Annotated in this window: 17 protein-coding genes (2 of these 17 cut by a window edge); 10 read left to right on the top strand and 7 right to left on the bottom strand. The window is 71.6% G+C overall.

The window, feature by feature from the left end:
- On the bottom strand, nt 1–976 hold the 5' portion of the coding sequence (locus tag BMY07_RS07700; protein ID WP_092775727.1) for a family 2B encapsulin nanocompartment shell protein. Its footprint begins 452 nt before the window's first position; only the first 976 of its 1,428 coding nucleotides appear in the window; the start codon lies at nt 974–976; its stop codon lies off the left edge, out of view.
- Nucleotides 977–1,392: 416 nt separating this feature from the next.
- On the opposite strand from BMY07_RS07700, the gene dprE2 reads away from it, so the two are divergent.
- A complete protein-coding gene (dprE2, locus tag BMY07_RS07695) occupies nt 1,393–2,148 on the top strand; it encodes a decaprenylphospho-beta-D-erythro-pentofuranosid-2-ulose 2-reductase (RefSeq protein ID WP_092775726.1) in 756 nt (251 codons plus the stop codon).
- 10 nt (nt 2,149–2,158) lie between these two features.
- Here dprE2 and BMY07_RS07690 read toward each other — a convergent pair whose 3' ends face one another.
- The 4 genes from BMY07_RS07690 to BMY07_RS07675 form a co-directional block, all read right to left on the bottom strand.
- On the bottom strand, nt 2,159–5,020 hold the full coding sequence (locus BMY07_RS07690) for a helix-turn-helix transcriptional regulator (protein ID WP_092775725.1): 2,862 nt from the start codon (nt 5,018–5,020) through the stop codon (nt 2,159–2,161).
- Between the two features lie 550 nt (nt 5,021–5,570).
- Nucleotides 5,571–5,969 (bottom strand): hypothetical protein, encoded by a 399-nt coding sequence (locus tag BMY07_RS07685; protein WP_092775724.1) that lies wholly within the window; start codon nt 5,967–5,969, stop codon nt 5,571–5,573.
- On the bottom strand, nt 5,962–6,339 hold the full coding sequence (locus BMY07_RS07680) for a hypothetical protein (RefSeq protein ID WP_092775723.1): 378 nt from the start codon (nt 6,337–6,339) through the stop codon (nt 5,962–5,964). Before BMY07_RS07680 ends, BMY07_RS07685 begins: the two co-directional genes overlap by 8 nt.
- 130 nt (nt 6,340–6,469) lie before the next feature.
- Nucleotides 6,470–7,219: a thioesterase II family protein gene (locus tag BMY07_RS07675; RefSeq protein ID WP_092775722.1), complete on the bottom strand. Its 750-nt coding sequence runs from the start codon at nt 7,217–7,219 to the stop codon at nt 6,470–6,472.
- 434 nt (nt 7,220–7,653) lie between these two features.
- Between BMY07_RS07675 and BMY07_RS07670 the strand changes: the two genes are divergently transcribed.
- The gene (locus tag BMY07_RS07670; RefSeq protein ID WP_092775721.1) at nt 7,654–10,131 is read left to right on the top strand and encodes a helix-turn-helix transcriptional regulator; all 2,478 of its coding nucleotides are present in this window, start codon (nt 7,654–7,656) and stop codon (nt 10,129–10,131) included.
- A gap of 374 nt (nt 10,132–10,505) precedes the next feature.
- Here BMY07_RS07670 and BMY07_RS07665 read toward each other — a convergent pair whose 3' ends face one another.
- The gene (locus BMY07_RS07665) at nt 10,506–11,108 is read right to left on the bottom strand and encodes a thioesterase II family protein (protein WP_092775720.1); all 603 of its coding nucleotides are present in this window, start codon (nt 11,106–11,108) and stop codon (nt 10,506–10,508) included.
- Between the two features lie 199 nt (nt 11,109–11,307).
- Here BMY07_RS07665 and BMY07_RS07660 point away from each other — a divergent pair, with 199 nt between their 5' ends.
- The 4 genes from BMY07_RS07660 (at nt 11,308) to BMY07_RS35255 (ending at nt 42,856) form a co-directional block, all read left to right on the top strand.
- Nucleotides 11,308–12,549 (top strand): cytochrome P450, encoded by a 1,242-nt coding sequence (locus tag BMY07_RS07660; RefSeq protein ID WP_092775719.1) that lies wholly within the window; start codon nt 11,308–11,310, stop codon nt 12,547–12,549.
- 133 nt (nt 12,550–12,682) lie between these two features.
- Nucleotides 12,683–27,868, top strand: coding sequence for a type I polyketide synthase (locus tag BMY07_RS07655; RefSeq protein WP_092775718.1), 15,186 nt, complete (start codon nt 12,683–12,685; stop codon nt 27,866–27,868).
- Nucleotides 27,869–27,902: 34 nt separating this feature from the next.
- Nucleotides 27,903–32,513: a type I polyketide synthase gene (locus tag BMY07_RS07650; protein ID WP_425426247.1), complete on the top strand. Its 4,611-nt coding sequence runs from the start codon at nt 27,903–27,905 to the stop codon at nt 32,511–32,513.
- A gap of 2 nt (nt 32,514–32,515) precedes the next feature.
- Nucleotides 32,516–42,856 (top strand): type I polyketide synthase, encoded by a 10,341-nt coding sequence (locus BMY07_RS35255; protein WP_245782261.1) that lies wholly within the window; start codon nt 32,516–32,518, stop codon nt 42,854–42,856.
- Between the two features lie 7 nt (nt 42,857–42,863).
- On the opposite strand, the gene BMY07_RS07610 is transcribed toward BMY07_RS35255, so the two are convergent.
- Nucleotides 42,864–44,048, bottom strand: a complete 1,185-nt coding sequence (locus BMY07_RS07610; RefSeq protein ID WP_092775716.1) for an MFS transporter — start codon at nt 44,046–44,048, stop codon at nt 42,864–42,866.
- Nucleotides 44,049–44,141: 93 nt separating this feature from the next.
- On the opposite strand from BMY07_RS07610, the gene BMY07_RS07605 reads away from it, so the two are divergent.
- The 4 genes from BMY07_RS07605 to BMY07_RS35250 all read left to right on the top strand — a co-directional run.
- On the top strand, nt 44,142–45,707 hold the full coding sequence (locus tag BMY07_RS07605; RefSeq protein WP_092775715.1) for an acyl-CoA carboxylase subunit beta: 1,566 nt from the start codon (nt 44,142–44,144) through the stop codon (nt 45,705–45,707).
- A 1,211-nt stretch (nt 45,708–46,918) separates the two neighbouring features.
- On the top strand, nt 46,919–47,695 hold the full coding sequence (locus tag BMY07_RS07600; RefSeq protein ID WP_245782260.1) for an ABC transporter ATP-binding protein: 777 nt from the start codon (nt 46,919–46,921) through the stop codon (nt 47,693–47,695).
- Nucleotides 47,680–49,563: a hypothetical protein gene (locus BMY07_RS07595; RefSeq protein WP_092775714.1), complete on the top strand. Its 1,884-nt coding sequence runs from the start codon at nt 47,680–47,682 to the stop codon at nt 49,561–49,563. Before BMY07_RS07600 ends, BMY07_RS07595 begins: the two co-directional genes overlap by 16 nt.
- A 196-nt stretch (nt 49,564–49,759) precedes the next feature.
- Nucleotides 49,760–57,671: the 5' portion of a type I polyketide synthase gene (locus BMY07_RS35250; RefSeq protein WP_092775713.1), read on the top strand. 7,835 nt of this gene lie beyond the right edge of the window; the window shows 7,912 of its 15,747 coding nt (coding positions 1–7,912); its start codon is at nt 49,760–49,762; the stop codon falls past the right edge of the window.

Below are 57,671 nucleotides of genomic sequence, written 5' to 3'. Positions count from 1 at the left end.
GCACCCGCTGGCGCGGGTCGGCGTTGTGCAGCAGGCCGAACTCGCGGTTGTTGACCAGCTCGTGCTCCTGGCGCTCGCGCAGCGCCTCGATGGTCAGCCGCAGCTGCTGCTCGACCTGGTCCATCGGCTGGTTGTAGAGGTCGGCGACCCTGGTGTGCACCTTGAGGACCGTCTGCGCCACCGACAGCTCGTACTCGCGCGGCGAGACCTCGTAGTCCACAAAGGTTTCCGGCAGCTCGACCTCGCCGGAGTGGCCCGCGGCGAGGTTGATCGGGACCTCGCCGTCCTGCTCGTGCTCGCCGCTGGCGAGGAACGACTCGACGTGCGCGCGCAGCGAGGGCACCCGCTCCAGCAGGTCCTGGAAGTCGGCGCGGCGCAGGGAGAGCACCGTCACCGCGGTGGCGGCCTTGGCGGTGAAGTCCCAGATGCGCTCCTGCAGCAGGCCCCACTGGTCGAAGTACTCGCCGTCGGTGACGACGCCGACCACGGTCTCGTCGCCGTAGTGGCCCTCGGCGTACTGCTCGACCCGGCCGTGCGCGATGACCAGGAAGCGGTCCTCGGCGTGGCCCCACTCGACGAGGGTGTCACCTGCCGCGTAGTCCTCCTGGCGGAACAGCCCGGCGAGCGCGGTGAGCGCCTCCTCGTCGTCGAAGTCGCGCAGGAAGGACAGCTCGCGCAGGTCGCCTGCGACCACGCGGGGCTGGGCGTCGCCGCGGTCGACGGCGATCCTGCCGTCGCCGACCACGTAGTCGATGGCGATGCGGCCGTCCCCGACGACGTAGCTGCGCCGCTGGTTGACCCGGTAGGTGCCGCCCCCGACGTGGGTCCACGGCAGGACCCTGAGCAGCCAGCGGGAGGTGATCTCCTGCATCTGCGGGACGGACTTGGTGGTGGTCGCGAGGTTGCGCGCCGCCTCGGTCGTGAGGCTCTGCTGCGCAGCAGCCTCGCCGCCGACAGGGCGCAGGGTCTCGGTCACGGTGCTACCGCCAATCGCTTGTCCATGCTGGTGGTGAAAGGGTCGCGGGTGCTGAAAAAGGGTGAGGTCCGGATGGGACGTCGCTGGTGACAATGTCGTGGGCGCCGATTACCGGGATCCGGTCAGGACCGGCGGAACGCGTCTCACCTTCATGTTGTCGCTGGTAAGGGCCGCGGCCTCCGCCTCGGTCGGCGCGTCGCCATTGTCGACGCGCACGAAGCTAGCACCGCGAATTCGTGACACAACAGTCCCCGAATCGGCTGGTGATAACCCAAGAGAACAGACCGGATCTCGCGATCAGGCAGACCGCGAGTAGTCATGTGCTCGTCCCATCACTCGATCTTGCGCCCGATTGGGCCAGGCGTGACGGAGGGATACCTCTAATGGACGCAGCGTGAGCGCGACACACTGTCGGCATGAGTGCTGCGAGCGGTGCGGTGGTCGTCCTCGGCGGGCGGAGCGAGATCGGTCTGGAGCTGGCCGGGTTGCTGGCCCCGGGGCGGGTGGTGGTGCTGGCCGCGCGGCGGTCCGGTGACCTTGATCACGAGCGCGTGTCGCTACTGGACAGCGGCGCGACCGCGGTGCACGCGGTGGAGTTCGACGCCGACGATCTCACCGCGCAGGAGTCCGTGCTCGACGGGATCACCGCCGCGCACGGTCCGATCGGCACCGTCGTCGTGTCCTTCGGGATCCTCGGCGACCAGTCGACCGCCGAGGCCGACGCGGAGCACGCGGTCTCGATCGTCCACACCGACTATGTCGCCCACGTGGCTGTCTTGACACACCTGGCGAACCGGCTCCGCCGACAGGGCAGCGGCGAGATCGTCGTGTTCTCGTCGGTCGCCGGTGTGCGGGTGCGGCGGGCCAACTACGTCTACGGGTCGGCCAAGGCCGGGTTGGACGGTTTCGCCAGCGGGCTCGCCGACGCACTCGCGGGCTCCGGCGTGCGCCTGCTGCTCGTGCGCCCGGGGTTCGTGGTCGGGCGGATGACCGAGGGCATGTCCCCCGCGCCGTTCTCCAGCACGCCCGCCCAGGTCGCGAACGCCACCGCCCGCGCCTTGCGGCGCGGGCGGGGTGGGTCCGGGGAGGTGTGGGTCCCCGGCGTGCTGCGGCCGGTGTTCTTCGCGATGCGGCTGCTGCCCAGGGCGATCTGGCGTCGACTGCCCAGGTGAGCTACCGGTCCTACCTCTCCTCCGCCGTGGCGAGCAGCTGCCGGGGCAGGCCTGCGGGCAGGTCGGTGCGGCGGCTCACGTTGAGCTTGCGGTAGACGCGAGTCAGGTGCTGCTCGACCGTGCTCACCGTGATGTAGAGCTTCCCGCCGATCTCCCGGTTGGTGTGCCCGAGCGCGGCCAGCACCGCGACCCTGCGCTCGGCCTCGCTCAGCGCGTCCATGCCGGTCGGCTCCTGGTGTCGTCCGGTCTGCTCGGGCACCTCCGGCTCGCGGCCGGGCAGCAGCTCCCGGCTCAGCGGCTCGGCCTGGCAGCCCTTGGCCATCTGCAGCGCGCGCCTGGCCACCGTGCGCGCCTTCTCGCACTCACCGGCGGCGCTGTGCGCGTGGCTGAGGTCGAGCAGCGCGCGGGCCAGCTCGAACCGGTCGCCGCCGGTGTGCAGCAGTTCCACCGCCTCGGTGAGCAGCGGGACCCGGCGCTCGGCGGTGGTCGCCGCGGCCAGGATGCGCAGGGTCGCGCCGCGGGTGCGTGCGCCCTCGCAGCCGGGCCGGGTGAGCTGGTCGGTCATCAGCGCGCGGGCGTTCTCCCGGTTGCCCAGCGCCAACTGCGCCTGCGCGGCACCGGAACGCCACGGCACCAACGCGGGCAGGTCCACGTCCCAACCGGACATCAGCTCGCCGCACCGCTGGAAGTCCGCGAGTGCGGCATGTGGACGGTCGGTGGCCAGGTAGTGCGAACCGCGCGCGTACAGGTACTGCAAGCCGAACTGGGTCTGATACATGGAGTCCGGCACCGGAACGCGCAGCAGCGCCGCCGCTTCCTCGTGCCTGCCCATCGCGGTGGCCGCGGCGACCCTGGTCGACAGCGGCACGCCGATCGCGACACCCCAGCCCTGCGGCGAGAGCTTGTCGAACGCGGCGGTCGCCAACTCGGCCGCGGCGGGCAGATCCCCTTGGCGCAGCGCGACTTCCGCGCGCATCGCACCGATCACGGCCTGCCAGGTGAGCGCCCCGCGCGCGGTGGCGTCCGAGAGCAGCGAGTCGCACCAGTGCGCGGCGCGGTCGTTGCGGTCGGCGTGCACCAGCGCCGCCAGCGCGGACAGCTGCGAGCCCAGCGTCTGCTCGCCGAGCCGACAGCTCTGCAGGATGTGCTCGGCGGCGACCACGATCTCCTCGCGCGGGCCGCCGAAGCGCACCCGGTCGAGCATCGCCGACGCGCGGGTCCACGGGTTGGCCAGCAGTGGTTGCGGCTGCCCTGCCTCCGGCGCGGGCACCCCGGCCACCACCGGCGGGTACAGGAACGCCAGCCAGTGGAAGACCAGGCTCAACTGGCCCGCCATCGGCGCTGCGCGGTCGGCGGCGGCCGCCGCCAGCCCGGACAGGGTGCCGGAGAGCTCCTCGGTGTGGCCGTACCAGAGCAGGAACTTGGCCAGGTGGACCGCGTTGCGGTCCGACAGCCTGCCCTGCGCCCGCGCCGCGCGCAGCGTCGGCAGGTGCCGCGCCGCGGCGGAGGGGTTGCGGCGCCACTCGACCCGCAGCAGCTGCGTGGTGATGTCGGCGCGCTCGTCGACGTCCGCGCTGGTGCGCGCGGCCAGTTCCAGCCTGCGCACCGCCAGGTCCATCCGGTCGGCGACCAGGTCCTCCTGCGCGGCGTGCCGCAGCACCTCGACCGCCCACGTCTGCTCGCCCGGTTCCTCGGCGCCATCGGCGGCGGTCAGGTGGCGGGCGACCTCGTCGGCCGGGGCACCGTCGCGGTAGAGCAGCCGGGCGGCCCGCGCGTGCAGGGTCCGCCGGTCGGCGGGGGCGATGCTGTCGAGCACCGCGGCCTTGGCCACCGGGTGCCGGAACCGGCCGCCGTCGAGCAGGCCTGCCAGCTCCAGCACGTCGAGCACCTGGGCGGCGGCGTCGGAGGTGATGTCGAGCAGGCTGCCCAGCAGCACCGGCGACCCGGCGTCGCCCAGCAGCGCCAGGCCGTGGGCCACCTGCAGCATCGCCGGTTCCCAGCGGTGCAGGCAGGCCAGCACCGCGGTGCCGAACTCCTGGCCGACCACGACGGCCCCGTCGCCGGGGCGCAGCCCGGACCGCACCGCGGCCCGGTGGTCGTTGACCAGCGCGGTGACCAGCAGCGGGTTGCCGCCGCTGACCGCGTGGTGCACCGGGGCGAGCGCCACCGCGGTGGCCGGGTCGAGCCTGCCCGCGAGCAGCTCGGCCACCCCGGCCAGGCTCAGCGGCGCCAGCCGCAGGTGGGTCGTGTTGGGCTGGCGGGTGACCTCGGCCCGGAACACCGCCTGGGTCGGCCGCGGCAGCGCCCACTCGGTGAGCAGCACCAGCACCCGGGCGAAGCGCATCCTGCGGCGCAGGTACAGCAGTGCCTGCAGCGACTCGCCGTCGGCGAACTGGACGTCGTCGACCGCGATCACCACGGTCCGCTCGGCCGCCAGCTCCAGCAGGGCCGCGCAGACCTCGTCGAGCACCCGCGCGCCGGTCCGACCGATGGCTGTTGGGTCTGTGGCCACCGGGTCTGCGGCAGTCGGGTCGGTGCGCGCCTGCGGGACCGCGCCGGTGTCCGGTTGGGACTCGCCCCCGACCTCGCCGATCAGCTCGGCGATGCCCGCCGCCGCTGCCCCGGCCAACGCCGGACCGGCGAACAGCTGCCGCAGCACCCCGAACGGCAGGGTGCGCTCGGCGCGCGACCCCGTCGCCGTGAGCAGGGCAGCGCCATCGGCGGCCACCCGGTCGGCGAAGGCGTGCAGCAACTCGGTCTTGCCGCTGGCGACACCACCGCTGATCAACGCGACCTGTCCCCGACCCCGACCGCTCTCGGCGTACAACCGCCCGAGCGCGGCAAGTTCCTCTCCTCGTTCGACCAGCGCCATGCGCCCGCCCCTTCCCCTCCGGCCCCTCGGCTCCGCATCCGGCCCCACCCCGCCCGAAGTCACGCTCGGTGATCGGTGTTTTCCCCGTTGCCCCACGCTCTGCGGTGAATCTAACGGCAATCACCGCGGTTGTGGAAGGTTTGCCAATTGGCTGGATGAACACTGCGTGATGTTGATGCGTTCTCGCTTTTCGAATGGACCAAGTGGAGCATTCGGTTGCGGCGCCAGCCGTACCGCGGTCCGATTGGTTTGGTTCGCATTCAACGACTTGACTCGCCGGTAGGCCTGTGACCGGCCGTCACAGCAAATACAGCGAGTCAAACACGAACAGTTGGTGAATCGCCCACTGTAAACATCAAGAGCGCCTTAAGTTGCTGCAGGTTAGGGGTGCGTCCGGGGTTGTGGGTGGTGGACCCAGGGGTCCGGACGGGGTGGCGGCGAGGCGGTGGGGCGTCCGATGACCCTATCCCGGCGGCTACGGCCAGTGACAGGGCTCCGCCACCAATGGCCTAGTCCGATGCGCGGGTGCCCGGTTGGCCGCTATTGGCGTTCACCGTGCGGTACGGCGAATCCAGAGCAATCCGAGAACGGGCAGGACGAGCGGCACGAAACCGTATCCCATACCGAATACCGACCAGACGGTCGCGTCCGGAAATGCACTGGGCAGGACCAGGCTGAACGTTCCGATTAGCAGCACGCCGACCAGTTCCACCGCGCAGGAGATCACCGCGACCCGGCGGGACGTCCTGGTCCCCCGCGCCAGGCACAGCGTCGCCACGACGTAGACGACGGCCGCGAACGCCGAGAGCAGGTAGGCCAGCGGCGCGCGGTGGAAGTGGGTGCTGATCTGGCTGGCCGACCGCGCGCACGCGGCCAGCGCGAAGATGGCGTAGACCGCGATCAGCAGCCTGCCCGGCCCGGAGCGGGTGGGGTTCGGCGCCTCAGCCATGCGCCCACACCTGGCCCATCCGCACGATCATCACCGGGATCACCAGCGCGCCGACGACCAGCACCGCGGTGCCCCAGCGGGTGCGCTCGGCCAGCGACCAGTACAACGCGACAGGCAGGATCAACAGCGAGCCGAGGAGGTAGCCGCCGTAGGACAGGCCTGGCACGTCGTGGTCGGCGCCTGCGAGCTTGATGAACCCGAGCACGGCCTGTGCGAGCAGTCCGAGCTCGATCAGGGCCAACAGCGCGAGGTAGGCCTTACCGTCCACGCGCTCGATCGGCAGCGGCCGGTTCAGCAGCACGAGCACCAACGCCCACACCGCCGCCCCGACCGAGACCCAGGTCAGGGCGGGGGACAACACGTCGATCATCGCTGCGGCTCCCAGGCTCCGTCGTGACCTGGTGAGCCTCGCACGGCCCGCGCCGCAGGTACCGCGCGGGGCCGTCAGCGCACCACGGGTACTGCGCTGTCCGGGATGCGCGGGTTGACCGGTCTGCCGGCTAGTCCACTGTGGAGAGCGAGCCGACGTGCGCGCGGATCCGGTCGAGCACCGCGGGGACGTGGCTGTTGAGGTAGAAGTGCCCGCCGGGGTAGACCTCGCGCTCGTAGCCACCGTCGGTGTGGTCGGCCCACTTGTCCACCTCGGCCAGCGTGGCCTTGGGGTCGTCGTCCCCGGTCAGCGCCAGCACCCTGGCCTTGAGGCGGGGGCCGTCGACGCGCCGGTAGGTCTCGGCCGCCTTGTAGTCCGCGCGGATCGAGGGCAGCACCATGCGCAGGATCTCGTCGTCGTCGAGCAGCTGGGACTCGGTGCCGTCGAGCCGCTTGATCTCGCGGATCAGGCCGTCGTCGTCGAGCTCGTGGTTGCGCTCGTCGCGCAGCGCCGACGGGGCGCGGCGGCCGGACACGACCAGGCCGTGCACGACGGTCCCGCGCTCCTGGAGCCGCAGCGCCAGCTCGAAGCCCACCGAGGCGCCCATGCTGTGCCCGAAGACGGTCAGCGGCTTGTCGAGGTACGGGGGGAGCACATCGGCGATCTGGTCGGCCAGCTCGGCGATGGTCTCGACGCACGGTTCGAGGCGCCGGTCCTGCCGCCCCGGGTACTGCACGGCCACGACCTCGATCCGGGGGCTCAGCGCGCGCGACACCGGGAAGAAGTAGCTGGCAGAGCCACCGGCGTGCGGTAGGCACAACAGCCGCGTGGCCGCTTGCGGTGCCGGGTGGAACCGGCGCAGCCACAGATCCGTGCTCATCCCTCTAGTCCTCTCTCCCCTGCGAGTCCCTACAGGGCGATGGTGCCACGGTGCCCGCTCTCGGCGGTGCCGACCGCAATGCCCGCGCCGGCGCGGAATCGCTGGGGAATGCTCGACGGCTGTTTCTCCTACCGCCGAAATCCGACGATCCCAGGGCGGGTCGCCGCCGGACAACCCCCTATCCGGCCGGTGGAACCCGCTCACCACCCCGGTACCGGCGTCAATCGCTCCTGACCTGCGGGTAGGTCGAGCAGGGGCGCCGGGTGTCCACCCCTGTCCACCCCTATTCGACCCCGGTCCGGGAAAAGGCCTGCTACCCCGTGGCGTTAACGGGAAAATGTCTTCCCGGCAATGGTCGTCACTTCTCCGATACCGGCCAAGCGGAGTAGATTGCCGGGTCGGACGCCGCTCGCCGGGTGTGGAGGGAAGGCCGGATGGCACTGGTCGAACGCGGCAGCGCGGTCGAGGCGTTGGTCGGCCACCTGGCCGAGTGCGCGTTGGGCGGTGCCAGGGTGGTCGCGGTGGCGGGCGGGCCCGCCAGCGGCAAGTCGAGCCTGCTCGACCTGTTCGCCGACCGGGTCGCCGACTCCGGGGCGCTGCTGCTGTCGGCGTCCGGGTCGCGCGGGGAGCGGGACATCCCGCTGGGCGCGGTCCGCCAGCTGGAGTCCGGGCTGCCCGCGGCGGAGGGCGAGTTCGTCGACCGGGTCCTCGGCGTGGCGCGGGAGCGGTCCGTCGTGCTCGCGGTGGACGACGTCCAGCACGTGGACGCGGCGTCGCTGGGGCTGTTGGCGCAGCTGCGCGCCAGGGCGGTCGGACTGCCGGTGCTGCTGGTGGTCACCGACTGGGAGCTGCTGTCCGGACCGCTGACCACGCACGCCGACCACCGGCTGCGGCTGGGGCTGCTGACCGAGTCCGGGGTCGCCGAACTGCTGCGCGCCGAACTCGGCGACGACACCGCCGCCGTCGCCTACCACCGCGTCACCGGCGGGAACCCGCTGCTGCTGCACGCGCTGATCGCCGACAACCGGTCCGACCCGACCGCCGCCGAGCCGGGGTTCGCCTTCCGCCAGGCCGTCGTCGCCTGCCTGCACCGCTGGGAGCCGCGGCTGCTGGCCGTCGCCAGGGCGCTGGCGGTGCTGGAGACCTGGTCGTCGCCAGGCGCGCTGGCCGAGCTGACCGACCAGACCGAGGCGGTGGCCGCGCGGCTGACCGGCGTGCTCACCTCGGCCGGGGTGCTGGTGGGCTGGCGGCTGCGGCACGAGGCGATCCGCACCGCCGTGCTCGGTGGCCTCACGCCCGCCGAGTCGGCCCGATTACACCTGCGCGCGGCGCGGGTCCTGCACCGGCGTCGCGCGCGACCGATGGACGTGGCCCGGCTGGTGGTCGCCTCCGGCGAGGTGGCCGAGCAGGTGCTGGACGAGTGGGTGGTCGAGGTGCTGCGGGCGGCCGCGCTCGACGCCATCGCCACCGACCGCGGCGAGTTCGCGGTCCGCTGCCTCGAACTCGCCCTGCCGATGACCTCGGGCCGGGTCCGGGAGCAGACCGCGGCCGACCTGGCAGGCGCCCTCTGGCGGCACAACCCGGCCGACGCGCACTTCCTGTCCGAAGTGGACCCCGTGACCGCGCTGCGCTTCACGCTGTGGCACAGCGAACCGGACAGCTCCACAGAGGACGTCGGGCTGGCTTTGGCCAACCAGTGGATCCGCGGCTCCCGGCTGTCGTTGTCGGTGTTCACCCCCTGGGAGCGGGCCGCGGCCGCGTTGCTCCCCGGGCTCACCGGCGGGGCGCTGACCGATGTGGTGGCCAACGCCGAGCAGGTGCTGCACGCGTGCCCGCTGGGGGACCGGACGGTCGAGGTGCTGGCAGGCGCGGTGACCGCGCTGGTGCTGGCCGACCGGGTCGACCTGGCCGAGCGGTGGTGCCTCAAGCTGATCGGCGAGGCCGAGCAGCGCAGGGCGACGACGTGGCTGGCGCTGCTGGGGGCGGTGAGCGCGGAGGTCGAACTGCGCCAGGGCGCGGTGCGGTCGGCGTGCGAGACCGCCCAGCGCAGCCTGGACCTGCTGCCCGCGCGGTCGTGGGGCGTGCTGATCGGGCTGCCGCTGGCGACGATGATCGCCGCCGACACGGCGATGGGGATCACCGACAGCCCGGCGCTGCGCGAGGTGGTGCCGGACGACATGGGCGACACCCTGATCGGCGCCAGGTACCTGCGCGCCCGCGGTCACCACTACCTCGCCTCGGACCGGGTCCTCGCCGCCATCGCCGACTTCCAGGCCTGCGGCCGCATCGTCACCGCCGCCGGTGCCGACCTGCCCGGTCTCGTGCCCTGGCGCACCGACCTCGCCGAGGCCCACCTGCGCTTCGGCCGCCGCCGCGCCGCGACCCACCTGGCCCGCGCCCAGGCCGACCTGCCCGCCGCGGCCGCCCACCACACCCGCGCCCGCACGGTCCGCGTCTTCGCCCTCGCGGGCCACCAACCCGTTCGCCTGCTCCAGGAAGCCGCCGATTCCTTCCGCGCCACCGGCGACCGCTACTCCGCCGCTGTCACCACCGCCGAACTCTCCGCCGCCATCGCCGCCCGCGGCGACACCACCCGAGCCCGCCGGGTCGCCAAGAACGCCGCCGACGAAGCCTCGGCCTGCGGGGTCGGCGCCCTGCTCACCCGCCTGCCCGCCCGCCGCGACACCCACGACCACACCACCCTCAGCGACGCCGAACACCGCGTCGCCACCCTCGCGGCACTGGGGCACACGAACCGGGAGATCGCGCACAAGCTGTTCATCACCATCAGCACGGTGGAACAGCACCTGACGAAGATCTACCGCAAACTGGGCGTCCGCAAGCGCGCCGACCTGCACGCAGGCCTGTCCGTCCACAGGGGAGCATCAGGTCTTCTCGGCGGGGCAAGGTAATCCGGCCCTTGGTCGGGCGGGCTAGCCGGTGCAGAGGGCGGTGATGCGCTCGGAGACGGTGTTGGCCACTGTGGACACGAAGGATGTCAGGTATCCGTGTCCGCCCGCGAAGAGTTGGAGTTCGAACCAGCCGGTGGTGACCTCGCGCCAGGCGGGGGCGTGCGGGGCTATTGGGCTCAGTGGTGGCGCCGATGCGGGGTTCGTGCCGGGTAGCGTCCGGTGTCGGCGGTGGGGTGCGTTGCGGTCCGGCCGGTCGTCCTGCCGGTTGGCTGGAATGGCGTTCTCTGTAGGGCAGGGTCGCTGTGCCGGCTAGCCGGTGCAGAGGGCGGTGATGCGTTCGGAGACGGTGTTGGCCACTGTGGACACGAAGGATGTCAGGTATCCGTGTCCGCCCGCGAAGAGTTGGAGTTCGAACGCGCGGGGTCGGTGTCGCCGATCATGGTGAGGATGTGGCAGGAGACCTGGTTGCCGGGGTGCCAGCGGTAGGTCTCGCTGGCGCGCAGGTCGTCGCGCAGGGTGCTCAGCGGGGTGGGCGCGGGGAACCGGGTCGGCTGGGTGAACTCGCCGGTGTCCAGGTAGGCGGGCGTTCCCAGGCGCGACGGGCTGGGGGCGCCCGAGGCGAACAGCGCGATGGGGCGGTGGCCCGCGCGTTCGACGCGGACCGCGGTCTCGAAGGCGACGGCGGAGCCGAGGCCGTGGCCGAACAGCGCGATCGGCAGGTCGGTCCGGCGGGTGAGCTCGGCGCTGACCAGGTCGGCGAGTTCGGTGACCGAGGCGACCGGCTGCTCGTGCCTGCGGTCGCGGCGCCCGGGGTACTGCACGCCGAGCACCTCGACCGGCCGCGCGATGGACTGGGCCAGCTGTAGGAAGAACGTCGCCGAGGCCCCCTCGGGCGGGAAGCAGACCAGGCGGCAGCCCGGCCGCGACGCCGCGCGCAGCCGGTGCACCCACGAGTCACCCACGCCGTGCGCGCCCATGGCCTCCGGGTCCTCTCCGCGCGCGGGCGTTGGGGACTTTCCGGCGCCTGGGGGCCAAAGTGCCGGCAGCCGGTGACGACGGGCAACCCCTAGCAGCGGCGCCGGACGGTGTCCAGGGTGCCCACGACCGGAACGGCGCAATGGCCCTAGGGGTTGAGGTTAGGGGGGACGCGCGGTCTAGCGTGGCGCGGGAGGGACCATGACCGACCTCGCGGACCGCCAGGCGCGGGCGCAGATGGCGCTGTGGCAGGACCACTTGCGGGCCGTCAGCGACCGCGGCGACCCGTACGCGCAGTTGCTGCGCGCGCCGGAGGACCCGTACCCGCTCTACGAGCACGTGCGCGCCCGCGGCCCGTTGCACCGCAGCGGGTTGGGCGTGTGGGTGACCGCGAGCCACAAGCTGGCCAACAAGGTGTTGCGGGACAAGCGGTTCGGCGTGCGCCGCGCGGACGGCACGAAGGCGCCGGAGTTCATGCCGTTCGACAACTCCATGCTCGGCCTCGACCCGCCGGAGCACACCAGGCTGCGCAAGCTGTCGGTGCCCTCGCTCAACCCGCGCAGGCTCCAGCGGTGGACCCCGGTGGCCGAGCAGGTGTCCGACGAGCTGATCGACCGGATCCTGGCCGGGCGCGCGGAGTTCAACCTGATGAGCGCCTTCGCCCAGCAGTTGCCGCTGCGGGTGATCGGCGACCTCGTCGGCATCCCGCAGCGGCACCGGCGGTCGTTCTTCCAGCTCAGCAGGCGGATGGCGTACCTGCTCGACGGCGTCGCCTCGGTCGAGGTGGCCAGGGACGTGCGGGCCGCGATCGCCGAGATGACGGTCATGTTCACCGACATCATCGCCGAGCGCCGGGCCGACCCGGCCGACGACCTGATCAGCGACCTGCTGCCCGCCGTGGACGACGGCCGCCTGGCGATGGACGAACTGGTGCCGCTGTGCATGTTCCTCCCGTTGGCGGGCACCGAGACCACGGTCAACCTCATCGGCAACGCGGTGCGCGCGCTGCTGCGGCACCCGGAGCAGTGGGAGATGTTCAAGGCCGACCCCTCGCTCGCCCCCGCGGTGGTGCAGGAGACGTTGCGCTACGACACCCCGGTCCAGCAGTACCGGCGCATCGCGCACACCGATGTCGAGCTCGACGGCCACCTGGTCCCGGCTGGCACGGAACTGGCGATCTGCGCGGGCGCGGCCAACCGAGACCCGGAGGTCTATTCCGCGCCGGAGCGTTTCGACATCACCCGGGAATCGGGTCCGGACACGTTGTCCTTTTCCGCCGGAATCCATTTCTGCCTCGGCGCGGCGCTGGCGCGGATCGAGGCCGAGATCGCGTTGGTCGCGCTCGCCGCGCGGCTGCCGGACCTGCGCCGGGTCGGCCAGGTGCGGCGCCGGGATTCCTTTATTATCAGGGGGATGCTCCAGTTCCCGGTGGCCGTGCGGTAGTAGGGGCCTGCTAGGGGTTGTCCGGTCGGGACCGCCGTCTTTATGGTTGGCGCGCGGAAGAGGTGCCAATTGCGCGCGGTGCGGTTTCCGCGCGCCCGCAGCCGGTCGTGCGCCGCCCGAGAGGTCCTGGTAGATGGCAGACAAAGAGACCCTCCGCGACTACCTGAAACTGGTGACGGCGGACCTGCGCCAGACCAAGGCCCGGCTCCGCGAGGTCGAGGCAGGCGCGCGCGAGCCCATCGCCGTGGTGGGCATGGCCTGCCACTACCCCGGCGGCGTCAGCTCCCCGGAGGACCTGTGGCGGCTGGTCGAGACCGGCGGCGACGGCATCACCGGGTTCCCGGACGACCGCGGCTGGGACGTCCGCATCGCCGACGACCCCGACACCCCGGGCACCAGCTACGTCGACGCCGGCGGGTTCGTCGCCGACGCCGCGGCGTTCGACCCGGCGTTCTTCGGCATCTCCCCGCGCGAGGCGCTGGCGATGGACCCGCAGCAACGGCTGCTGCTGCGCGCGTCGTGGGAGGCGCTGGAGCGGGCGGGCATCGACCCGGAGTCGTTGCGCGGCAGCCGAACCGGGGTGTTCGCGGGCAGCAACGACCAGAGCTACCTGTCGCTGCTGGTCGGCGACCCGCAGGGCACCGAGGGCTATCTCCTGACCGGCGGCGCGACGGCGGTGACCTCGGGTCGCGTCGCGTACGTGCTCGGGCTGGAGGGGCCCGCGGTCACGGTCGACACGGCGTGTTCGTCGTCGCTGGTGGCCATGCACCTGGCCGCTCAGTCCCTGCGCACCGGTGAGAGCACCCTCGCGCTGGCGGGCGGCGTGACGGTCATGGCGACGGCCGGTGTCTTCACCGAGTTCAGCCGCCAGCGCGGTCTGGCCGCGGACGGCCGCTGCAAGTCCTTCGCCGACGCCGCGGACGGCACCGGGTGGTCCGAGGGCGTGGGCGTCCTCGTGCTGGAGCGCCTGTCGGACGCCGAGCGCAACGGCCACCGGGTCCTCGCGCTCCTGCGCGGCTCCGCGGTGAACTCCGACGGCGCCTCCAACGGCCTGACCGCGCCCAACGGCCCGTCCCAGCAGCGCGTGATCCTCTCCGCGCTCGCCTCCGCCGATCTCGCACCGTCCGATGTGGACGCTGTGGAGGGGCACGGCACGGGGACGGTCCTCGGCGACCCGATCGAGGCCCAGGCCCTGCTCGCCACCTACGGCCAGGGCCGGGCGGCGCCGCTGTGGCTCGGGTCGATCAAGTCGAACATCGGCCACGCCCAGTCCGCCGCCGGTGTCGCGGGCGTGATCAAGGTGATCCAGTCCCTCCGCGCCGAGGTCCTCCCGCGGACCCTGCACGTGGACGCGCCTTCCCGTCAGATCGACTGGTCGGCGGGCGCGGTGTCGCTGCTGACTGCCAACCAGCCGTGGCCGCGTGGTGAACGGGTCCGGCGCGCGGGGGTGTCGGCGTTCGGGGTGAGCGGCACCAACGCGCACGTGATCGTCGAGGAAGCCCCGGCTCCGGCCGACCCGTTGCCCGCCGTCGCGGCGGAAAGTCGCACGGCCGGTGGTGCACCGCTGGTGGTGTCGGCCCGCTCTGACGCGGCGCTGTGCGAGCTGGGCGCCCGGCTCCAGGACGTCGAGGCGGACCTGGGTGATGTCGCGTGGTCCTTGGCGACGACGCGAACGGACCTGGACCGGCGTGCGGTCGCGTTCGGGGCCGAGGGCTTGCGGATGCTGGCGGCGGGCGTCGACTCGCCCGCGGTGGTGCGCGGTGAGGTGACACCGGGGAAGCTGGCGTTCCTCTTCACCGGGCAGGGGTCTCAGCGGCTGGGCATGGGCGAGGGGCTGCGGGTCTTCCCGGCGTTCGTTGCCGCGTACGACGAGGTTCTGGCGTTGCTGCCCGGTTTCACGCTGGACTCGGCGGAAGCCCTTGAGCAGACGGCCAACGCGCAGGTGGGCCTGTTCGCCCTCGAGGTCGCTCTGTTCCGGTTGCTGGAGTCCTGGGGTGTCCGCCCCGACGTGCTGATCGGCCACTCCATCGGCGAGGTGGCCGCCGCCCATGTCGCGGGCATCCTGTCCCTCCCCGACGCCTGCACCCTGGTCACCGCCCGTGCCCGTCTCATGCAGGCCCTGCCGCCCGGCGGCGCGATGCTGGCCGTGGAGATCTCCGAGTCCGATCTGGCTGTCGAGTTCCCCGAAGGTCTCCCTGCGGGCGTGGACCTGGCGGCGGTGAACTCGGATCGTTCGATTGTCGTATCGGGGGATCGTGGGATTATTGAACTGTTGGATCGTAGGTTTGTTGAACAATCGCGCCGGGTGAAGCGGCTGCAGGTCTCGCACGCCTTCCACTCACATCTGATGGACCCGATGCTGAGCGAGTTCGAGCGGGTCGCGGCGGGGCTGTCGTTCGGCAGCCCGACGATCCCGCTGATCAGCACCTCCACCGGCGACCCGAGCACGCCGGAGTACTGGGTGCGGCAGGTCCGGGAGACCGTCCGGTTCGCGGGGGCGGTCGAACGCGCCGGGGCCACGCACCACTTGGAGCTCGGGCCGGACGGCGTCCTGTCCGCGATGGTCGACGGCACCGCCACCCTGCGCGCGGGACGTGACGAACCCGAGACCCTGCTGCGCGCGGTGGCGGCCCTGCACGTCGTCGGTGTTTCCGTCGACTGGCGGGCCGTGCTCGGTGGCGGCCGTGTCGTCGATCTCCCCACGTACCCCTTCGCCCGCGAGCGCTACTGGCCGCGCCCCGGACTCCCCGCCGCGTTCGGCGTCACCGGCCACCCCCTGCTCACCGGCTCCGTCGAAGGCCCGGACGGCCACCTCTTCACCGCCCGCCTCGACGCATCCACCCACCCCTGGCTCGCCGACCACGTCATCAACGGCCAGATCGTCCTGCCGGGCACCGCGTACGTCGAGATGGCCCTCCACGCGGGTGTCCGCCTCGGCGCCCCCGCGCTCACCGAACTCGTCCTGGAGAGCCCACTGGTTCTCCCAGCGGCAGGCCAGATCGACCTCCAGCTGACCACGACCCCCACCGACTCCGGTCACGCGCTGACAGTCCACTCCAGACAAGACAGCACCTGGACCCGGCACGCCACCGGCACCCTCGCTCCGGCCGAGGTCCGCGACCACGACCTCACCCAGTGGCCCCCGGCGGACGCCGAACCGGTCGATCCTGCTCACGTCTACGACCGTCTCGCCGCAGCCGGTTTGGTCTACGGCCCCACGTTCCAGGCCATCCGCGAGGTCTGGACAAGCGGCGACGACGTCTACGTCGACCTGGCCACCGACGAACGCGGCTACCTGGTCCACCCCGCGCTCCTCGACGGCGCCCTCCAGGCCGTCGCCGCCCGTGGTGGTAGCCAGGAAGCGGGTATCCCCTTCACCTGGGCCGGGGTCACCCTCGGTGCGCCCGGCGCGTCCGAACTCCGGGCAAGGGTGTCCCCGACACCGGGCGGCGGGTTCAGCGTCGTGGCCATCAACCCGGCGGGTGAGTTGGTCGTCGAGGTCGAGCGCGTCATCACCCGACCTCAGCGCGCCAACACCGCCGACCTCTACAGCGTCACCTGGTCCCCGGTCGCCACGGACAAGCCGGTTCCGCCGCACATCGTGCTCGAACCCTCCACTGTGGATGACCTGCTTCCCCGGCTGCACAAGGCGCTGGCTGGGGGCGATCTCATCGTCGTCCGCACGGACCACGCGGTACGGGCGATCCCGGGCGATGATGTGGACCCGACCAAGGCCGCCATCTGGGGCTTGGTCCGCTCCGCCCAGTCCGAGCACCCCGGCCGCATCGTCCTGGTCGACGGCGACGACATCGATCAGGCCCTCGCCACCGGCGAACCCCAGGTGGCCATCCGCACCGATGCCCTCGTGCCCCGATTGTCCCCTGTGGACACCGGCCTCGCTGTCCCCGGCCTGCCCTGGCGCCTGGACATCACCGAACGCGGCACCCTCGACAACCTCGTCCTCACCCCGGTGACTCCCCGCGAACTCGGCGATCGTGAGGTCAGGGTCGAGGTCCGCGCCGCAGGGCTCAACTTCCGCGACGTCCTCAACGCCCTGGGCATGTACCCGGGCGAGGTCGACCTCGGCGGCGAGACCGCGGGAGTGGTCACCGAGGTAGGCCCGCGGGTGACCGGGTTCCAGGCGGGTGACCGCGTTCTGGGCCTCGTCACCGGCGCCATCGGCACCGAGGCGATCACCGACGAGCGCCTGCTCGCCCCCATCCCCGCCTGCTGGTCTTTCGTCACCGCCGCCGCGATCCCGGTGGTCTACGCCACCGCCTACTACGGCCTGGTCGACCTCGCGGACCTCCAGCCCGGCGAGTCGGTCCTCATCCACGCCGCCGCCGGTGGTGTCGGAACGGCCGCCGTCCAGCTCGCCCGCCACCTCGGCGCCGAGGTCTACGGCACCGCCAGCCCCGCCAAGTGGCCCGCCACCGGACTCGCCGACGACCACCTCTCGTCGTCGCGGGACCTCGCGTTCGCCACGAAGTTCCCGCAGGTCGACGTTGTCCTCAACGCCCTGGCCGGCGAGTTCGTGGACGCCTCGCTCGGCCTGCTGCGCCCTGGCGGCCGGTTCATCGAGATGGGCAAGACCGACGTCCGCTCCGGCGTCCCCGGCTACCGCGCGTTCGACCTCGGCGAGGCCGGGCCGGACCGCATCGGCGAGATCCTCACCCGGGTCATGGCCCTGTTCGCCGAGGGCGCGCTCACCCCGCCGCCGATCCGGGCCTGGGACGTGCGGCGCGCGGCCGAGGCGTTCCGGTTCGTCGGCCAGGGCGGCCACACCGGCAAGGTCGTCCTCACCCTGCCCCGCACCCTCGACCCGGACGGCACCGTCCTGATCACCGGCGGCACCGGCGCACTCGGTCAGGCGCTGGCCCGCCACCTGCTGGACACCGGCGTCCGCGATGTGGTCCTGGTCAGCCGGTCCGGGCGCGCGGTGGTCGACGGCGCGAGGTCCGTGGCCTGCGACATCACCGACCGCGCCGCGCTCAGCAGCATCATCGCCGACCTCCCTGCGTTGACCGGCGTGTTCCACCTGGCAGGCGTGCTGGACGACGGCCTGGTCGAGTCGCTCACGCCGGACCGGCTCGCCGCCGTCCTGGCACCGAAAGCGATTGCGGCCCAGTACCTGCACGAGCTGACCGACCCGGACGTCTTCGTCCTGTTCTCCTCGATCGCGGGCACCTTCGGCAGCCCCGGCCAGGCCAACTACGCCGCCGCCAACGCCTACCTCGACGCCCTCGCCACCGCGCGCCAGTCCGCCGGTCTGCCCGGCCTGTCGCTGGCCTGGGGCGCCTGGGCGACCGAGGGCGGCATGCTGGGATCCCTCGGTGAGGCCGAGGTCGCCAGGATCGCCCGCTCCGGCTACCCGCCGCTGACCGTCCACCATGGTCTGTCGCTCCTGGACAGTGCGCTGGCCCTCGCAGGCCCGGTGATCGTCCCGCTCGCCCTGGACCGCCCGACACTGGCCACCAAACCGGTGCCGCCGCTGCTGACCGCGCTGGTCCGGCCCGCCGCGACCGCCAAGGTCGACACCTCGCGTCTCGACGACCTGGTCTGCGCCCAGACCGCCGCCGTGCTGGGCTTCCCGTCCGCCGCGTCGATCGACCCGCGCCGTCCGTTCAAGGACCTGGGGTTCGACTCGCTCACCGCCGTCGAACTCCGCAACTCCCTCGCCCTCAAGATCGGTAAGCCGCTCCCGGCCAGCCTGGTGTTCGACCACCCGACGCCCGCCGCTGTAGCCGATCACCTGCGGCAACTCCTCGCCGCTGCCCCGGTTGCCAAGCGCACGGCCACGAAGCGGGTCACCGACGACCGCATCGCGATCGTCGGCATGGCCTGCCGGTTCCCCGGCGGCGCGAACACCCCCGAGGCGTTGTGGCAGCTGCTGGTCGACGAGGTCGACACCATCGGCGCCGTCCCGAGCGACCGGGGTTGGACCGATCACGGCTTCGTCGGTGGATTCCTGCACGACGCCCCCGACTTCGACGCGGCGTTCTTCTCGATCTCCCCGCGCGAGGCCCTGGCCATGGACCCGCAGCAACGTCTCCTGCTGGAGACGTCGTGGGAGGCCGCCGAGCGCGCGGGCATCGACCCGACCCAGCTCAAGGGCAGCCGCACCGGTGTCTTCATCGGCACCGCGACCTCCGGCTACGGCATCGGCCGCTTCGACATCCCGGACGGCTCCCGCCCGCACATGCTCACCGGCGCCGCGACCAGCGTGATCTCCGGCAGGCTCGCCTACGCGCTCGGTTTGGAAGGCCCGGCCCTCACCGTCGACACCGCGTGTTCCAGCAGCCTCGTCGCGCTGCACCTGGCCATCCAGGCGATGCGCAACGGCGAGTGCGACATGGCCCTCGCGGGTGGCGTCACGGTCATGACCACCCCCGGCATGTTCATCGACGCCGCCCAGGGTGGGGCGCTCGCGGCGGACGGCCGGTGCAAGGTGTTCGCCAAGTCCGCCGACGGCACGGGCTGGGGCGAGGGCGTCGGCATGCTGCTCGTCGAGCGGCTTTCCGAGGCGGTCAAGCACAACCACCCGGTCCTGGCGCTGGTCAGGGGATCGGCGGTCAACTCGGACGGCGCGTCCAACGGTCTCACCGCGCCCAACGGTCCGGCCCAGCAGAAGGTCATCGAGCAGGCACTGGCGGGCGCGGGCCTCGCGGCGTCCGATGTGGACGTCCTGGAGGCGCACGGGACCGGCACCGAGCTGGGCGACCCGATCGAGGCCCAGGCCGTCATCGCCACCTACGGCGGTGAGCGCCCGCACCCGCTGCTGCTGGGCTCGGTGAAGACCAACATCGGCCACACCCAGTCCGCCGCCGGGGTCGCGGGTGTCATCAAGATGGTGCTGGCGCTGCGCCACGGCGTCCTCCCGCGTTCGCTGCACATCGATGAGCCCACCCCGCACGTGCCGTGGGACCAGGGTGTCCGGCTGCTCACCGAGCGGCGCGACTGGCCGGAGACCGGGCGTCCCCGCCGCGCCGCCGTGTCGTCGTTCGGGATGAGCGGCACCAATGCCCACACCATCCTGGAGCAGGCGCCCGAGCCCAGGCGCGCGGAGGTCCGACGTGAGTCGGGGCCGTGGTTGCTGTCCGCCCGATCCGCGGCAGGTCTGCGTGCGAGGGCTGCCCAGCTCCACGACCTTGACGCCGACCCGGCCGACATCGCGTTCTCGTTGGCCGCGCGGTCGCGGTTCGAGCACCGGTCCGTCCTCTTGGGACCCGACCACACCGACCAGCTCACCGCCCTCGCCGACGACCGCCCAGTGTCGGGACTCGTGCGCGGCGTGACGGGGCGCACCGGCCGGACGGTGTTCGTCTTCCCCGGCCAGGGTTCTCAATGGCCCGGCATGGCGGACGCGCTCATGGCCGAGTCCGAGGTCTTCCGCCAGTCGGTGCGCGAGTGCGCCGCCGCGCTGGAGCAGCACGTCGACTTCTCCATCGAGGCCGCCCTGCTCGACCAGCCCGGTGCGGCGTCGCTGGACCGCCTGGACGTCGTGCAGCCCGTGCTGTTCGCGATGATGGTGTCGCTGGCGAACCTGTGGCGGGACCGGGGAATCGAGCCGGACGCGGTGGTCGGCCACTCCCAGGGAGAGATCGCCGCCGCGCACGTCGCGGGCGCCTTGACCCTGGCCGATGCCGCGTTGATCGTCGCCGAGCGCAGCAAGCTGTTGACGCGGTTCGTCGGCCAAGGAGCGATGGCGGCCGTGTCCTTGCCGCCGGACGAGGTCAACACCCGCTTGGGGCGCTTCGGTGGCGAACTGACCATCGCCGCCGTCAACGGAGCCCGGTCCGCCGCGGTGGCTGGATCCCATACCGCACTGGATGAACTGGTCGCGGAGCTGGAAGCCGAGCAGGTCCGCGTCCGCCGGGTCCGGATCAACGGCGCCGGACACTCTCCGGTCGTTGACACCGTGCGCGCCGAGGCGCTGGCCGTCCTCGCGCCCGTGTCCCCGCGCCCGTCCGACATCCCGTTCTACTCGACGGTGACCGGCGGCCTGCTCGACACGTCCGGTCTCGACGCGCACTACTGGTTCACCAACATGCGCCGCCCGGTCCAGTTCGCCGCCGCGACCCGCGCGCTGCTCGACGACGGCCACGGCGCGTTCGTCGAGTGCAGCCCGCACCCGGTCCTGGCGAGCGGCATCGGTGAGACCGCGGACGACGCCGGGGTGGCCGACCCGATCGTGCTCGCCACACTGCGCCGCGACGAGGGCGGCCTGGAGCGGTTCACCGTCTCGCTGGCCGAGGCCCACGTGCGGGGGATCGACCCGATCTGGAACCACAGCGGCCACCGGGTCGACCTGCCCACCTACCCGTTCCAGCGCGACCGGTACTGGCTGGAAGCCTTGGAAGACGCGGATTCCAGCGCCGAGGACGCCCGCTTCTGGACTGCCGTCGACCGCGGCGACGCCGACACCTTGGGGATCGACCCGTCCGCCCTGCCCGCTCTGGCCGCGTGGCGGGCGAGGGCCCGCGAAGAGTCCACAGTGGCTGAATGGTCGTACCAGGTCGTGTGGCGGCAGCTGACCGTGCCGAAGTCGCCTGGGCTGTCCGGCGCTTGGGCCATCATCGCCGGTGCGCACGATGAACTGGCCGCTCGGTTCGCCGCCGCGATCGCTGCCGCCGGTGGTGAGCCGCAGGTCGTGGCCGAGGTGCCCGCTGGGGGCACGTTCGCCGGTGTGGTGTCCTTGCTGGACTTGGGCACCGCGCCGGACCAGGTGTTGGCGGCCGTCAAGTCCGATGGGCCGCTGTGGCTGGTCACCCGGGGTGCGGTGTCGGTCGGGCGGACCGACCCGCTGCGTGATCCGGCGCAGGCCCAGATCTGGGGACTCGGCCTGGTCGCCACCCTGGAACGGCCGTCGCAGGTCAGCGGCGTGCTCGACCTGCCCGCGGAGGCCGACGACCGGGCTATTGCCCGCGCGGTGGCCGCGTTCGCGGGGGACGAGGACCAGGTCGCCATCAGGCCCTGGGGCGTGTTCGGCCGCCGCATGGTCCGGTCAGGCGAACTCCCCGCCGCGCGATCGTGGCGTCCACAAGGGACTGTCCTGGTCACGGGCGGCACAGGCGCGCTGGGTGCCAGGGTCGCCAGGTGGCTCGCCGACAACGGGGCCGAGAAGATCATCCTGACCAGCCGCCGGGGCTTGGCCGCTCCGGGTGCGCGGGAACTGGTGGATGAGCTGGGCGTTGTCGTCGTCGCGTGCGATGTCGCCGACCGGGACGCCGTCGCCGCGCTACTGGCCGAACACCCCGTCAACGTCGTCGTCCACGCCGCGGGAGTCGCGCAGTCCACGCCCGTCGCGGACATCACGGCAGAGGAGTTGGCGCAGATCACTGCCGCCAAGGTCGCGGGCGCCACGCACCTCGACGAACTCGCGGGCGACTTGGACGCGTTCATCCTGTTCTCCTCCGGTGCCGCGACCTGGGGCGGAGCCGGGCAAGGGGCCTACGCGGCGGGCAACGCCCACCTCGACGCCCTCGCCCAACAGCGCCGCGCCCACGGCCGTCCGGCCACGTCGATCGCCTGGGGCGGCTGGGCCGATGGGGGCATGGCCGATGCCGCCGCGGTCGCCGCCCTGGGGCGTCGCGGCTTGCGTCCGATGGCCCCCGACTCCGCCATCGCCGCACTCCAGCGCGCCATGGACGCCGACGTCACCTGCCTGACCGTCGCCGACATCGACTGGCCGCGCTTCGCCCCCGGCTACACCGCCGCCCGCCCGCGCCCGCTGATCGCCGAGATCCCCGAGGCCGTCGTGGAGGACATCGCGACCGAGAGCGACGACCTGCGCGACCGGGTCGTCGCCCTGCCCGAGGCCGACCGCGCCGGGTACTTGCTCGACCTCGTCCGCACCCAGGCCGCCGCCGCGCTCGGGTACGCCGACGCCACCACGGTCGAACCGGACCGGGCGTTCCGCGACCTCGGGTTCGACTCGCTCACGGCCGTAGACGTACGCAACCGTCTCACCGCGGCGACCGGCAGGCGTCTCCCGGCGACCCTGGTGTTCGACTACCCCACTCCGCGCGCCCTCGCCGGTCACCTGCTGGCGGACGTGCTCGGGCTGGAGGCGGTCACCCAGGTCGAGGCGAGGGCGTCCGACGAGCCCATCGCGATCATCGGCATGAGCTGCCGCTACCCCGGCGGCGTCGACTCGCCGGAAGACCTGTGGCGGCTGGTGATGGCGGGCACCGACGCCATCACGCCGTTCCCGGACGACCGCGGCTGGGACCTCGACGCGCTCTACCACCCGGACCCCGACCACCCCGGCACCTCGTACGTGCGCGAAGGCGGGTTCGTCCACGACGCGGGGCACTTCGACGCCGAGTTCTTCGGCATCAGCCCGCGCGAGGCGACCGCGACGGACCCGCAGCAGCGGATGTTGCTGGAAGCCACCTGGGAAGCCTTCGAACGGGCCGGGATCGACCCGGCGACCCGGCGCGGCAGCCGGGCGGGCGTGTTCGTCGGCACCTCGTTCGTCGGGTACGGCATCGGCGCGCTCGCACCGGGGAGTGACGCCGAGGGCTTCTTCCTCTCCGGGACCGGCACCGCCGCCGCGTCCGGGCGCGTGTCGTACACGTTCGGCCTGGAAGGTCCGGCGGTCACGGTCGACACGGCGTGCTCGTCTTCGCTGGTCGCGATTCACCTTGCCGTGCAGGCGTTGCGGCGCGGCGAGTGTGACCTCGCGGTGGCGGGCGGCGTGGCCGTGCTGCCGTCGCCGACCTCGTTCACCGAGTTCAGCAGGCAGCGCGGGCTCGCCACTGACGGGCGTTGCAAGCCGTTCTCCGCGGCCGCCGATGGAACCGGTTGGGGCGAGGGCGTTGGCGTGATCCTCGTGCAGCGGCTGTCTGACGCTGTGCGGGACGGGCACCACGTGCTGGCGGTGGTGCGGGGTAGTGCGATCAACCAGGACGGTGCCTCCAATGGTCTGACGGCACCGAATGGGCCTTCGCAGCAGCGGGTGATCCGGGCGGCGCTCGCGGACGCAGGCTTGACTCCGTCTGATGTGGACGTTGTCGAGGCGCACGGAACCGGCACCACGTTGGGCGATCCGATCGAGGCGCAGGCGGTGATCGCGACCTACGGGCAGGGGCGTGAGGTTCCGCTGCTGCTCGGGTCGGTGAAGTCGAACATCGGGCACACGCAGTCCGCGTCCGGCGTGGCCGGCGTGATCAAGACGGTGCTGGCGCTGCGGCACGGAGTGGTGCCCAAGACGCTGCACATCGACGAGCCGACGCCGCACGTCGACTGGAACGCCGGTGCGGTGGAACTCGCCGCTGAGACGGTGCCGTGGCCCGCTGTCGACCGGCTTCGTCGGGCTGGCGTGTCGTCCTTCGGCGGCAGCGGGACGAACGCGCACCTGGTGCTGGAGCAGTACCTCGCTGAAGAACCGGAACCCGCTGATGTCGCGGTGCCGGTGCCGTGGGTGCTGTCCGGGCGGACGACTGCTGCGGTCAGGGATCAGGCGGCCAAGCTGCGGGAGTACTTGGTTCAGGAACGGCCGTCCGCCGCTGACGTGGCGTACTCGCTCGCGACCGCGCGAGCCCAGTTCGACCACCGGGCTGCTTTCGTCGCCACAGATCTCGATGCGGCAGTGTCCGCATTGGACAATCTGGACGCGGCTGTCCAGGGGGAGCGGCAAGACGGCAAGGTCGCGTTCGTCTTCCCCGGTCAGGGGTCCCAGTGGGTCGGCATGGCAGCCACACTGGCCGAGTCGAGCGAGGTGTTCGCCGCCGAGTTGCACGCCTGCGCCGATGCCATCGCCGCGCACGTCGACTGGAACCCGTTGGAGGTCCTGACCAGCGGGGACGGGCTGGACCGGGTCGATGTGGTCCAGCCGGTCCTGTTCGCGGTGATGGCGTCACTCGCGGCGCTGTGGCGGTCGCACGGCGTGGAGCCGGACGCGGTCGTCGGTCACTCGCAGGGCGAGATCGCGGCCGCTTACGTTGCTGAAGCACTGAGTCTGGAAGACGCGGCACTCGTGGTGACACGCCGCAGTCAGGCCATCGTCGCGCTGAGCGGACACGGCGGGATGGTGTCGGTGTCGCTCCCGGCCGACGAGGTCCGCGCCCGGTTGACCCGCTACGACGGACGCGTGTCGGTGGCCGCGGTGAACGGGCCCGGCACGGTCGTGGTGGCGGGCGAGGTCGAGCAGTTCCTGGCGGACTGCGAGGCGGACGGTGTTCGGGCCAAACGGATCCCGGTCGACTACGCCTCCCACTCGCCCCAGGTCGAGCGGATCGCCGACGAACTCCGCCGCGTGCTCGCGGGCATCACTCCGAGGGCCGCTCGGGTGCCGTTCCGGTCGACGGTGACCGGGGAATGGCTGGACACGACCACCCTGGACGCCGAGTACTGGTACCGGAACCTGCGCCACACCGTCGAGTTCGAGTCCGCCACCCGTGCGCTGGCCGACGCCGGGTACCGGTTCTTCGTCGAGGTCAGCCCGCATCCGGTGCTGACCCCGGCGATCAGCGAGACGGTGGACGACGTCGTCGCGGTGGGAACCCTGCGGCGGGACGAGGGCGACCTGGCCCGGTTCCTGCTGTCCGCCGCCGAACTGCACGTCCACGGTGGACCGGTCGACCTGACCACGGTGTTCGCCGACCTCCCGGTGCGGGCCGTCGAACTGCCGACCTACGCGTTCCAGCGCAGGCGGTACTGGCTGGAGCTGGTGTCGGGCGGGCTCGGTGACGTCGCTGCCGCCGGTCTCACCGCCGCCGATCACCCGCTGCTGGGCGCCGCCATCCCGCTGGCAGGCGGCGACGGCCTGGTGCTGACCGGCCGGATCTCACCCCGTACGCACCCCTGGCTGGCCGAGCACACCGTCCTGGGGACAATCCTGTTGCCGGGCACCGCGTTCGTCGAGCTCGCCGCCCACGCGGGTGCGCAGGTCGACGCGCCGGACGTCGTCGAGTTGACCCTCGGGACACCGCTGGTGCTCAGCGAGCAGGACGCCGTGTCGTTGCAGGTCGCCGTGGGTTCCCTCGATGACGACGGCCGCCGCACGGTGTCGATCCACTCCAGTGTGGACGGTGTCGAGTGGACCAAGCACGCGTCGGGTCTGCTCGGTGTGGCGGACCCGGTGGAGTTCTCGTGGTCCGAGTCGCGCGAACCCGTCGACCTGGCGGGCTTCTACGAGTCGATCGCCGACCTCGGGTACGGCTACGGTCCGGCGTTCCAGGGCCTGGTCGCCGCGTGGCGGGGCGATGGGGCGCTGTTCGCCGAGGTCCGGCTGCCGGAGGACGTGCCATCGACCGGGTTCGCGATCCACCCGGCCCTGCTCGACGCCGCGCTGCACGGTATCGGCCTGCTGCGCGAAGGCACGGACCGGCCCGCCGAGCTGCCGTTCTCGTGGTCCGGGGTCACCCTGCGGCCGACCGCGGCCAAGACGGTGCTGGCCAGGATCAGCGAGAGCGCCGACGGGATCGAACTGCACGTCACCGACTCGGCGGGCGCCCTGGTCGCGCACGTGCGCTCCCTGGTGGCCCGGCCGATCGGCGCGGAGCTGTCCACCGCCCGCAGGTCCATCTCGGACGCGCTGTTCCGGCTCGACTGGTCCACCCCGATCACCCTCGCCGACCCCGGGACGTCGCGCTGGGCCCTGCTGGGGTCCGACGATCTCGCGCTGGGTGCGGCACTGGTCGACGCGGGCAACGAGGTGAGCACACACGCGGACCTCGACCACCTGCTGGCGAACGTCGACTCGGACGTCGTGGTTGCCCAGTTCATCGGAGCCGGCGACCTCGCTGATGGCGCCGAGGCCGCCACGGTGCGGGCGTTGGAGCTGGTGCGGGCCTGGATCTCCGACGAGCGGGTCGCCGCCGTGCCGCTGGTCATCGCCACTCGCGGTGCTGTCGCGGCGGAGTCGCCGGACCTGGTGGCCGCCCCGGTGTGGGGGTTGTTGCGGTCGGCGCAATCCGAGCACCCGGACCGGTTCCTGCTGGTCGACGTGGATGAACCCGGGCTGCTCGCGGCGGCGGTGTCGTCGGGGGAACCGCAGGTCGCGGTGCGCGGCGGACAAGCCTTCGCGCCCCGCCTGGTCCGGCAGCCGATCACCCCGGGTGAGACCGGACTCGCCGGGCAGGTGCTGGTCACCGGTGCGACGGGGACGCTGGGTGCCGCGCTGGCCCGACACCTCGTGATCGCGCACGGCGTCCGGGACTTGCTCTTGACGAGCCGCTCCGGTCCACAAGCGACCGGCGCGGACGACCTCGTCGCCGACCTGACCGGGCTCGGCGCGCGTGTCACGCTGGTCGCCTGCGATGTGGCTGACCGTGACGCCGTGGTCGCCCTGCTCGCCGAGCACCGGGTGGACGCGGTCGTGCACACGGCGGCGGTGCTCGACGACGGCGTGTTGACCGCGCTCACCCCGGAGCGGGTCGCGAAGGTCATGGCCCCGAAGGTCCGGGGCGCGGTCAACCTGCACGAACTGACCTCCGACCTGACCGCGTTCGTGCTCTTCTCCTCGGCGGCCGGTGTCTTCGGCGGCGCGGGACAGGCCAATTACGCCGCCGCGAACGTCTTCCTCGACGCGCTGGCCCAGCACCGCCGTGCGCAGGGCTTGCCCGGCGTGTCGCTGGCGTGGGGGCCGTGGGCGGAACGCACCGGCATGACCGGGGAACTGACCGACGCCGACGTCCGGCGAGTCATGCGGTCCGGCCTGGGTCAACTGTCCACTGAGGATGGCATGGCGCTGTTCTCGGCCGCGTCGGGGATGGCCGAGTCGGCGTTGGTGCCGATGGTGTTCAGCCCGGGGGCGTTGCGGGGCCGCGGTTCGGTGCCCTCGGTCCTGCGGGCCCTGGTGCGGTCGGACAACCGGGCCGTGGCGGATGTCCGCGCCCGGTTGGACGCGGCGTCGGACGCCGAGCGCGGCCGGATCCTGCTCGAACTGGTGCGCGGCCAGGTCGCCGCCGTGTTGGGCTACCCGGACTCCTCCGCCGTCGCGCCGGACCGGGGATTCCTCGACCTCGGGCTCGACTCGCTCACCGGCGTCGAACTGCGCAACCGCCTCGCCGCCGCGACGGCACTGCGGCTGCCCGCGACGCTGGTGTTCGACCACCCCTCGGCCGGGGCGGTGGCGGAGTTCCTGCGCGGTGAACTGGCCCCCGCGTCGGCCACCGACGAGGTGCTCGCGGAGCTGACCAGGCTGGAACTGACCCTCGGCGGGGTCGAGCAGACCAGCGACCGGGAGCGGGTCGCTGCCCGGCTGCGCGCGCTCGCCGCCAGGTGGGACGCCAAGGCCGAGACGGCCGACCTGGCGGCCGCCTCGGCCGAGGAGATCTTCGACCTGCTCGACAGCGAGTTCGAGAAGTCCTGAGAGGACGGTCATGGCGCAGGCCGACGAGGAGAAGCTGCTCGCCTACCTCAAGCGGGCCACCGGTGAGCTGCGCGCGGCGCGCGAGCAGGTGCGCGAGCTGGAGGACCGGGCGGTCGAGCCGATCGCGATCGTCGGCATGGGCTGCCGCTACCCGGGCGGGGTCGAGACACCGGAGGACCTGTGGGACCTGGTCGCTGGTGGCGTCGACGCGCTGGGTCCGCTGCCTGCCGACCGGGGCTGGGACCTCGCCGCGCTGCCCACCGCCGCCGAGGGCGGGTTCCTGGCGGACGCGGGCGGGTTCGACGCGGGGTTCTTCGGGATCTCGCCGCGTGAGGCGCTCGCGATGGACCCGCAGCAGCGGCTGTTGCTGCACACCAGTTGGGAAGCCGTGGAGCGGGCGGGCATCGACCCGCTTTCGTTGCGCGGCAGCCGGACCGGTGTCTTCGCGGGCGTGATGTACAACGACTACGCGACCTCGGTTCCCCCGGAGGTGCTGGACGGGTACCTGGGAACCAGCAACGCGGGGAGTGTCCTATCCGGACGAGTGGCCTACTGCCTTGGTTTGCAGGGGCCCGCGGTCACGGTGGACACGGCGTGTTCGTCGTCCCTGGTGGCACTGCACTTGGCGTCGCAGGCGCTGCGGTCGGGGGAGTGCACGCTGGCCCTCGCGGGCGGGGTGACGGTGATGGCCGGCCCGATGATGTTCGCGGGCTTCGGCTTCGACGAGGGAACGGCCGCCGACGGCCGCTGCAAGTCCTTCTCCGCCTCCGCTGACGGCACCGGCTGGGGCGAGGGCGTCGGGGTCCTGCTGCTGGAGCGCCTGTCCGACGCCCGCCGCAACGGCCACCCGGTCCTGGCCACGGTCCGCGGCTCCGCCGTGAACTCGGACGGCGCCTCCAGCGGCCTCACCGCCCCCAATGGCCCAGCCCAGCAGCGCGTGATCGAGCAGGCCCTGGCCGCCGCCCGCCTGCTCCCGTCCGATGTGGACGCCGTCGAGGCGCACGGGACCGGCACCACCCTCGGCGACCCCATCGAGGCCGCCGCACTCCTGGCGACCTACGGCCAGTCCCGCGCCACCCCCCTGTGGCTGGGCTCGATCAAGTCCAACATCGGCCACACCCAGGCCGCCGCGGGCGTGGCAGGCGTCATCAAGATGGTCCAGGCCCTCCGCCACGCCACCCTGCCCGCCACCCTGCACGCACAAACCCCCACCCCCCACGTCCCCTGGGGCGAGGTCCAACTCCTCACCACCCCCCGCCCCTGGCCCACCCACGACCGCCCCCGCCGAGCCGCCACCTCCTCTTTCGGCGTCAGCGGCACCAACGCCCACATCATCCTCGAACAAGGCGACCCAGTTCCCGAGCAGGCCGACTCGCCGCCGGGGCATGCTGAGGCACTGCCAGCGCCGAGCCAAGGTTCTGAGGCCTCGCCGTCCCTGATGTCGAGCCCCGGACGGGCTAGCGCGTCGCCAGCCGCACCGCCGGGCAGTGCGGCCTCGCCGTTCGTCGTGTCGACCCCCGGGCGGGCCGATGCGCCTGGGGGCGTATCGCCGGGCGGTGCGGCATTGTCGGTGCCGACCCCAGGCTCCGAGGCTTCGCCGCTCCTCAAGTCGGCCCCCGGGCAGGCCGATGCGCTTGGGGTCGTGTCGCTGGGCGGTGCGGCATTGTCGTCGCCGACCTCGGGCTCTGAGGCTTCGCCGTTGGTCGTGTCGGGCCATGGGCGGGCCGATGCGCCTGGGGTCGTATCGCAGGGGCCCGCTGAGGCGTTGTCGGTGGCGCCTGGCGGTTCCGGGGTGTTGCCGTTCCTGGTGTCGGGGCGGTCGGTGGGGGCGTTGCGGGCTCAGGCTGCGCGATTGCTGGGAGTGGTGGCCGAGCCGGTGGATCTGGCGCGGTCGTTGGCTTTGGGGCGGGCTTCGTTCGAGCACCGCGCCGTGGTGGTGGCGGGTGATCCGGCGGCGGGGTTGCGCGCGCTGGCGGAGGGGCGTGAATCGGCGGATGTCGTCGTGGGGGCGCCGACTGGTGGGGCGGTGGCGTTCGTGTTCACCGGCCAGGGCGCCCAGCGCACCGGGATGGGGCTCGCGCTGCGGGCGTTCCCGGCCTTCGCGCGGGCGCTGGACGAGGTGTGCGTGGAACTGGGCCTCGACCTTGCGGTGTTCGAGTCCGACCTCGACCACACCGCCATCGCCCAGCCCGCCCTGTTCGCACTGGAGGTCGCCCTCTTCCGCTTGCTGGAGTCCTGGGGCGTCCATCCCGACGTGCTGATCGGCCACTCCATCGGCGAACTGGCCGCCGCCCACGTCGCGGGCATCCTCACCCTCCCCGACGCCTGCACCCTCGTCGCCGCCCGCGCCCGCCTGATGGGCGCCCTCCCCGCCGGCGGCGCCATGCTCGCCGTCGAGATCTCCGAGGCCGACCTCGCCCGCGAGTTCCCCGGCGGACTGCCCGCGGGGGTCGACCTCGCCGCCGTCAACTCGGAACGTTCAATTGTCGTATCGGGGGATTGTAGGATTGTTGAACAGCTGCATCGTAGTTTTGTTGAACAATCCCGCCGGGTGAAGGCCCTCGCGGTGTCGCACGCCTTCCACAGCCACCTGATGGGCCCGATGCTGGCCGAGTTCGAGCAGGTAGCGCGCGGTCTCGCGTTCGCCACCCCGACGATCCCGCTCCTGGGCAGCGCCACGGGCGACCCGAGCACCCCGGAGTACTGGGTGCGGCAGGTCCGCGAGACGGTCAGGTTCGCCGACGCGGTCACCGAGGCACGCGCACAAGGTGTGACCCGCTTCATCGAGCTGGGCCCGGACGGCGTCCTGTCCGCGCTGGTCGACGGCATCCCGACCCAGCGCGCGGGCCGCGACGACGTCACGACCCTCATCCGCGCCGTCGCCACCGCCCACACCCAGGGCATCCCCGTCGACTGGCGGGCCTTCTTCACCCAAGGCCCGATCATCGACCTGCCCACCTACGCCTTCCAGGTCGAGCGCTACTGGCCCACCCGCCAAGCCGACACCACCCTCTGGCGCTACCAAGCCGAATGGACCCCAGTCCACAAGCGACCCACCACGGCACCCCTGACCGGCACCTGGCTCCTCCTCGACACCCCCGACTCCGTCGCCCGCGCCCTGAGGTCCCACGGCGCCACCGTCGTCCACGAAGACCCCGGCTCACCCCTGGCGGGCGTCATCACCTCTCAGGACCTCCCGGCCACCCTGCACACCGTGCAAACGTTTGCGCCCCGGTCCACCAGGGTCTGGTCGATCACCACCGGCGACGACCCGGCCAACGACGCCACCTGGGGTTTCGGCCGCTCAGCCGCCCTCGAATACCCCACGACCTGGGGCGGCCTCATCCACATCCCCGAAGCCGACCTCGACCCGGACCTGCTCATCGCCGCCCTCACCGGAACCGAGGACCAAGTCCGCATCACCACCACCCTCGAAGCCCGCAGACTCCGCCGAGCCCCAGCACCACAGGGCATCTGGCGTCCCAAAGGGACTGTCTTGGTCACCGGCGGCACTGGCGCCCTCGGCCGGCACGTCGCCAAGTGGGCAGCGGCATCCGCGGATCAGGTCGTGCTGGTGAGCAGGAGCGCACCGCAGGTCGACTTCTCCGCCACGGTCGTCGCCTGCGATGTGTCCAACCGGGACGCTGTGGCCGCGCTGGTGGCCGAGTACCGACCCGATGTGGTCATCCACGCGGCGGGTGTCGGTGGGCTCGGGCGCATCCACGACCTCGACGAGGCCGCGCTCAAGCACGTCTTCGCAGGCAAGGTCGACGGTGCGCGCAACCTCGCCGAACTGTGCCCCGACGCCGAACTGGTCCTCTTCTCCTCCGCCGCCGCGACCTGGGGCGGCGCCAACCAGGCCGCCTACGCCGCCGCCAACGCCTACCTCGACGGCATCGCCGCAGCCAGACCACGCACCACGTCCATCGCCTGGGGCCCATGGGCAGGTGACGGAATGGCCGCCGGGGCTGACTTGTCCCGCCAAGGCCTGGTCCCACTCGCCCCCGACCAAGCGCTCACCGCCATGGCCGAAGCTGTCGCGGGTGACAGCCGGGTGATCACCGTCGCAGGCGTCGACTGGGCCAGCTTCGTGCCCGTCTTCACCGCCGCGCGGCCGAGTCCGCTGCTGTCGGAGCTGGTGGAGACCCCGGCCGAACCGGAGGACAGCGGCTGGTTCCGCGACCGCGTGATCGAGACGCCCGCGCACGAACGCGCCGACCTCGTGTCCCACCTCGTGCTCGCGGAGGCCGCCACCGTCCTCGGGCACGGCGACCTCGGCGCGATCGACACCACGCGCCCGTTCCGCGACCTGGGGTTCGACTCCCTCACCGCGGTGGAGATGCGCGACCGGCTCGCCGCGGCAACCGGACTTTCCCTGCCCGCGACGGTTGTCTTCGACTACCCGACCCCGGCGGACCTCGCCGACCACCTGCTCACCGAGCTGATCGGCGGCGAGGACGCGGACGTGCGGGCGGCCATCGCGGCCATCCCGTTGTCCCGCTTGGCGGAGGCGGGACTGCTCACCCAGCTGCTGCGCCTGGCGGGCCTGAAGACCGAAGTGGACGATCAAGACCTGGCCGCCGACCTGGACGGCATGGCGGGCGAGGACCTATTGCGGCTGGTGGCCGCCGGGGATGGGGAATAGCGATGGGCGCGTCCGTCGAGCAGTACGTCGAGGCGCTGCGGACCTCGCTCAAGGAGAACGAGCGGCTCAAGGCCCGCAACCGCGACCTGACCGCCGCCGCGCACGAGCCGGTCGCGATCGTCGGGATGTCCTGCAAGCTCCCCGGCGGCGTCGACTCAGCCGACGACCTGTGGGACCTGGTCGCCCGCGGCGGTGACGGCATCTCCGGCTTCCCTGCCGACCGCGGTTGGGACCTCGACCGGCTGTATGACCCGGAGTCCAGCCGCGAGGGGACCTCGTACTCGCGTGAAGGCGGGTTCGTGCACTCGGCCGGGCTGTTCGACCCGGCGTTCTTCGGGATCTCTCCGCGCGAGGCCGCGGCTATGGACCCGCAGCAACGTCTCCTGCTGGAGACGTCGTGGGAGGTCTTCGAGCACGCGGGCATCGACCCGACCGCCGCGCGCGGCAGCAAGACCGGGGTGTTCGTCGGCGCCGCGACATCGGGCTACGGCTACGCGATCCCGGACGAGGGCTACGGACTGACCGGGTCGGCGACCAGTGTCCTCAGTGGACGAGTCGCGTACGTCTTCGGCCTGCAAGGCCCGGCCGTCACGGTCGACACGGCGTGTTCGAGCGGGTTGGTCGCCCTGCACCTGGCTGTGCGGGCGCTGCGGGCGGGCGAGTGCGACCTGGCCATCGCCGGTGGCGTGACGGTCATGGTCAACCCCTCGGCGTTCGTGGAGTTCAGCAGGCAGCGGGGACTCGCGGCTGACGGCCGGTGCAAGGCGTTCGCGGCGGGTGCTGACGGGACCGGCTGGTCCGAGGGCGCGGCCGTCCTGCTGGTCGAGCGGCTCAGCGACGCGGTCCGACTGGGACACCGGGTGCTGGCGGTCGTGCGCGGCTCGGCGGTCAACGCGGACGGCGCGTCCAACGGGCTCACCGCGCCCAACGGCCAGGCCCAACGCCGGGTGATCCGCGACGCGATCGCCGACGCCCGGCTCACACCCGCCGACATCGATCTTGTGGAGGCGCACGGCACCGGCACGGTCCTCGGCGACCCGATCGAGGCCTCCGCGCTGCTCGCGACCTACGGGAAGGACCGGGGGGTCCCACTTTTCCTGGGGTCGGTGAAGTCCAACATCGGTCACACGCAAGCCGCTGCAGGCATCGCCGGGGTCATCAAGGTCGTGCAGGCAATGCGCAACGGCGTCATGCCAGCCACCCTGCACGTGGACGCTCCGTCACCCCACGTCGACTGGTCGTCCGGGGCGGTCGAGCTGCTCGCCGAGCCGCGTGACTGGTCCACAGTGGAGCGTCCGAGGCGTGCTGCGGTCTCCGCGTTCGGCGTGAGCGGGACCAACGCGCACACGGTCATCGAAGAGGCTACTCCAGTCGAGCTCGGTCCGCCCGGTGAGACCGACTTGCCGTGGTTGATCTCCGCCCGGACGCCGGAAGGCTTGCGGGCGCAGGCATCTCGGCTGGTGTCGGTGAGTGGCGCGGCCGGTGATGTCGCGTTCTCCCTCGCCACGACCCGCGCTGCGCTAGAGCATCGCGCAGTCGTCATTCCCAGTGCTGACCGCGCCGTCGCACTTGCCGCACTGGCAGGCGGCTCGCCGGACGAGTCCACAGTGGTCGGTGAAGTGATCTCGGGCAAGACCGCGTTCCTGTTCACCGGCCAGGGGTCCCAGTACCGCGGCATGGGGGTGGACCTGCGTCGATTCCCGGTCTTCGCCGAGACCTTCGACGCGCTGTGCCACCGCCTCGCCGTCGATCCCGCTGCCGACGTCGATCGCACCGAGTCGGCCCAGCCTGCCTTGTTCGCGCTGGAAGTGGCCCTGTTCCGCCTGGTCGAGTCCTGGGGTATCACGCCCGACTACCTGGTCGGCCACTCCATCGGCGAACTTGCCGCCGCTCACGTCTCCGGCATCCTCTCCCTCGACGACGCCTGCACCCTTGTTGCGGCCCGTGCCGGCCTGATGGGTGCCCTGCCCCCCGGTGGAGCCATGCTCGCCGTGGAGATCTCCGAAGCCGACCTGGCCGTTGAGTTCCCCGAGGGCCTTCCCGCTGGGGTGGATCTTGCCGCGGTGAACTCGGATCGTTCGATTGTCGTATCGGGAGATCGTAGGATTGTTGAATCGTTGGATCGCAGGTTTGGTGAACAGTCCCGCCGGGTGAAGCGGCTGTCGGTCTCGCACGCCTTCCACAGCCACCTCATGGACCCGATGCTGGGCGAGTTCGAGCAGGTCGTGCGGGGGCTGTCGTTCGGCAGGCCGACGATCCCGGTGGTGGCCACGTCCGTCGGGGACCCGAGCACGCCGGAGTACTGGGTCAGGCAGGTCCGGGAGACGGTGCGGTTCGCGGGGGCGGTCACCACGCTGGCGGCCAAGGGGGTCGCCCGGTTCGTGGAGATCGGGCCGGACGGCGTGCTGTCGGCGGCCGTGCGCGACCAGGTTCCGGGCGCTGCCGTCATCCCGCTCCAGCGCGCGGGGCGGGATGGTGTCGACACGTGGTGGCGCGGGCTGGCGCAGGCGTTCGTGTCCGGCGCCCCCATCGCCTGGCCCGAGCCGGGCAACCGGATCGACCTGCCCACCTACGCGTTTCAGCGGACCCACTTCTGGCCCGTAACCACAACCAACCTCCGCTACCGCGTGACCTGGAAGCCGACCAGCGCCACCACGACCGCACTCACCGGCACCTGGTGCGTCATCGCCGACGACCCGGACTCCGCGCTGGCCACGTGGTGCGTCCAGACCCTGCGCGGCCACGGCGCCACCCTGACCGACGACCCCGCGCGCGCCGACGCCGTCATCTCCTTGCGCACCAGCACCGAGAACCACCCGGACCACCCCATCCTCACCCGGGGGCTGGCCGACACCCTCGACCTGCTCCGCGCGGACGGCCCGCCGATCTGGCTGGTCACCCAGGGCGCGGTGGCCGTGGACGAGCCGCTGGCCAACCCGCTCGCCGCGCCCCTCTGGGCACTCGGCCGAGTCGCGGCTCTCGAACACCCCCGCCGCTGGGGAGGTTCGATCGACCTGCCCGCAGCACTCGACGACGCTGCTGCTGGACGTTTGGTCGCTGGTCTTCAGAGTGGTGAGGACCAGCTCGCGATCCGAGAATCCGGCCTGTTCGCACGGCGTCTCGCTCCTTCGCCCGCGGCGGCCGCGACACCATGGCGTCCACAAGGGACAGTTCTGGTCACCGGCGGCACCGGCGCGCTCGGGCGGCATGTTGCGCGCTGGCTCGTCGAACGCGGAGCCGAGCACATCGTGCTCGCGAGCCGTCGGGCGGCCGAAGCCGTGGACTTCGCGCGAGAACTCGAAGCCAGCGGAACGCGAATCACACTCGCGGCCTGTGACGCCTCCGATCCCGTTGCCCTGACGGAACTCCTGACCGAGCACCCGCCGAGCTCGGTGTTCCACGCGGCCGGAAATGGTGACTACGCGCCCATCTCCGACGCCGGCCTCGCCCACTTCGCCGCGACGCTCGACGCCAAGGTCGTCGGTGCGCGGATTGTCGCCGCCCTGCCGGACCTCGATCGCCTGGTCTTGTTCTCCTCCGTCTCCGCTACCTGGGGTAGCGGCTCACAATCTGCGTACTCTGTGGCCAACGCGACCCTGGACGCCCTCGCGGAGGCCGCAGGAGGTACCTCGATCGCCTGGGGGCCGTGGGCGGGCGCGGGCATGGCAGGAGCCGACAGCACCGCCGATTACCTGCGCAAACGCGGTCTCAACCCGCTCGATCCCGCCGTCGCCATCGCGGCGTTGGCCCAGGCGGTCGACCAGCGGGACACCTGCGTGACGATCGCGGACATCAACTGGGAGCGGTTTGTCCCCTCGTTCACCAGTGCCCGCCCCCAGCACCTTTTCGACGACCTCGTCGAAAAGCCCACCCCGGCCGTCGAGCCATCCAGTGCGCCGCGGTTCGACCACTTGTCCGAAGAGGACTTTCGGCGGACCTTGCTCGACTTGGTGCGCACTAACGCAGCTGTCGTCCTCGGCCACTCGGACCGCGCCGCCGTGAAGCCCCAGAGCGCGTTCACCGACCTCGGGTTCGACTCCCTCACCGCCGTCGAACTCCGCGACCGCCTGGTCACCGCGACCGGCCTGGAGTTGGCCACCACCATCGTCTTCGACCACCCGACCCCGGTCGCGCTGGCCGAACACCTGCTCGACCTGGCCCGCCCGAAGGCCAAGGCGGTCCACCGGGTCACCGCGCCCGCGGACGGCGAACCCATCGCCATCATCGGCATGGCCTGCCGCTACCCCGGCGGCGTGCGTTCCCCGGAAGACCTGTGGCGCTTGGTGTCCGAAGGGCGTGACGGCGTCGGCGACTTCCCGACCGACCGCGGCTGGGACCTCGCCAGCGTCTACGACCCGGACGGCGGCGATGGCACCTCCTACGTCCGCGAAGGCGCCTTCATCGACGGCGTCGCCGAGTTCGACCCGGTGTTCTTCGGCATCTCCCCGCGCGAAGCCCTGGCCATGGACCCCCAGCAACGCCTGCTCCTACAGGCGAGCTGGGAGGCCTTCGAGCGCGCGGGCATCGACCCCGATGCCTTGCGCGGCAGTCGAACCGGCGTGTTCGCGGGCACCAGCGGCCAGGATTACCCGGCACTGCTCGTTGGCGCGCGGGACGTCAGCGAAGGGCATCAGGGCACGGGCAACGCCGCCGCCGTGTTGTCCGGGCGCGTGGCGTACACCTTTGGACTTGAGGGACCGACGCTCACCGTCGACACCGCGTGCTCCAGCAGCCTCGTCGCGCTGCACTTGGCGGTTCGGGCTTTGCGGCAAGGGGAATGCGAACTCGCGCTCGCCGGTGGTGTCACGATCATGTCGACCCCCTCGGCGTTTGTGGAGTTCAGCCGACAGTTGGGTCTCGCCGCTGATGGCAGGTGCAAGTCGTTCGCCGCGGCGGCTGATGGCACCGGTTGGGGCGAGGGCGTCGGTGTGCTCCTCGTCGAACGGCTCTCGGACGCGCTTCGCAACGGGCACGGGGTGTTGGCCGTCGTGCGCGGCACGGCCGTCAACTCCGATGGCGCGTCCAACGGTCTCACCGCACCGAATGGACCGTCGCAGCAGCGCGTCATCCGCCAGGCGCTCGCGGACGCCGGACTCGAACCGTCCGAAGTGGATGCTGTGGAGGCGCACGGCACCGGGACCCGGCTCGGCGACCCGATCGAGGCGGAGGCCCTGCTGGCCACCTACGGGCAGGACCGGGCGACGCCGTTGTGGCTGGGCTCGGTGAAGTCCAACATCGGGCACACCCAGGCCGCCTCCGGGGTGGCAGGCGTGATCAAGATGGTGGCGGCGCTGCGCGCGGGCGTGCTCCCGGCGACGCTGCACGTGGATGAGCCGTCACCGCAGGTCAACTGGGCCGCGGGCGCGGTGTCCCTGGTGGCGGCCGCGCGCCCGTGGCCCTCGGGTGATCGGCCGCGGCGGGCGGGTGTGTCGTCGTTCGGGATGAGCGGGACCAACGCGCACGTGGTGCTGGAGGCCGCGCCGTCGCAGTCAGAGGCGGAGCCGGTGGGTGAGCCGCCCGCGGTGGTCGCGGTGCCGGTGTCCGGGCGCACGGAGCACGGCTTGGTCGCGCAGGTCGAGGCATTGCGGGAGAGCGGGTACGACCTGGTCGATCTTGCCCATTCGCTGGCCACGACGCGGGGGGTGCTGGAGCACCGGGCGGTCCTCTTCGGTGACGTCTCGCTGGACGGCGCGGTTGTCGGGCGTGCCGACGATGGGTTGACCGGGTTTCTGTTCACCGGCCAGGGATCGCAGCGGCCGGGGATGGGGGCGGGGCTGTACGCGGCCTTCCCGGTGTTCGCGGCGGCGTTCGACGAGGTGTGCGTGCGGGTCGATGCGGCGCTTGTGGACGGTGATCCGCTCGGTGCTGTTGGCCTCAAGCAGGTTGTCTTCGGTGACAGTCTGGAACTGGATCGGACGCTCTACACGCAGACCGGGCTGTTCGCGCTTCAGGTGGCGCTGTTCCGGTTGCTGGAGTCCTGGGGTGTGCGGCCGCATGTGCTGATCGGGCATTCCATCGGTGAGGTGGCCGCCGCCCACGTTTCCGGCATCCTCTCGCTGGATGACGCGTGCACTCTGGTCGCGGCTCGTGCTCGCCTGATGCAGGCCTTGCCGCCGGGTGGGGCGATGTTGGCGGTGGAGATCTCCGAGGCTGACCTGGCTGTGGAGTTCCCCGAAGGGCTCCCTGCTGGGGTGGATCTTGCTGCGGTGAACTCGGATCGTTCGATTGTCGTATCGGGGGATCGTGAGATTGTTGAACTGTTGGATCGTAGGTTTGTTGAACAATCGCGTCGGGTGAAGCGGTTGGTGGTGTCGCACGCGTTCCACTCGCACGTGGTGGACCCGATGTTGGAGGAGTTCGCGCGGGTCGTGGCGGGGTTGTCGTTCGCGAGCCCGACGATCCCGGTGGTGGCCACGGCGACGGGTGATCCGAGCACGCCGGGGTACTGGGTGCGGCAGGTCCGGGAGACGGTGCGGTTCGCGGACGCGGTGGGGCGGGCTGAGGACGTCACCCGGTTCCTGGAGCTGGGGCCGGAGGGTGTGCTGAGCGCCGCGGTCGAGCAGGCCGCCGTGCCCGCGTTGCGATCGGGGCGGGACGAGGTCGAGACCATCCTGCGGGCCGTCGCCGAGGTGCACGTGCGCGGCGCTCGGGTGGACTGGGCCGCCTTGACCGAGAAGTGGGGCGGACGCCGGGTCGACCTGCCCACCCGGGCGTTCGCCAGGGAGCACTACTGGCCCACCCCGACCACCTGGACCGGTGACGTCACCGCGGCAGGCCTCGGCGTGACCGACCACCCCCTGCTCGGCGCCGGCATCACCGGCGCTCACGGCACCCTGTTCACCGCCCGCCTCTCAACCACCACCCACCCCTGGCTGGCCGACCACCGCATCCACGGCCAAACCGTCCTCCCCGGCACCGCCTTCGTAGAACTAGCCCTCCAAGCCGCCGACGCCACTGCCCTGCCCTTCATCGACGAACTGATCCTCCACACCCCCCTCACCCTCCCCACCCAAGGCGCCGTCCAACTCCACCTCACCACCACCCCCACCGGCACCCTCACCATCCACAGCACCCCCGCCACCCCCACCGGCTGGCCCACCCACCCCTGGACCCTCCACGCCACCGGCACCCTCACCGCCACCTCGGGCGCTGCCGCGTCAGCCGCCGCTCCGAGCGCTTTCACGGCTTCTGGCGTCACCTCCTCCACCGGAGATGCCGCAGCGCCTATTTCGGCCGACGTCGCTACAGACGGCACCTTCACCAGAACCATCGCCGCTGACTTTCCCTGGCCGCCCGTGGGTGAGGCCGTCGACATCAGTTCCCTCTACAGCGAGCTCCAGGCCGCCGGACTGGACTACGGCCGCACCTTCCAGGGCCTGCGCGCGGTGTGGCGGGCGGATGACGCTGTCTTCGCGGAGGTCGCATTGCCGGACACCGCGAACGCGGGCCGGTTTGGGCTGCATCCGGCGCTGTTGGACTCTGCGTTGCATGCGCTTGCGGTGGCGGCGACTGGGGCCGGGGCCGCTGGGGTGCCGTTCGCGTGGTCTGGGGTTCAGTTGGCCGCGACTGGGGCGACCACCCTGCGCGTGCGTCTCACCAGCGGGCCCGAGGGCGCTTCCCTCGTCGCCGTTGATCCGGCTGGTGCGCCTGTCATCTCGATTGACAACGTCGTACTCCGCCCGGTCACCACCACCGCCGCAGTGGCCACCGCGCCACCTCTCCACCGCCTGGCCTGGCAACAGGTCCAGCGAGTCGACCCCGACTCCCGGACATGGGCGGTCCACGGCGATGACGTATTCCATGCGGCACAGGGACTCTCCGCCGCTGGTGCCGCCTTGGTCGACACTGGCGCGGACCGGGTGGTCATCAGCTCAACCGGACCAGACCTGCTCGACCGCGTCACCGAGATGCTCGCCGTGGCCGCCGATGCCCAGGTGATCGTCCTGACCAGAGGCGCGGTGGCCGCCGAACCCGGCGACGATGTCCCGGACCTGCCGGGTGCCGCCGTATGGGGCCTGCTCAGGGTCGCGATGACCGAGGACCCGGGCAGGCTCCGGCTGGTCGACATCGACGCCGACCCGTGGGCGGCTCTCGTGCGCAGTCCCGACGAGCCGCAGCTCGCGATCCGTTCCGGTGCGGTGCTGGCTCCGCGCGTCGTCCAGGATCCCGGCGCCGATCTGGTGCCCCCGGCAGGCCCGTGGCGGCTCGACACCACCGGGCGCGGCACCCTGGAGAACCTCGTCCTCGCCCCCGTGTCCCCGCCTGACCTGGGGCCGGGGGAGGTCCGGGTCGCGGTGCGGGCCGCCGGGCTCAACTTCCGGGATGTCCTCAACGCTCTGGGGATGTACCCGGGCGAGGTCGCGATCGGCGGCGAGGCGGCTGGTGTAGTCATCGAGGTCGGCCCCGAGGTCACCAAGGTCAACGTCGGGGATCGCGTGCTCGGGCTGTTCTCAGCCGCCTTCGCACCCGAGGCCGTCACCGACCAGCGACTCCTCGTTCCCCTGCCCGACGACTGGGCCTTCGCTGACGGCGCCTGCGTTCCTATCGTCTACGCCACCGCCTACTACGGCCTTGTCGACCTGGCGAACCTGCGCGACGGTGAGTCGGTCCTCGTGCACGCCGCCGCCGGTGGTGTCGGTATGGCCGCCGTGCAATTGGCCCGACACCTCGGCGCGGAGGTGTACGGCACGGCCAGCCCGTCGAAGTGGACCGCGACCGGCCTCGTTGACGAGCGCTTGTCGTCGTCGCGGGACCTCGCGTTCGCCGACAAGTTCCCCAAGGTGGACGTGGTGTTGAACGCGCTGGCGGGCGAGTTCGTCGATGCCTCGCTGGGATTGTTGCGGCCCGGTGGGCGTTTCCTGGAGATGGGCAAGACCGACATCCGCGCTGATGTGTCCGATGTGGACTATCGGGCGTACGACCTCGCCGAGGCAGGGCCGGATCGGATCGGCGAGATCCTGAGCCAGGTCATGGAGTTGTTCGCCAAGGGTGCTCTGACCTTGCCTCCGCGAAGGGCGTGGGACGTTCGCCAGGCGCGTGAGGCGTTCCGGTACATGAGTCAGGCCAAGCACGTCGGCAAGGTCGTACTGACGCTTCCGGTTCAGGCGGACCTCAACGACCCCGTACTGATCACCGGTGGCACAGGAGCACTTGGCGGCGTGCTCGCACGACACCTGGCCGCCGCAGGCCGTCGCAACATCGTGCTGCTCAGCCGAAGCGGCAAAGCGCCCGATGACCTGGTGTCCAGTGTGGAGGAACTCGGCGCTGAGGTAAGAGTTGTCGCCGGTGACGCGGCAGATCGCGAGCTGGTGACGGGCCTGGGTGTCCGATCCGTCTTCCACGCCGCTGGAGTCCTTGACGATGGCGTGTTCTCCGGTCTGACCGGCGACCGGCTGGCCGCCGTGCTGCACGCCAAGGCCGACGCCGCGTTGGCGTTGCAAGAAGCTGTCCCGGACGCAGTCGAGTTTGTCCTGTTCTCGTCCATCGCCGCCACGATCGGCACCCCCGGCCAGGCCGCCTACGCCGCCGCGAACGCATTCCTCGACGGCCTCGCGCACCACCGGCACACCCGTGGTCTCCCCATCCGCACGCTGGCCTGGGGCCCGTGGGATCTCGACGGCGGCATGCTCGGCCCGCTGACCGACGCCGACCGCGACCGCCTCGCCCGGACCGGATTCCCCCCGCTCACCCCCGATGCGGGAATGGCGATGCTCGACCGCGCACTGGTCGAACCCACCCCCGCCGTCATCGCCGCGACCATCGACACCCGCGCCCTCGACGACCCGCCCACTGTCCTCAGTGCACTCGCCCGCCCCGCCCGTCGAGTGGCTGAAACCGCCGCACCACAAGACTTGGGCGCACGGTTGCTCACCCTGCCCGGCGCGGAACGCACCCGGGTGCTCGTCGACCTCGTGCGCGCCAACGCGGCCACGGTCCTCGGCTTCGCGGGCACCGACGCCGTCGATCCGGCCAGGGCGTTCTCCGACCTCGGGTTCGACTCGCTCACCGCCGTCGAACTCCGCAACCGCCTCACGACCACCACCGGCGTCCGCTTGCCCGCCACCCTGGTGTTCGACCACCCCACTCCGGTCGCCCTGGCCGAGCGCCTGCTCGTCGACCTGGTTCCCGCGCCGCCGAGCCCCGCCGTGACCGCGTTGTCCGAATTGGACAACATCGACGCCGTCCTGCCCTCGCTGTCCACCGAGGAAGCGGCGAGGGTCCGCGCCCGGCTCGCCGCGCTGCTGACCAAGTGGACCCCGGCGGACGACGCCACCGACGACGACCTGGACGAGGCCACAGAGGACACGATCTTCGCCCTGATCGACAGCGAGTTGGAGGGCTAGCCGGGTTCTACCTTGGATGCGAAGGCAGGTCCGCGTCGCGGAACGCCGAGGTCAGCAGGGTCAGCGCGGCCACCGTCATCCCGGTGCCGCCGACGATCATCGCGGTCGGCAGGGACACCAGGTCGCCGATCACCCCGCCGATCGGGGCGCCGATGGTGATCATGCCCCAGTTGAACGACCGGATGGTCGCGTTGCACCGGCCCTGCAGCCGGTCCGGGGTCACCTGTTGCCGGTAGGTGACGTCGTGCGGCCCCTCGACGCCGAGCCCCAGCCCTACCACGAACTGACCGGCGAACACCGCCCAGTCCCCGGTCAGCACCAGGGCGAACCCGGCGGCTACCAGCAACCGGCCCAGCACGATCGTCCGCGCCAGCCCGATTCCGCGGTGCACGCGCAACGACACCGCGCCGCCGAGCACGGTCCCCACACCCGCTGCCGCGTAGGCGAAGCCGAGCCCGGTCGCGCCGACCGCGGCCACCGCGTACGGGACGAACGCCGTGCTCGCCATCGCGGTGAACAGGAACCGGGCGTGCGAGGTGATCGACAGCGGCGCCAGCATCCGGTGCCGGTAAACCCATCGCAGACCCTCGCGCAATTCGGTGAGAAGGTGCCGCTCGACCCGTTCCGGCACTTCCTCTTTCCCGCGCAGAGTGGCGACCAGGATCCCGGACACCGCGTAGGACACGGCATCCGCGAGCACGGCAAGCGGCGCGCCGAGGAACTTGATCAGCGCACTGCCCAGCAGCGGCCCGGACGTCTGGGCGACCGAACTGGTCTGCTCGATCCGGACATTCGCCCACGCCAGGCGGTCGCGCTCCACGATGCGCGGCAGGAACGACTGGAACGCCGCGTCGCCGAACAGCGACAGCGCGCCGACGCCGAACACGACCGCCACCAGCGCGGGCATGCTGAGCTGGTCGAACGCCGCGAGCGCGGGGATCACCCCCAGCAGCGCGGCCCGGCCGAGGTCGGTGCCGATCATCATCGGGCGACGCCTACAGCGGTCGACGATCACCCCCGCGACGAGCCCGAACAGCAGGTACGGCAGCCACCTGGCCGCGTTGAGCACGCCGACCTCGGTCGCCGACGCCGACAGCATTACCACCGCGATCACCTGGACGGCCACCGTGGTGATGTACGTCCCGAACATCGAGATCGCGTCGGCCAGCCAGAACCTCCCGAACGCCCCCATGCCGCCGACTGTAGCCGGCCCAGGGGGGACTAGGGGTACCTGCCCCGCGCGGGCACGTCCTACCTTGGGATCGAGTCGTGAGGAGGGCCGGGCATGTCGACCACCGCGGACCGGATTTCCGACCTCACCGCCCGGCGGGCGCAGGCCGTCGAGATTGCCGAGAAACGCGCGGTCGACCGGCAGCACGCCAAGGGGAAGCTGACCGCCCGCGAGCGGATCGACCTGCTGCTCGACCCCGGGTCGTTCACCGAGCTCGACGAGTTCGCCCGGCACCGGTGCACCGACTTCGGCATGGAGCAGAACCGGCCGTACGGCGACGGCGTGGTCACCGGGTACGGGACCGTCGACGGCCGCCAGGTGTGCGTGTTCTCCCAGGACTTCACCACCCTGGGCGGCAGCATGGGCGAGGCGTTCGGCGCCAAGGTGCTCAAGGTGATGGACCTGGCGCTGACCATCGGCTGCCCGGTGATCGGCATCAACGACTCCGGCGGCGCGCGCATCCAGGAGGGTGTTGTCTCGCTGGCGCATTACGCGGAGCTGGGTATGCGCAACGTGCGAGCGTCCGGTGTGGTGCCGCAGATCTCGTTGCTGATGGGGCCGTGCGCGGGTGGCGCGGTGTACTCGCCCGCGATCACCGACTTCACCGTGATGGTGGACAAGACGTCGTACATGTTCGTCACCGGGCCCGAGGTCGTGTCCGCTGTGACCGGTGAGAACACCACGCTCGACGAACTCGGTGGTCCGGCGGTCAACAGCGAGGTGTCCGGCAACGCGCACTACGTGGGTGACGACGAGCAGGACGCCATCACGTGGGTGCAGACGTTGCTGGGTTACTTGCCCAGCAACAATATGGATCCATTGCCGGTGTACGACCACGATCACGAACCGGTGGTGACCGAACAGGACAGTCGGCTTGACACGCTGATCCCGGACTCGGAGAACCAGGGTTACGACGTCACCGAGGTGATTCAGGCCATTGTGGATGATGGCGATTACCTTGAGGTGCAACCGGAGTACGCGCGCAACATCGTGTGTGCACTGGCCAGAGTGGATGGTCACTCGGTTGCGGTGGTGGCCAACAACCCGCTCGTGAACGCCGGTGCGATCGACATCGCGTGCTCGGAGAAGGCGGCGCGCTTCGTCCGGTTCTGCGACGCGTTCAACATCCCGATCATCACCCTCGCCGACGTCCCCGGCTACCTGCCCGGCGTCGTCCAGGAACGCAGCGGCATCGTCCGCCGCGGCGCCAAGCTGATCTACGCCTACGCCGAGGCCACCGTCCCCAAGGTCACCGTCGTCCTGCGCAAGGCCTACGGCGGCGGCTACGCGGTGATGGGCTCCAAACACCTCGGCGCCGACGTCAACCTCGCCTGGCCCACCGCCGAGATCGCCGTCATGGGCGCCACCGGCGCGGTCCAGATCCTGCACCGCAAGACCCTCCAGGCCGCCGACCCCACCGACCGCCCCACCGTCGCCGCCTCCCTGGCCGACGAGTACCGCCGAGCCTTCAGCAACCCCTACGCAGCCGCCGAACGCGGCTACATAGACCGAGTGATCCAACCCGCCAGAACCCGCCTCGAAATCTCCACCGCCCTCCGCCTCCTCCGCACCAAACGCACCACCCCACCGACCCGCAAACACGGCAACATCCCGCTTTAGCGTCCACAGTGGACTGCTTGGTTGTTCTCGACCCTCTTGTCGATCACCCGCCGAACGACTTCTCTCTCGCGGCCCCCTTTGCGGCCCCCCTTCGGCGGCGCTGTGCCCCTGACCAGGCACTTCTTTGGTTGCCCGGCCCTGAGATTCACCCGGCTCAGCGACAGAAGTTGTCCACATGTGGATCTTCGCCCGGCCGTTTCAAGATCCTCTGTCGGCGGCTCCCGGTAGGCTGGGACCTGGGACGCCCCCCGGAGAGGGTGGGGGCTGGGGCAGGACTGGCGTGCGCGCGCGAGGCAGTTGCGTCGGGGCTGACGGCGGGTGATGGGGCTATCTGCGGGCGGTGGGGTTGTCCGCGTGCCGTGGAGGTTGCCCGCGTGTTGTGAGGCTGCCTGCGGACGTTGGGCTTGGCTGAGCGCTCGTGTGCGGTGCGGGTGGTGGGGTTGCTCGCGCGGTGAGGTTGTCTGTGTGCGGTGGGATTGGGCTGCCTGGGCGGTGCCGGACAGCGCGAAGATGGTGCCGTTCGAGGTGAGCCAGGTGAGGCGGCAGCTTGTGGTGGGTTTGCCCGTGTGCAGTGCGGTTGCCCGGAGATGGTGGTGCTTCTCGCGCGCGGTGAGGTTGCCTTGGGGGCCTGGCTGAGTGCGGTGGATTCCTCATGTGCGGTAAAGCTGGCTGTGCGCGGTAAGGCTGTCTGGCGATGAGGTTGCCCGCGGATGGGGGGCTACCTGCGAGCGATGGCGCTGCCTGCGCGCCGGGGTGCGGTCTGGCTGTCCGCGTGCGGTGGGGTTGCGCGCGGAAGGTGGGTTTGCCTGTGCGTGGCTGGGGTTGCCCTCGCGCGATAGGGGGTTGGCTGTGTGTGGTGTGGCTGCCTGTGGGCGGTGCGGGCACGTGGCATGGCGGAGGTCGGGTCAGGGGTCGAGAAGGTGAGGCCGCCACGGGTTGGCTGGTTGCGGCGGTGAGGCAGCGAGTGGTGGGAATTGCCAATCGGGGGGAGTGGACTGTGGTCCAGACCGCCTGGGTGGGGGTGTTCGCGTCCACACGCGCCATCGGATGGTGTCGTGGTGGGGGAGAAGTGTGATCCGCGGTTCACCCCGGTGACGGCGAGCAACGGTACGATCACCGCCGCTGTGGCCGGGGGCAGGGTTCCGGTGCGGCTTCCGCCCCGGGCGCTGATGATGGTGGGGCGGCCACGAGCCTGAAGGGGATCCCCAAGCGTGAACGAGGTGGAGGGTGGGTCGGCGGCGTTGCGGCTGTTCGGCCTGCACAAGGTGTTCGGTGAGTACACCGCGGTCGACCACGCCGAGTTGACCGTCGCGGCAGGCTCGTTCTACGGGCTGGTCGGGCCGAACGGGGCGGGGAAGACGACGGCGCTGTCGATGGCGGTCGGGTTGTTGCGGCCGGACGAGGGCAGGTCCGAGGTGTTCGGGGTGGACGTCTGGGACGACCCGTTGGCGGCGCGCAAGCTGATGGGGGTCCTGCCCGACGGCCTCGCCCTGCCCGAGCGCCTGACCGGTCGGGAGTTGCTGACCTACCTGGGGCAGTTGCGCGGCCTCGACCCCGCGACCGTCGCCGAGCGTGCCGCCGAGCTGCTGGAGGTCATGGAGCTCGCCGGCGACGCCGAGCGCACCCTGGTGGTCGACTACTCCACCGGCATGCGCAAGAAGATCGGCCTGGCCACCGCGCTGCTGCACGCCCCCCGTCTGCTGGTGCTCGACGAGCCGTTCGAGGCGGTCGACCCGGTGTCGGCGGCCACCATCAAGCGCATCCTCAACCGGTTCGTCGCGGGCGGCGGCTCGGTGCTTCTGTCGAGCCACGTGATGGCGCTGGTCGAGCAGCTGTGCGACACGGTCGCGGTGATGGCCAAGGGCCGCGTGGTCGTCGAGGGACCGCTGGACGTGGTGCGCGGCGGGTCGTCGCTGGAGGACACGTTCGTCGAGCTGGTGGGTGTCAAGGTCGGCGGCGGGGAGGGCCTGTCGTGGCTGGCGTCCTGATCCGGATGAAGCTGGCCGTCCTGCGGCACACCATCGCGGGTCCCCGGGCGACCTGGATGCTCACCGGCGGCCTGGCCGGGCTGGCCATCGCCGCCGGGACGATCGCGCTGGCCACCACCGACGCCGCCGCGGGCACCGTGGCCGACCTGCTCGCCGTCACCTTCACCATCTGGGCGCTGGGCTGGATGCTCGGCCCCGCGTTCGGCGGCGACCCGGTGCTGCGCGCCGAGCAGTTCGCGCTCGAGCCGGTCCCGCGCACCCGCCTCGCGATCGGGCTGCTCGGCGCGGCCTTCGTCGGTGTCACCACGGTGGTCACCCTGATCGCCTTCACCGCGCTCGTCGTCTACGCGGCCCGGCTCGGCGCCGCGGCGGTCGTCGTGTCGATCCCGGCCGTCCTGCTCCAGCTGACGCTGGTGGTGCTGCTGTCGCGGCTGGCCGCCCGGTTCTTCGGCGCGCTGGCCAGGTCCCGCACCGGCGCGGCGGTGACCGCGGTGATCACGGCGACGATGATGGTGCTCAGCCAGTCCGGCTGGGTCGTGTTCATCGCGCTGGACGTGGTGCTGCAGACCGGGTTCTCGCGGGCGTTCTCGCTGACCGTGCGCGCGTTGCCGTCCAGCTGGGGTGTCGTGGCGGTCGAGGCCGCCGGGCGCGGGGACTGGCTGTGGGTCGTCGGACCGCTGGTGGCGCTGGCGGTCCTGGTCGTGCTGCTGGTCGTGCTGTGGGGGCGGGTGCTCGGCCCGCAGCGGCTCGCCCGGCCGGTGGTGCGCGGCAGCACGGCGGAGTCGGCGGCGAGGTGGGCCGATCGCGGGCCGGTGGCCGCCGTGTACGTCAAGGAGGTCCGCACCTGGCTGCGGGATCCGTTGCGGGTGCAGGGCCTGCTGGTCGCGCCGGTGTTCGCCATCCTGAGCGGGCTGCTGCCGCTGATGTTCGACTCGACCGGGTTCCTGCCGTTCGTCGGGGCGATCACGGCGCTGCTGGCGGCCACGACCAGCGCGAACCTCTACGGCCAGGACGGCACCGCGCTGTGGTTGACGCTGATGGTGCCCGGCACCGAACTCGCGGACGTGCGGGGGCGGCAGCTGGCGTGGCTGACCTGGTTCGGCCCGCTGTCGCTCGTGCTCACCGTCGTCGGCACCGCGATCCACGGCGACCTGTGGCCGTGGGCGCTCGCCGCGACAACGGCCATCCTCGGCGGGGGCGCCGGTCTGGTGCTGCTGGTCGCGGTCGACCAGCTCGTGCCGGGGCCCGACCCGCACCGCGCCAAGAACTCGCCGCTCGAGCACGGTGATGTCACCGGCCAGGGCTTTGTCGCGCTGTTCCTCGTCTTCGCCGCGGCGACCCCCGCGCTGAGCGTCGTGCTCGCCGGTGAACTCCTCGACCTGCCGCTGCTGAGCTGGGCCGGTGGTCCGGCGGGCGTGCTGACCGGGCTCGTCGCGTACTGGGTGCTCGGCGGCGTCGCGGCCAAGCGGTTGGTCGCGCGCGGGCCGGAGCTGCTGTACCTGATGCGCGCGGGCAAGGAGCACGAGGCGGCGCTGAGCGCGGAGACCTCCGTGATCAAGGCGATGCCCCGGCACCGGCGCGGCCTGCTGTGGACCAGCTTCTTCATCGGCTGCCTGGCCACCTTCCCGCAGGGCCTGGTGCCGCTGGGGATGAAGCTCAGCGGCGAGATCGAGCGGGTCTGGTTCCTGGCGCTCTACCTGCCTGAGGGCCTGCAGTGGCCGGTGATCGCGCTGATGCTGCTGCTCGGCCTGTCTGCGTTCGGCCTGGCCGGGTGGGTCTACCTGGTCGAGTCGCGCAAGCTGAAGGCGCGGCTGGAGCGCAAGGCGCGGGAGCGCGAGCGGATCGCGGAGCCCGTCTCGGTGGGCTGAGCGCGGATACCCCACGGCGGCCCCTGTCCTGGCGACGGGGGCCGCCGTTTTCGTGCCCGGGTTTAGGGGCGGCGTAGGGGTGTTCGCGCTGGAAGCGGCTAACTAGGGTCCCGAGTGAGGAAATGGAGGGTTTCCGTCCCGGCTCCGGTGGGTTTCCGCGCGGGAATCCGCGGTATCGAGTGGGTTTGAGGCAGTCATGTCGCCAGTGCGCGCCGAGGCCATCGCGGTGGTCGGGTTCTCCTGCCGTTTCCCCGGTGCCGTCGACCCGGGGGCCTATTGGGCCCTGTTGCGCGACGGTGTCGACGCGACTTCCCCGGTGCCGACCGATCGGTGGCGAGTGCCTGAGGTGCCCCGGGGTGGGTTCCTCGACCACGTCGACCGGTTCGACGCGGCGTTCTTCGGGATCTCCCCGCGCGAGGCCGCTGGGATGGATCCGCAGCAGCGGCTCTCCCTGGAGTTGGCCTGGGAGGCGCTAGAGGACGCGCGCCTGTTGCCCCAAGACCTGCGCGGTAGTCGTACCGGCGTGTTCGTGGGTGCGATCTGGGATGACTACACGACCCTGCTGCGCCAAGAGGGCGCTGTCGACCGGAACACGCTGACCGGGACTCACCGCAGCATCATCGCCAACCGCGTCTCTTACCTGTTCGGGTTGCGTGGGCCCAGCCTGGCCGTTGACGCTGGTCAGTCGTCGTCTCTGGTGTCTGTGCACCTGGCGTGCGAGAGCCTGCGCAGCGGTGAGTCTGACTTGGCCATCGCCGGTGGGGTGAGTCTTAACCTGGCCGAGGAGAGCACGGTCAGTGCGCTCAAGTTCGGTGGACTCTCCCCGGACGGTCGCTGCTTCACCTTCGACGCTCGGGCTAACGGCTTTGTCCGGGGTGAGGGCGGCGGGCTGGTCGTCCTGAAGCCGCTGCGGGCAGCACTGGCTGACGGCGACAGGGTCCACGCGGTGATCTTGGGGAGTGCCGTCAACAACGACGGTGGCGGCGCAAGCCTGACCGCTCCTAGCCGCTACGCCCAGGAAGACGTCCTGCGGACCGCTCACCTCGGCGTCGACCCCAACGACGTCGGCTACGTCGAACTGCACGGCACCGGCACGCCGATGGGGGATCCCATCGAGGCCGCAGCCCTGGGCGCCGCACTGGGGCGACACCGGTCCGCTGTGCTGCCTGTGGGGTCGGCGAAGACGAACCTCGGGCACCTGGAGGGCGCGGCCGGGATCGCGGGTCTGATCAAGGCCGCACTGGTCGTCGAACACGGGCTTGTCCCGCCGAGCCTCAATTTCGAGTCGGCGAATCCGCGTATTCCGCTCGACGAGCTGAATCTGCGGGTGCAGACCGAATTGGCGCCGCTGAGTGGTCCGGGAATCGTCGGGGTCAGCGCGTTCGGCATGGGCGGGACGAACTGTCACATCGTGCTCGGCCCGGGGTCGGAGAAGTCCGCGGAATCCGCGGGCGACGGGCTTTCCATCGCATTGGTGAGCGGTAAGACAAAGGCCGCGTTGCGGGAACAGGCCCGGCGGCTGGCTTCGGTCGACGCGTCGGTCCACGACATCGCCCATTCGTTGGTGACGACCCGGACCGCGTTCGACCACCGCGCCGCTGTCGTCGCTGCCGACCTCGATGGTCTCAAGGCCGCTCTGTCCGCCGTTTCCGCTGGTCTACCCGCCGCAGGGGCCGCCGAGGGCCGGGTGGTCGAGGGCAAGATCGCGTTCCTGTTCTCCGGGCAGGGCTCGCAGTGGGCGGGGATGGCCGTCGACCTGCTCGACTCGGAGCCGGTCTTCGCCGCGAAGATCGCCGACTGCGCGCGGGCGCTCGACCCGCACGTCGACTGGTCGCTGCCGGACGTGCTGCGGTCGGGGGACTTCGACCGGGTCGACGTCGTGCAACCGGCGCTGTTCGCGGTCATGGTGTCGCTGGCCGAGGTGTGGCGGTCGCTCGGGGTCGTACCGGACGCGGTCGTGGGGCACTCGCAGGGGGAGATCGCCGCCGCGCACGTCGCCGGGGTGCTGACCTTGGAGGACGCCGCGAAGGTGGTGGCGCTGCGGGCGCGGGCGATCACGGCACTGGCCGGCCAGGGTGGGATGCTGTCGGTGGCCGCCCCGGATGTCGACGTGCGCACATGGTTGGTGGACTGGCCATCGCTGTCGGTGGCCGCGGTGAACGGGCCTTCGGCTGTCGTGGTCGCCGGTGATCCTTCCGCGCTGGACGGGTTCGCAGCGGCGGTTGACGTTGACACCAAACGGATTCCGGTCGACTACGCGTCCCACTCGATCTATGTCGAGTCCATCCGAGACGAGATACTGACCGCGCTCGCGGACATCGCCCCGTGCGCCGGGGACGTGCCGTTCCTGTCGACCGTGACGGGGGAGTGGACTTCCGGGCTCGACGCGGACTACTGGTACCGCAACCTGCGCGGCACCGTCGAGTTCGCCGCCGCTACCCGGACGCTCGTCGAATCCGGGTTCCGGTTCTTCGTCGAGTCCACGCCGCACCCGGTGCTCGCTGCCGCCGTCCGGGACACGGTGTCCGAAGTGGACGCGGTGGTGGTCGGTTCATTGCGCCGGGACGACGGTGGGCGGGAGCGACTGCTGGGCAACGCTGCCGAACTGCTGGCGCACGGGGTGGACATCGCGATCCCCGCCGGGTCGGTGATCGACCTGCCGACCTACGCGTTCCAGCGGGAGCGGCACTGGCGGCCGGGGAACGCCGAGGTTCCGCAGGCCGTGCCGGGGGAATCGCCTCGGGACGTGCTCGACCTGGTTCTCGCGCATACAGCCGTGGTCGGTGGCTTCAGCGGAGCCGTCGACCCGGGGCTGACGTTCAAGGACCTGGGATTCGAGTCGTTGACGGCGGTCGAACTGCGAGACCGGCTCTCGGCGGCCACCGGGGTCCGGTTGCCGACCACGCTGTTGTACGACCACCCGACGCCCCATGCGGTCGCTGAGTACCTGCGCGGGGCGTCGACCCCGGTCGTGCGGCGCAGGGTCGCTGTCGCCTCCGATGAGCCGATCGCGATCGTGTCGATGGCGTGCAGGCTCCCTGGGGGCATCGACTCGCCGCAAGCCCTGTGGCAGTTGGTGTCAGAGGGTCGGGAAGCACTGAGCCCGCCGCCGACCGACCGTGGCTGGGACCTGGACGGCCTGCCCGAGCGCGGCGGGTTCCTCGCGGACATCGCCGGTTTCGACGCCGCGCTGTTCGGGGTGTCACCGCGCGAGGCGCTGGCCATGGACCCGCAGCAGCGGCACTTGCTGGAGGTCACCTGGGAGGCCATTGAGCGCCTTGGAGTGGATCCGGCCTCGTTGCGCGGCAGTCGAACCGGGGTGTTCGTCGGCGCGATGGCCCAGGAGTACGGGCCGCGCATGCACGAAGCGGGCGACGACACCGCGGGTTACCTGCTGACCGGCAACACCGCGAGTGTCGCCTCTGGACGGATCGCCTACACGTTCGGGTTCGAGGGACCGGCCATTACCCTGGACACGGCGTGCTCCGGTGGGCTTGTCGCGCTGCACTTGGCCGCGCGGTCGCTGCGGTCCGGTGAGTGTGATCTCGCGTTCGCCGGTGGCGTGACGGTGATGTCCACCCCGGGCATCTTCGCCGAGTTCACCCGCCAGGGCGGGCTGTCGGCTGACGGCCGCTGCAAGGCCTTCGGGGCGGGAGCGGACGGCACCGGCTGGGCGGAAGGCGTCGCGGTCGTCGCGGTCCGCCGCCTCTCGGACGCCCTCCGCGACGGCGACCGGGTGCTGGCCGTCGTCCGGGGCACCGCGATCAACTCCGATGGTGCGTCCAACGGTCTGACCGCGCCCAACGGGCCCGCTCAGCAACGTGTCATCCAGGACGCTCTCGCCGCCGCAGGTCTGACTCCGTCCGATGTGGACGTGGTGGAGGCGCACGGTACTGGAACCACCCTCGGCGACCCCATCGAGGCGAACGCCCTTCTGGCCACCTACGGGCAATCCCGGACCACCGCGCTGTGGCTCGGCTCGGTGAAGTCCAACATCGGCCACACCCAGGCCGCCGCTGGCCTGGCGGGGCTCATCAAGCTCGTCGAATCGCTCAACCGCAACGTTCTGCCGCCCACACTGCACGCAAGCACCCCAACCCCGCACGTCGACTGGACCACTGGCTCCGTCGAACTCCTCACCCAGCCCCAGCCCTGGCCGCGCGCCGACAGCCCCCGTCGTGGTGCTGTGTCGTCGTTCGGCATCAGCGGCACCAACGCCCACGCCATCATCGAGGAACCTCCGGTGGCGGTCGAGCAGCCCGCGGTGTTCGGACCTGCCTTCCCGGTGGTGCTCTCGGCTCGGTCGGACGTGGGCTTGCGGGCTCAGGCGGCGCGGGTGCTCGGGGTCGACGTCGAGGTTGGTTTGCTGGGCAAGGCTTTGGCGACTACCCGGTTCGCTTTGGACTACCGGGCTGCGGTACGCGGTGGCGACATCGATGCGGTGCGCGCGGGGTTGGCGGATCTCGCGGGCGGTCGGGACTCGGCCTTGGTCAGCACGGGGCGCGCGGCGGCGAGGAAGGTCGCGTTCCTGTTCACCGGGCAGGGGGCGCAGCGCGCGGGGATGGGGCAGGACCTGCGGGTCTTCCCGGCGTTCCGTGCCGCGTTCGACGAGATCCGCGACCGGCTGCCGTTCGACGACGACGCCATCGACCAGACGGTGAACGCCCAGGCCGCCCTGTTCGCCTTCGAGGTCGCGACCTTCCGCCTGCTCCAGTCCTGGGGCATCCACCCCGACGCCCTGGTCGGCCACTCCATCGGTGAGATCGCCGCCGCCCACGTCGCGGGCATCCTCTCCCTCCCCGACGCCTGCGCCTTGGTCGCCGCCCGATCCCGGCTGATGCAGGCCCTGCCGCCCGGCGGCGCGATGCTGGCCGTCGAGATCTCCGAGGCCGACCTGGCCGCCGAGTTCCCCGATGGCCTCCCCGAGGGTGTTGATCTCGCGGCGGTCAACTCCGATCGTTCGATTGTCGTATCGGGGGATCGTCGGATTGTTGAACTGTTGGATCGTAGGTTTGGTGAACAGTCCCGGCGGGTGAAGCGGCTGGCGGTGTCGCACGCCTTCCACAGCCACCACATGGAGCCGATGCTCGCGGACTTTCGCCGCGCCGTGGCTGGCCTGTCGTTCGCCGAGCCGACCATCCCGCTGGTCAGCACCGCGCCGGGTGACCCGAGCACGCCGGAGTACTGGGTGCGGCAGGTCCGCGAGACGGTCCGCTTCGCCGACGCCGTGGCCGGGCTGGCCGGGTCGGTGTTCGTCGAGATGGGCCCGGACGCGGTCCTGTCGGCGCTGGTCGCGGACGGGATCCCAGTGGCCAGGGGCACGCGACCGTCGACCGAGGTCGTCGCCGACGCCCTCGGCGACCTGTGGGTCCGCGGCGTCGAGGTGGACTGGCAGGCCGTCCACACCGGCCCCAGGGCACTGATCGACCTGCCGACCTACCCCTTCCAGCACGAGCGTTTCTGGCCGACCCCCACCACGTCGGGCCTGGCCGCCGCCGGTCTCACCCCCACCGACCACCCGCTCCTCGGCGCGGCCATCACCCTCGACGACGGCCTCGTCCTCACCGGCAGTCTCTCCCTCGCCACCCACCCCTGGCTCGCCGACCACGCAGTCCGCGGCACCCCGGTACTCCCCGGCACCGCCTTCGTCGACCTGGCCCTCCACGCAGGTGCCCAGGTCGGCAAGCCCGCCATCGCCGACCTGACCCTGCTCGCCCCCCTCGTCCTCCCCACCACCGACTCGGCCCGCCTCCGCGTCACGGTCACCGGCCCCACCATCACCATCGACAGCCACACCGCCGACACCTGGACCTCCCACGCCACCGGCACCCTCACCGCCGCCAGGTCCACCTGGAGTGCGGTCGATCTCCCCGCCGGTCAGGCTGTGGACCCCGCCTATGACACCCTGGCTGACCTGGGGTTCGAGTACGGGCCGGCCTTCCAAGGTCTCCGTGCTGTGTGGCGGGACGGGGAGACCGTGCACGCGCGGGTCGAGCTGGATGGGCCGCAGGCCGCCGTGCTCGACTCGGTTCTGCACGCTCTCGGCCCCGCGCTTGCCCGTGATGGTGCGCCGCTGCTGCCGTTCGCGTGGTCTGGGATTACCCGGCACTCGGTCGCCACCACGCTGCACGCCAGCCTCACCCGGCGCGGCGAGGACGAGTACGAACTCCACGCCGTCGACCCTGCCGGGAATCCGGTGCTGACCGTCGATTCCCTGGCGTTCCGCCCCGCGCAACTACGGGAAACCGGAGTCGCGTACGTCCTTGATTGGCAGCAAGTACCGGCGACCGCACCGCTCGGCGAGACCGCTGTCATCGAGATCCCCGATGGCCCGCTGGTCGACCGAGCGCACGCGGCTGTCCGGCTCGCGCTCGGCGTGGTCCAAGACTGGCTGACCAGCGGATCCGGCGAGTTGGTCATGAACACCACCGGCGCAGTGTCCATCCAGGACGAACCAGTGGACCCGGCAGCCGCTGCCGTGTGGGGCCTGGTGCGCTCTGCCCAGACCGAGCACCCCGGCAGGTTCGTGCTCGTCGATGGCGAGCTCCCGCCGACCCTCCCGGCAGGCGAGTCGCAGATCGCGGTGAGGGCAGGCGGCACGTTCACCCCCCAGCCGACGCGGATTCCCGTTGATGGGCAGGCAGACTGGGGCAACAGAGTCCTCGTCACGGGCGGTACCGGCGGACTGGGCGTGCACGTTGCCCGCCACCTCATCCAGCTCGGCGTCCAGGTGGTCGTGGTGAGCCGCCGGGCGACATCCAGTGCGGCGGCTCCGGAACTGGCCGAACTGGGTGCCACGATCGTCGACTGCGACGTCACCGATCGAGCAGCGGTCGCAGACTTGCTCGCCGCCCACCCCGTCACCTCGATCATCCACGCCGCCGGAACCCTCGACGACGCCCCCGTCCACGCTCTCGACGCCGACCGCCTGGCCGCCGCGATTCGATCCAAAGTGGATGGCGCGATCAACCTGCACGAGTTGAGCGGCGACCTCGCCGAGTTCGCCCTCTTCTCCTCCGTCGCAGGCACCTTCGGCACCGCGGGCCAAGCCGCCTATGCCGCCGCGAACGCCTTCCTCGACGGACTCGCTGCCCATCGCCGAGCCTCCGGGCAGCCCGCGCGCGCGTTGGCGTGGGGCCACTGGGCGGACGGCATGGGCGCCACCGTCGACAGGTCCCGCTTCAGCCACCTCGGCGGCACGCTCACCACCGCGCAAGGCGTGACCCTGCTGGATCACGCCCCGGACCGCGCCCACGTCGTCGCCGTCGCGACCTCGCTCAAGGCGAAGTCAGCCTCCACAGTGGCGCCTGCCGATGTCGATTCCCTTGTCCTCCAGAGCATCGCGAACGTGCTGGGTCACTCCTCGACCGATCGCGTCGACCCGACTCGGACGTTCAAGGACCTGGGCTTCGACTCGCTCACCGGAGTCGAGCTGCGCAACCGCATCACCGCAGCGACTGGGCTGCCGTTGCCCGCTACCGTCGTCTTCTCCCACCCGACCCCGGCCGCCCTCGCCCAGTTCGTCGAGGCAGAGCTTGCGGATGGACCTGCCAAGTCCACTGTGGTCGTCAAGGAGGCGGTCGACGAACCGATCGCGATCGTCGCCATGGCCTGCCGCTACCCGGGCGGTGTGGACAGCCCTGAGTCGCTGTGGCAGATGGTGGTCGAGGGCCGTGACGGCATCAGCGAGTTCCCCACCGCGCGCGGCTGGGACCTCGCCGGGCTCTACCACCCCGACCCGGACAACCCCGGCACCACCTACACGCGCCACGGTGGCTTCCTGCACGACGCCCACCTGTTCGACCCCGAGTTCTTCGGCATCTCCGCCCGCGAGGCGCTGGCGATGGACCCGCAGCAGCGCATCATGCTGGAACTGTCCTGGGAGACCTTCGAACGCGCGGGCATCGACCCGACCTCCCTGCGCGGCAGTCGAACCGGCGTGTTCGCGGGCGTGATGTACCACGACTACGCGTCGGGCAGTGTTCCGTCCGATGTGGAGGGTTATATCGCCACCGGCGGCGCGGGCAGCGTGGTCTCCGGCAGGCTGGCCTACACCTACGGGTTCGAGGGACCCGCGGTCACGGTCGACACGGCGTGTTCGTCGTCGC

The sequence above is a fragment of the Actinokineospora terrae genome (assembly GCF_900111175.1).
Taxonomy (GTDB): domain Bacteria; phylum Actinomycetota; class Actinomycetes; order Mycobacteriales; family Pseudonocardiaceae; genus Actinokineospora; species Actinokineospora terrae.
This window is presented reverse-complemented; position numbering and strand designations above follow the sequence as displayed.

Coding starts and splice junctions, on each gene's coding strand:
- BMY07_RS07670 (WP_092775721.1), top strand. CDS start 7,654: ATGGCACTGGTCGAACGCGGCAGCGCGGTCGAGGCGTTGGTCGGCCAC.
- BMY07_RS07680 (WP_092775723.1), bottom strand. CDS start 6,339: ATGATCGACGTGTTGTCCCCCGCCCTGACCTGGGTCTCGGTCGGGGCG.
- BMY07_RS07690 (WP_092775725.1), bottom strand. CDS start 5,020: ATGGCGCTGGTCGAACGAGGAGAGGAACTTGCCGCGCTCGGGCGGTTG.
- BMY07_RS07660 (WP_092775719.1), top strand. CDS start 11,308: ATGACCGACCTCGCGGACCGCCAGGCGCGGGCGCAGATGGCGCTGTGG.
- BMY07_RS07685 (WP_092775724.1), bottom strand. CDS start 5,969: ATGGCTGAGGCGCCGAACCCCACCCGCTCCGGGCCGGGCAGGCTGCTG.
- BMY07_RS35255 (WP_245782261.1), top strand. CDS start 32,516: ATGGGCGCGTCCGTCGAGCAGTACGTCGAGGCGCTGCGGACCTCGCTC.
- BMY07_RS07610 (WP_092775716.1), bottom strand. CDS start 44,048: ATGGGGGCGTTCGGGAGGTTCTGGCTGGCCGACGCGATCTCGATGTTC.
- BMY07_RS07655 (WP_092775718.1), top strand. CDS start 12,683: ATGGCAGACAAAGAGACCCTCCGCGACTACCTGAAACTGGTGACGGCG.
- dprE2 (WP_092775726.1), top strand. CDS start 1,393: ATGAGTGCTGCGAGCGGTGCGGTGGTCGTCCTCGGCGGGCGGAGCGAG.
- BMY07_RS07605 (WP_092775715.1), top strand. CDS start 44,142: ATGTCGACCACCGCGGACCGGATTTCCGACCTCACCGCCCGGCGGGCG.
- BMY07_RS07675 (WP_092775722.1), bottom strand. CDS start 7,219: ATGAGCACGGATCTGTGGCTGCGCCGGTTCCACCCGGCACCGCAAGCG.
- BMY07_RS07665 (WP_092775720.1), bottom strand. CDS start 11,108: ATGGGCGCGCACGGCGTGGGTGACTCGTGGGTGCACCGGCTGCGCGCG.